The sequence below is a fragment of the Roseococcus sp. GW821-FHT12F05 genome (assembly GCF_058806835.1).
In genome coordinates this window covers 161,634-212,207 of record NZ_JBXAQB010000011.1, presented here as the reverse complement: position 1 = coordinate 212,207, position 50,574 = coordinate 161,634, and the positions used below count along the sequence as shown (strand labels likewise).

48 protein-coding genes and 1 tRNA gene (1 of these 49 cut by a window edge) are annotated in these 50,574 nt (G+C 70.2%); 20 read left to right on the top strand and 29 right to left on the bottom strand.

Annotated elements, in window-relative coordinates:
• Positions 1 to 73 precede the first annotated feature (73 nt).
• The 3 genes from AC1ROY_RS23900 to AC1ROY_RS23890 are packed head-to-tail and all read right to left on the bottom strand — an operon-like array spanning position 74 to position 4,970.
• Positions 74 to 1,681 (bottom strand): ABC transporter substrate-binding protein, encoded by a 1,608-nt coding sequence (locus AC1ROY_RS23900; RefSeq protein WP_493151407.1) that lies wholly within the window; start codon positions 1,679 to 1,681, stop codon positions 74 to 76.
• Between the two features lie 5 nt (positions 1,682 to 1,686).
• Positions 1,687 to 3,342: an amidase gene (locus AC1ROY_RS23895; protein WP_493151406.1), complete on the bottom strand. Its 1,656-nt coding sequence runs from the start codon at positions 3,340 to 3,342 to the stop codon at positions 1,687 to 1,689.
• A 5-nt stretch (positions 3,343 to 3,347) separates the two neighbouring features.
• Positions 3,348 to 4,970, bottom strand: coding sequence for an amidase (locus tag AC1ROY_RS23890; protein WP_493151405.1), 1,623 nt, complete (start codon positions 4,968 to 4,970; stop codon positions 3,348 to 3,350).
• 276 nt (positions 4,971 to 5,246) lie between these two features.
• Here AC1ROY_RS23890 and AC1ROY_RS23885 point away from each other — a divergent pair, with 276 nt between their 5' ends.
• Genes AC1ROY_RS23885 through AC1ROY_RS23865 form a run of 5 tightly spaced genes read left to right on the top strand, consistent with a single transcriptional unit; the run spans position 5,247 to position 12,454 of the window.
• A complete protein-coding gene (locus AC1ROY_RS23885; protein ID WP_493151404.1) occupies positions 5,247 to 6,605 on the top strand; it encodes an LLM class flavin-dependent oxidoreductase in 1,359 nt (452 codons plus the stop codon).
• Positions 6,602 to 8,173, top strand: coding sequence for an ABC transporter substrate-binding protein (locus tag AC1ROY_RS23880; RefSeq protein WP_493151403.1), 1,572 nt, complete (start codon positions 6,602 to 6,604; stop codon positions 8,171 to 8,173). Before AC1ROY_RS23885 ends, AC1ROY_RS23880 begins: the two co-directional genes overlap by 4 nt.
• Positions 8,170 to 9,516: an LLM class flavin-dependent oxidoreductase gene (locus AC1ROY_RS23875; protein ID WP_493151402.1), complete on the top strand. Its 1,347-nt coding sequence runs from the start codon at positions 8,170 to 8,172 to the stop codon at positions 9,514 to 9,516. The genes AC1ROY_RS23880 and AC1ROY_RS23875 overlap by 4 nt, the downstream gene beginning before the upstream one ends.
• Positions 9,516 to 11,102, top strand: coding sequence for an ABC transporter substrate-binding protein (locus AC1ROY_RS23870; protein ID WP_493151401.1), 1,587 nt, complete (start codon positions 9,516 to 9,518; stop codon positions 11,100 to 11,102). The genes AC1ROY_RS23875 and AC1ROY_RS23870 overlap by 1 nt, the downstream gene beginning before the upstream one ends.
• A complete protein-coding gene (locus tag AC1ROY_RS23865; protein WP_493151400.1) occupies positions 11,099 to 12,454 on the top strand; it encodes an LLM class flavin-dependent oxidoreductase in 1,356 nt (451 codons plus the stop codon). Before AC1ROY_RS23870 ends, AC1ROY_RS23865 begins: the two co-directional genes overlap by 4 nt.
• Before the next feature lie 15 nt (positions 12,455 to 12,469).
• Here the strand turns inward: AC1ROY_RS23865 and AC1ROY_RS23860 are convergent, their stop codons facing one another.
• The 3 genes from AC1ROY_RS23860 to AC1ROY_RS23850 are packed head-to-tail and all read right to left on the bottom strand — an operon-like array spanning position 12,470 to position 15,353.
• On the bottom strand, positions 12,470 to 13,243 hold the full coding sequence (locus AC1ROY_RS23860; protein WP_493151399.1) for an ABC transporter ATP-binding protein: 774 nt from the start codon (positions 13,241 to 13,243) through the stop codon (positions 12,470 to 12,472).
• Positions 13,240 to 14,283: a FecCD family ABC transporter permease gene (locus AC1ROY_RS23855; RefSeq protein ID WP_493151398.1), complete on the bottom strand. Its 1,044-nt coding sequence runs from the start codon at positions 14,281 to 14,283 to the stop codon at positions 13,240 to 13,242. Before AC1ROY_RS23855 ends, AC1ROY_RS23860 begins: the two co-directional genes overlap by 4 nt.
• Positions 14,280 to 15,353 carry an ABC transporter substrate-binding protein gene (locus tag AC1ROY_RS23850; protein ID WP_493151397.1) on the bottom strand — a complete coding sequence of 358 codons (1,074 nt, stop codon included), beginning with the start codon at positions 15,351 to 15,353 and terminating at the stop codon, positions 14,280 to 14,282. Before AC1ROY_RS23850 ends, AC1ROY_RS23855 begins: the two co-directional genes overlap by 4 nt.
• 156 nt (positions 15,354 to 15,509) lie before the next feature.
• Between AC1ROY_RS23850 and AC1ROY_RS23845 the strand changes: the two genes are divergently transcribed.
• On the top strand, positions 15,510 to 17,693 hold the full coding sequence (locus AC1ROY_RS23845) for a TonB-dependent receptor (RefSeq protein WP_493151396.1): 2,184 nt from the start codon (positions 15,510 to 15,512) through the stop codon (positions 17,691 to 17,693).
• A 27-nt stretch (positions 17,694 to 17,720) separates the two neighbouring features.
• Here AC1ROY_RS23845 and AC1ROY_RS23840 read toward each other — a convergent pair whose 3' ends face one another.
• From AC1ROY_RS23840 to AC1ROY_RS23825, 4 genes are all read right to left on the bottom strand, one after another.
• A complete protein-coding gene (locus tag AC1ROY_RS23840; RefSeq protein WP_493151395.1) occupies positions 17,721 to 18,281 on the bottom strand; it encodes a GNAT family N-acetyltransferase in 561 nt (186 codons plus the stop codon).
• 101 nt (positions 18,282 to 18,382) lie between these two features.
• Positions 18,383 to 19,009 carry a hypothetical protein gene (locus AC1ROY_RS23835; protein ID WP_493151394.1) on the bottom strand — a complete coding sequence of 209 codons (627 nt, stop codon included), beginning with the start codon at positions 19,007 to 19,009 and terminating at the stop codon, positions 18,383 to 18,385.
• A complete protein-coding gene (locus tag AC1ROY_RS23830; RefSeq protein WP_493151393.1) occupies positions 19,009 to 19,653 on the bottom strand; it encodes a hypothetical protein in 645 nt (214 codons plus the stop codon). The genes AC1ROY_RS23835 and AC1ROY_RS23830 overlap by 1 nt, the downstream gene beginning before the upstream one ends.
• Positions 19,640 to 20,155, bottom strand: coding sequence for a hypothetical protein (locus AC1ROY_RS23825; protein WP_493151392.1), 516 nt, complete (start codon positions 20,153 to 20,155; stop codon positions 19,640 to 19,642). Before AC1ROY_RS23825 ends, AC1ROY_RS23830 begins: the two co-directional genes overlap by 14 nt.
• 351 nt (positions 20,156 to 20,506) lie before the next feature.
• Between AC1ROY_RS23825 and AC1ROY_RS23820 the strand changes: the two genes are divergently transcribed.
• Complete coding sequence (locus AC1ROY_RS23820; RefSeq protein WP_493151391.1) at positions 20,507 to 20,956, top strand: cupin domain-containing protein; 450 nt, start codon at positions 20,507 to 20,509, stop codon at positions 20,954 to 20,956.
• 160 nt (positions 20,957 to 21,116) lie between these two features.
• On the opposite strand, the gene AC1ROY_RS23815 is transcribed toward AC1ROY_RS23820, so the two are convergent.
• Positions 21,117 to 21,193 (bottom strand) — tRNA-Arg (locus tag AC1ROY_RS23815).
• A gap of 126 nt (positions 21,194 to 21,319) precedes the next feature.
• Here AC1ROY_RS23815 and AC1ROY_RS23810 point away from each other — a divergent pair.
• From AC1ROY_RS23810 to AC1ROY_RS23790, 5 genes are all read left to right on the top strand, one after another.
• Entirely contained in the window at positions 21,320 to 22,264 is a 945-nt protein-coding gene (locus tag AC1ROY_RS23810; RefSeq protein ID WP_493151390.1) for a Bug family tripartite tricarboxylate transporter substrate binding protein, read from the top strand.
• A gap of 62 nt (positions 22,265 to 22,326) precedes the next feature.
• Positions 22,327 to 23,292, top strand: a complete 966-nt coding sequence (gene speB, locus AC1ROY_RS23805; RefSeq protein WP_493151389.1) for an agmatinase — start codon at positions 22,327 to 22,329, stop codon at positions 23,290 to 23,292.
• 8 nt (positions 23,293 to 23,300) lie between these two features.
• Complete coding sequence (locus tag AC1ROY_RS23800) at positions 23,301 to 24,203, top strand: CatB-related O-acetyltransferase (protein ID WP_493151388.1); 903 nt, start codon at positions 23,301 to 23,303, stop codon at positions 24,201 to 24,203.
• 386 nt (positions 24,204 to 24,589) lie between these two features.
• Positions 24,590 to 24,745 carry a hypothetical protein gene (locus tag AC1ROY_RS23795; RefSeq protein WP_493151387.1) on the top strand — a complete coding sequence of 52 codons (156 nt, stop codon included), beginning with the start codon at positions 24,590 to 24,592 and terminating at the stop codon, positions 24,743 to 24,745.
• 54 nt (positions 24,746 to 24,799) lie between these two features.
• Positions 24,800 to 25,204 carry a DUF6481 family protein gene (locus AC1ROY_RS23790; RefSeq protein WP_493151386.1) on the top strand — a complete coding sequence of 135 codons (405 nt, stop codon included), beginning with the start codon at positions 24,800 to 24,802 and terminating at the stop codon, positions 25,202 to 25,204.
• A 26-nt stretch (positions 25,205 to 25,230) separates the two neighbouring features.
• Here AC1ROY_RS23790 and AC1ROY_RS23785 read toward each other — a convergent pair whose 3' ends face one another.
• The gene (locus AC1ROY_RS23785; RefSeq protein WP_493151385.1) at positions 25,231 to 25,434 is read right to left on the bottom strand and encodes a hypothetical protein; all 204 of its coding nucleotides are present in this window, start codon (positions 25,432 to 25,434) and stop codon (positions 25,231 to 25,233) included.
• A 183-nt stretch (positions 25,435 to 25,617) separates the two neighbouring features.
• Between AC1ROY_RS23785 and AC1ROY_RS23780 the strand changes: the two genes are divergently transcribed.
• The 6 genes from AC1ROY_RS23780 to AC1ROY_RS23755 all read left to right on the top strand — a co-directional run bounded on the left by AC1ROY_RS23780 (position 25,618) and on the right by AC1ROY_RS23755 (position 32,835).
• The gene (locus AC1ROY_RS23780; RefSeq protein ID WP_493151409.1) at positions 25,618 to 26,382 is read left to right on the top strand and encodes an arginyltransferase; all 765 of its coding nucleotides are present in this window, start codon (positions 25,618 to 25,620) and stop codon (positions 26,380 to 26,382) included.
• A gap of 103 nt (positions 26,383 to 26,485) precedes the next feature.
• On the top strand, positions 26,486 to 28,099 hold the full coding sequence (locus AC1ROY_RS23775; RefSeq protein WP_493151384.1) for an ABC transporter substrate-binding protein: 1,614 nt from the start codon (positions 26,486 to 26,488) through the stop codon (positions 28,097 to 28,099).
• Positions 28,100 to 28,181: 82 nt separating this feature from the next.
• Positions 28,182 to 29,192 carry an ABC transporter permease gene (locus AC1ROY_RS23770; RefSeq protein ID WP_493151383.1) on the top strand — a complete coding sequence of 337 codons (1,011 nt, stop codon included), beginning with the start codon at positions 28,182 to 28,184 and terminating at the stop codon, positions 29,190 to 29,192.
• Positions 29,189 to 30,052, top strand: a complete 864-nt coding sequence (locus tag AC1ROY_RS23765; RefSeq protein WP_493151382.1) for an ABC transporter permease — start codon at positions 29,189 to 29,191, stop codon at positions 30,050 to 30,052. The genes AC1ROY_RS23770 and AC1ROY_RS23765 overlap by 4 nt, the downstream gene beginning before the upstream one ends.
• Positions 30,049 to 32,061, top strand: a complete 2,013-nt coding sequence (locus tag AC1ROY_RS23760) for an ABC transporter ATP-binding protein (RefSeq protein ID WP_493151381.1) — start codon at positions 30,049 to 30,051, stop codon at positions 32,059 to 32,061. Before AC1ROY_RS23765 ends, AC1ROY_RS23760 begins: the two co-directional genes overlap by 4 nt.
• Positions 32,062 to 32,118: 57 nt before the next feature.
• The gene (locus tag AC1ROY_RS23755; protein ID WP_493151380.1) at positions 32,119 to 32,835 is read left to right on the top strand and encodes a L,D-transpeptidase; all 717 of its coding nucleotides are present in this window, start codon (positions 32,119 to 32,121) and stop codon (positions 32,833 to 32,835) included.
• Between the two features lie 66 nt (positions 32,836 to 32,901).
• On the opposite strand, the gene AC1ROY_RS23750 is transcribed toward AC1ROY_RS23755, so the two are convergent.
• Together AC1ROY_RS23750 and AC1ROY_RS23745 are read right to left on the bottom strand one after the other, a co-directional pair.
• Positions 32,902 to 33,858, bottom strand: coding sequence for a Bug family tripartite tricarboxylate transporter substrate binding protein (locus tag AC1ROY_RS23750; protein ID WP_493151379.1), 957 nt, complete (start codon positions 33,856 to 33,858; stop codon positions 32,902 to 32,904).
• Positions 33,858 to 35,276, bottom strand: coding sequence for an MmgE/PrpD family protein (locus AC1ROY_RS23745; RefSeq protein ID WP_493151378.1), 1,419 nt, complete (start codon positions 35,274 to 35,276; stop codon positions 33,858 to 33,860). The genes AC1ROY_RS23750 and AC1ROY_RS23745 overlap by 1 nt, the downstream gene beginning before the upstream one ends.
• 101 nt (positions 35,277 to 35,377) lie before the next feature.
• On the opposite strand from AC1ROY_RS23745, the gene AC1ROY_RS23740 reads away from it, so the two are divergent.
• A complete protein-coding gene (locus AC1ROY_RS23740) occupies positions 35,378 to 36,289 on the top strand; it encodes a LysR family transcriptional regulator (protein WP_493151377.1) in 912 nt (303 codons plus the stop codon).
• A 143-nt stretch (positions 36,290 to 36,432) separates the two neighbouring features.
• On the opposite strand, the gene AC1ROY_RS23735 is transcribed toward AC1ROY_RS23740, so the two are convergent.
• From AC1ROY_RS23735 to AC1ROY_RS23680, 12 genes are all read right to left on the bottom strand, one after another.
• Entirely contained in the window at positions 36,433 to 36,816 is a 384-nt protein-coding gene (locus tag AC1ROY_RS23735; protein WP_493151376.1) for a hypothetical protein, read from the bottom strand.
• A 3-nt stretch (positions 36,817 to 36,819) separates the two neighbouring features.
• Positions 36,820 to 39,051: a DNA topoisomerase IV subunit A gene (gene parC / locus AC1ROY_RS23730; protein ID WP_493151375.1), complete on the bottom strand. Its 2,232-nt coding sequence runs from the start codon at positions 39,049 to 39,051 to the stop codon at positions 36,820 to 36,822.
• On the bottom strand, positions 39,044 to 39,796 hold the full coding sequence (recO, locus tag AC1ROY_RS23725; protein WP_493151408.1) for a DNA repair protein RecO: 753 nt from the start codon (positions 39,794 to 39,796) through the stop codon (positions 39,044 to 39,046). The genes parC and recO overlap by 8 nt, the downstream gene beginning before the upstream one ends.
• Positions 39,793 to 40,749, bottom strand: a complete 957-nt coding sequence (gene era, locus AC1ROY_RS23720) for a GTPase Era (RefSeq protein WP_493151374.1) — start codon at positions 40,747 to 40,749, stop codon at positions 39,793 to 39,795. Before era ends, recO begins: the two co-directional genes overlap by 4 nt.
• Positions 40,750 to 40,858: 109 nt before the next feature.
• On the bottom strand, positions 40,859 to 41,530 hold the full coding sequence (gene rnc / locus AC1ROY_RS23715; protein ID WP_493151373.1) for a ribonuclease III: 672 nt from the start codon (positions 41,528 to 41,530) through the stop codon (positions 40,859 to 40,861).
• Complete coding sequence (gene lepB / locus AC1ROY_RS23710; protein WP_493151372.1) at positions 41,527 to 42,285, bottom strand: signal peptidase I; 759 nt, start codon at positions 42,283 to 42,285, stop codon at positions 41,527 to 41,529. The genes rnc and lepB overlap by 4 nt, the downstream gene beginning before the upstream one ends.
• 72 nt (positions 42,286 to 42,357) lie before the next feature.
• Complete coding sequence (gene acpS / locus AC1ROY_RS23705; protein ID WP_493151371.1) at positions 42,358 to 42,771, bottom strand: holo-ACP synthase; 414 nt, start codon at positions 42,769 to 42,771, stop codon at positions 42,358 to 42,360.
• Positions 42,772 to 42,944: 173 nt separating this feature from the next.
• A complete protein-coding gene (locus AC1ROY_RS23700) occupies positions 42,945 to 45,221 on the bottom strand; it encodes a RelA/SpoT family protein (RefSeq protein WP_493151370.1) in 2,277 nt (758 codons plus the stop codon).
• 10 nt (positions 45,222 to 45,231) lie between these two features.
• Positions 45,232 to 45,627: a DNA-directed RNA polymerase subunit omega gene (gene rpoZ / locus AC1ROY_RS23695; RefSeq protein WP_493151369.1), complete on the bottom strand. Its 396-nt coding sequence runs from the start codon at positions 45,625 to 45,627 to the stop codon at positions 45,232 to 45,234.
• Between the two features lie 67 nt (positions 45,628 to 45,694).
• Positions 45,695 to 46,216 (bottom strand): 2-amino-4-hydroxy-6-hydroxymethyldihydropteridine diphosphokinase, encoded by a 522-nt coding sequence (folK, locus tag AC1ROY_RS23690; protein ID WP_493151368.1) that lies wholly within the window; start codon positions 46,214 to 46,216, stop codon positions 45,695 to 45,697.
• Positions 46,213 to 46,752, bottom strand: a complete 540-nt coding sequence (locus AC1ROY_RS23685) for a glutathione peroxidase (protein ID WP_493151367.1) — start codon at positions 46,750 to 46,752, stop codon at positions 46,213 to 46,215. Before AC1ROY_RS23685 ends, folK begins: the two co-directional genes overlap by 4 nt.
• The gene (locus tag AC1ROY_RS23680) at positions 46,745 to 47,419 is read right to left on the bottom strand and encodes a sulfite oxidase-like oxidoreductase (protein ID WP_493151366.1); all 675 of its coding nucleotides are present in this window, start codon (positions 47,417 to 47,419) and stop codon (positions 46,745 to 46,747) included. Before AC1ROY_RS23680 ends, AC1ROY_RS23685 begins: the two co-directional genes overlap by 8 nt.
• Before the next feature lie 139 nt (positions 47,420 to 47,558).
• On the opposite strand from AC1ROY_RS23680, the gene AC1ROY_RS23675 reads away from it, so the two are divergent.
• Positions 47,559 to 48,527 (top strand): Bug family tripartite tricarboxylate transporter substrate binding protein, encoded by a 969-nt coding sequence (locus tag AC1ROY_RS23675; RefSeq protein WP_493151365.1) that lies wholly within the window; start codon positions 47,559 to 47,561, stop codon positions 48,525 to 48,527.
• On the opposite strand, the gene AC1ROY_RS23670 is transcribed toward AC1ROY_RS23675, so the two are convergent.
• The 3 genes from AC1ROY_RS23670 to dapA all read right to left on the bottom strand — a co-directional run.
• Positions 48,511 to 49,362: a dienelactone hydrolase family protein gene (locus tag AC1ROY_RS23670; protein WP_493151364.1), complete on the bottom strand. Its 852-nt coding sequence runs from the start codon at positions 49,360 to 49,362 to the stop codon at positions 48,511 to 48,513. The genes AC1ROY_RS23675 and AC1ROY_RS23670 overlap by 17 nt on opposite strands.
• On the bottom strand, positions 49,359 to 49,856 hold the full coding sequence (smpB, locus tag AC1ROY_RS23665) for an SsrA-binding protein SmpB (RefSeq protein ID WP_493151363.1): 498 nt from the start codon (positions 49,854 to 49,856) through the stop codon (positions 49,359 to 49,361). The genes AC1ROY_RS23670 and smpB overlap by 4 nt, the downstream gene beginning before the upstream one ends.
• Positions 49,857 to 50,014: 158 nt before the next feature.
• A protein-coding gene (dapA, locus tag AC1ROY_RS23660) for a 4-hydroxy-tetrahydrodipicolinate synthase (RefSeq protein WP_493151362.1) crosses the window boundary here: on the bottom strand, positions 50,015 to 50,574 show its 3' portion. Its footprint extends 331 nt past the window's final position; the window shows 560 of its 891 coding nt (coding positions 332-891); its start codon lies beyond the right edge, outside the window; it ends in the stop codon at positions 50,015 to 50,017.

Sequence of the window (50,574 nt, the reverse complement as noted above, 5' to 3'; positions counted from 1 at the left end):
ACAATGCACCCATCACAGCCTCCTCGTCAGAGACTGTGAATCACAACACCATCCGAATTAATAGGTCCTGAGCCTAGCGCCGGATGCGGATCTGCGTCAGGTCCTGATACCAGCTTTTGGCCTGCGCGAAGCCCTGCACCTCCGGCCGCAGGGCGCGCGGATTCACGTCGTAGACGACGAAGATCCAGTAGGCGTTGTCCACCACGTATTCGTGGATGCGCGAGACGAGGCGGTCGCGCTCCGCCGCGTCGAAGGTGCCGGCCGCCTCCCGCATCATGGCCTCGAGCCGCGGGTCGCAGACGCCGGACCAGTTGACGCCCTGCGGCACCCCGTTCTCGCAGCTGAAGTGGCGGAAGAAGGCGTCGAAGGGCGTCGCGGTGCCGAAGCTGTTGTTCAGCGCGTGGACGTCGCGCGCGCTGGGGTCGAGGGGCCCACGGCTGCGCCGGCCGCGCATGGCGTTCCACTCGACGACCTCGAAGGTGAGCTCGACGCCGATCTCGCGCATGTTCTGCTGCACGTATTCGTTCATCGGCAGCGGCTGCATCTGGCCCGAGCCCGAGGGCGAGATGAGGAACTTGATCTTCAGCGGGTTGCGCGGCCCGTAGCCGGCCTCGGTCAGCAGCCGGCGCGCTTCGGCGGGGTCGTAGCGGATCTGGAACTGCGGATGGCCGAACCAGGGACTGTCGGGCAGGACCATGCCGCGCGCGGGCGCCGCCGTGCCGCCGAGGAGCTGCACCATCTCCTCGCGGTTGATCGCGAGGTTCAGCGCGCGGCGGACGCGGACATCCGTCATCGGCGTGTTCTCGCCGGCAATGCGCAGGATATAGGGCCAGACATGCGGATAGGGGTTGGTCTTGATGACCATGCCCGCCGCGCGCAGCCGGTCGAGCGCGTCGGGCGGCGGGGCCTCGATGAAGTTGACCTGGTTGGTCAGCAGCGCGGCCACGCGGGTGTTGGCGTCGGGGATCGGCAGCAGCAGCAGGCGGTCCACCTTGGGCCGGCGCGCCACGTCCCAGTAGTCGGCGTTGGGCAGCAGCACGGCGCGCTGTCGCGGCACGATCTCCTGCACCTTGAAGGGCCCCGTGCCGGAGGGCTGGCGGCCGAAGGCCTCCCAGTTGCCGAGCCTGCGCCATTGCGCAGGGCTCGAGATGTGCAGGAACACGACCTGGTCGAGCATCGAGGCATCGGGCGTGTCGCTGCCGATCGCCACCTTGAAGTCGTCGATCTTCCGCCAAGTCTTGATGCCGGGGATGCGAAAGGAGAGCGTCATGTTCTGCTGCGGATCGTAGTGCGGCGCCTCCTTCACCAGGAGCTTCTCCAGGTTCCAGATCACCGCATCCGCGTCGAAATCCGAGCCGTCGTGGAACTTCACGCCGCGGCGCAGCTCGAAGATCCACTCCTTGTTGTCCGCAGGATTCGGATAGTAGCGCTCGGCCAAAGCGGGGACGATGTCGGGGATCGTCTCCTCCTGGATGAGGTTCCAGTAGACGAGGCTGTCGTAGATGGTGAAGCCCATCCAGCGGATGCCCTCGCCGCCCTGGTCCGGCGCGCCGCGCGCGGTGGGGATGTCCGACGCCGTCATGCCGATGCGGAGCTCGCCGCCCGGGGCTTGCGCCAGGACCGGCGTGGCGAAAGCGCTCGCGGCGAGGCCGAGGGTGGAGCGGCGGGTCACATCGGTCATGGCGCTCAGGCTCCCGTGTAGCCGGTGAAGCGGAAGACGTTGGAGGGCAGCGCCTCGAAGGGACGCGGCGTGCGCAGCCTTCCCGTCATGGCCTCCACATAGGGAGCGGCGGCGGCGAGCAGCTCGAACTGGCGCTCATTCAGGGTCAGGCCGGCGCGTCGCGCGATCAGGGCGATCGCGTCGCGCTCGGCTGGCGAGATCTCGGCGGGCGTCGGGTCCGGCACAGGCGGCAAGACCTTGGAGAAGGAGGCGTTTTCGTCCAGCGCGGGCCGCCGCTGGCGCCAGGGTGTCGCGCGCTCATAGGCGTCGGCGATGCGCAGCACGGTCGCGTCCGCGAAGGGCCGGCCGACGAGCTGCATCGAGAGCGGCAGCCCCTCGGGCGTATAGCCCATGCATTGCGCCAGCGCCGGGCCGCCGAGCACATTGAAGGCCGTGGTCAGCGAGGACTTCTGCCAGAAGTGGATGGTCCGCCAGCTCTCCAGCACCGGCGCGGGGCCGGGGCCGGCGGTGACGAGCGCGTCGTAGCGGTCCCAGAGCGGCTTCGCCTCCGCCACCATGGCGCGACGCCCGCGCTGGGCATTCACGTAGTCCTCGCCGCGGATCAGGATCGCGGCGAGCGAGCGCCCCAGAAAATCCTCGCCGAAGAGGCCGGGGTTGGCGCGCAGGCCGGGCTCGTGCACCGCGTAGAGCTCGCTCTCCGCGCCGGTGATCTTCACGTCGGCATAGTCCTGCACCGGGCGGATGCGGACCTCCTCGAGCTCCGCGCCGAGCCCGCGCAGCACGCCGAAGGCCTCCTCCAGCGCCGCGCGCACGACATCCGGCACGGGCGCCTCGACCTCGAACTGGTGGCGCAGCACGCCGATGCGCATTCCCTTGATGTCGCCGGCGAGCGCGGCGCGGTAGTCGGGCACCGCACGCATCGCGCTAGCGGGATCGAGCGGGTCGTGGCCGGCGAGGGTCTGCAGCATCAGCGCGCAATCCTCGACGGTCCAGGTCATCGGCCCGGCATGGTCGTAGGAGAAGCTGTTGGTCCAGATGCCGCGCCGGCTGATGAGGCCGTAGGTCGGCTTCAGCCCAACCAGACCGCAGAGCGCGGCGGGATTGCGGATCGACCCGCCGGTGTCGGAGCCCATCGCGCCCATGGCGAGGCCGGCCGCGACCGCCGCGCCGGAGCCGGAGGAGGAGCCGCCGGTGATGCGGCTGCGGTCCCAGGGGTTGCGCGCCGGCGGCCAGGGCAGGTCGAAGCTTGGGCCGCCATGCGCGAACTCATGCGTGGCGAGCTTGCCCAGCAGCACGGCGCCGGCCGCGCTCAGCCGCGCGACGGTCTCGGCGTCCTCGGCGGGGACGAAATCCTGCTGGCTGCGCGAATGGCCCGTCGTGCGGATGCCGGCGGTGCAGTAGATGTCCTTCAGCGCATAGGGAATGCCGTGCAGCGGGCCTTTGTAATGGCCCGCCATGATCTCCGCCTCGGCCCGCCGCGCCTGCTCCAGCGCGCGCTCGGCGGTGACCAGGAGGTAGGAATCGAGCTGTGGGTCGATCGCCTCGATCCGCGCCAGGAAGGCGCGGGTCAGCTCCACCGGGGAAAGCTTGCGCGCGGCGATGAGGCGCGAGGCCTCCGACATCGGGAGGTAATGCAGCGCGGCCGGGTTGGTGTCGGGCATGGCGTTCACTCCCCGTCGAAGGCGAAGTTGGTGGCGAGCTCGGCGCCGAAGGTGAGGTCGCGCGGCAGATGGGCGGCCATGGCCTCCACATGGGGCGAGGCCTCGGCGATCTGCGCGAATTGTCTGGAATCCAGCGGCAGCGCAGCACGCGCGGCGAGGATCTCGTAGATCACCCGAGCCGCATCGCCCGGCGGTGGCGCGGCCTGGTCTGCTGGCGTGTCGTTCACGGCAGCGGCGGGCAGCGCCGGCCGGCGCGCGCGCCAGGCGGTCGCGGCCTCGTAGGCCTGGCCGATACGAAAGACCGTCGCCTCGTCGAAGGCGCGGCCGGCGATCTGTAGCGAGAGCGGCAGGCCCCTGACGGAGAAGCCGTTGCACAGCGAGAGCGTCGGCAGCTGCGAGACGTTGGTGGGGTTGGTCAGCGGCGGCGAGGCAAAGTTGGCCTCCGCCCGCATCGGCGCCATGACCGGCGCCTCGCCCCAGCTGCTCGGCGTGATGAGCGCGTCGACCTCGCGCAACGCGTCGTACATGCCCTGCGCCAGGATGCGCTGCTGCCGCAGCGCCTGCACGTAGTCCGTCCCCGTCACGAAGGCGCCGGGCATGATGCGGTAGCGGAAGACCTCGCCGTAGTCGGACGGCCTTCCGCGCAGCCGGTCGCCGTGGATGCTGAAGGATTCCGACAGCGTGATGATCCGCATGCAGGACTGGTACTCGGCGAGCGGCCGCAGCGTGACCTCGCGCACCTCTGCGCCCAGCGCGCGCAGCACTTCGGCGGTCGCCTCCATCGCGGCGATCACCTCGTCCGAGGCGCGGCCGTCCGTCTCGTACCAATGGCGTACGAGGCCGATGCGCAGGCCCTTCACGCCCTCGTGCAGCGAAGCGCGGAAATCGGGCACCGTCAGTTCGGCGCTGGCCGGGTCGAGCGGGTCGTGGCCGGCGACGGCCTGCAGCAGGATCGCGCAATCCTCCACCGTCCAGGCGAGCGGCCCGGCATTGTCCAGCGTGAAGGAGAGCGGCAGCACGCCGCGCTTGCTGACGCGGCCATAGGTCGGCTTGATCCCGGCCGTGCCACAGAAGGCCGCCGGCAGCCGGATGGAGCCGCCGGTGTCCGAGCCCATCGCGCCCGGCACCAGCCCCGCCGCGACCGCCGCGCCCGAGCCGGAGGAGGAGCCACCGGGGAAGCGCGTGAGGTCCCAGGGATTGCGCGCGGGCGGCCAAGGGAGGTCCCAGGAGGGGCCGCCGGTTGCGAACTCATGCGTTGCCGTCTTTCCGAGCAGAATGCCGCCCGCTTCGCGCAGCTTCGCGACGGTCGGCGCGTCCTCGGCCGGGATGCGGTCCCGGCAGCGCGCGGAATGGCCGGTCGTGGCGATGCCGGCAGTGTCGTAGATGTCCTTCAGCGCATAGGGCACGCCGTGCAGGGGGCCGCGATGGCGCCCGGCCATCACCTCCGCCTCCGCCTGCCGCGCTTCCGACAAGGCAAGCTCGGCCGTCACGGCGATGAAGCTGTTCAGCGCGGGGTCCACCGCGCCGATGCGGTCCAGCAGGGCCTGCGTGAGCTCCAGGGGCGAAAGCTGGCGCGCGGCGATCCGCCGCCCGGCCTCGGCGATGGTGAGCCAGTGGAGCTCGCTCATGCGCGGCTCTCGTGGCGGGACAGGTTATCGATCGACAGGCCGCGCATTCTTCCTCCTCGGGTCCCTGACCCTTCGGCGTGCGCTGGCTCTCTCCCGTCCAGAAATTCCTTATGCGGAGCGTGCGGCGACGGGGCCGCCGCGTCAACCGCGAAGCCTCCGTATCGCGGAGCAATCCAACCGGTTTCTGCAATCACAGGTGGCATGAGACTTGCTTCGTTTCGCAGAGAAATCGGTCCGCGAAGTCGGGCCGAAGGACACCCGCGAGGCTTGTAGAACATGGCCAGCAAGAGACAGATCCGGCTCGGCGTCTCCATGATCGGGCTCGGCTACCACCTGGCCGCCTGGCGCCATCCGGACGCACCCGCCGGCGGCAATATGGAGCTGCCGCATTTCATCCGCGTGACACAGGCCGCCGAGCGCGGGCTTTTCGACATGGCCTTCCTCGCCGACGGCGTGGGCATCCGCTTCCATGACGAGCCGGCAGGCGCGCTCGCCCGCACCTCGAAAAACGTGCAGTTCGAGCCGCTGACGCTGCTCTCGGCGCTGGCGATGGTCACGAAAAACGTCGGCCTCGTGGCGACGGCCTCGACCACCTACAACGAGCCCTATCACGTCGCCCGGAAATTCGCCTCGCTCGACCACATCAGCGGCGGTCGCGCGGGCTGGAACGTGGTCACCAGCGTCACCGACATGGAGGCGCAGAACTTCAACCGCGACAAGGCGCCCGGCTACGACGTCCGCTACGACCGCGCCGCCGAGTTCGTCGATGTCGTGCGCGGGCTGTGGGAAAGCTGGGAGGACGACGCCTTCGTCCGGGACAAGGAGAGCGGCCTCAACTACGACCCGGGCAAGCTCCACGTCCTGAACCACCAGGGCAAGCACTTCCAGGTGCGCGGTCCCCTCAACGTCGCGCGCACGCCGCAGGGGACGCCCGTGATCGTGCAGGCCGGCGCCAGCGACCAGGGCCGCGAGCTCGCCGCCGCCACGGCCGATGTGGTCTATGCCGCCGCGCAAACGCTCGCGGACGCGCAGGCCTATTACGCCGACGTGAAGGGCCGCATGGCGAAGTACGGGCGCGAGCGGGACCATCTGAAGATCATGCCCGGGCTGATGGCCATCCCCGGCCGCACGCGGCAGGAAGCGCACGACCGCTACGAGGTGCTGCAGGAGCTGGTGCAGCCGCTGGTAGGGCTCGGCGCCCTCGCCAACTATCTCGGCGACCTCTCCGCCTATCCGCTCGACGGACCGGTGCCGGCGCCGGTCAACCGTCGCATGCACAGCCGCGCGCAGATTTTTCTCGATATTGCCGCGCGCGGGAACCTGACCATCCGTCAGCTCTACCTCTCCGTCGCCGGCGGCAACGGCCACCGCACCGTCATCGGTACGCCGGCCGACATCGTGGATGCGATGGAGGAATGGTTTACCCAGGAGGCCGCCGACGGCTTCAACATCCTCCCACCCTGGCTGCCGGGCGGGCTCGAGGACGTCGTCGACCTGGTGGTGCCCGAGATGCAGCGCCGCAGCCTGTTCCGCACAGCTTATGAAGGACCGACTTTGAGAGAGATTCTGGGCGTCCCCTACCCCACCCATCGGCGCGCGGCGATAGCGGCGGCGTTGGGCAGCGCTGCGCAATGAGGGGCTTTCTGTTCGCCGCGGCGCTGTCGCTGGCCGCGCTGCCGACCTCCGCGCAGACGCTGCGCATCGCCTTCAAGGCCGCTGTCGATGCGGCCGATCCGCACCTCACCTTCACGCCCAACCGCAATGTCGGCATCCATGTCTGGGAGACGCTGCTGACGCAGGACGAGCACCTGCGCCCGCATCCCGGCCTCGCCGAAAGCTGGCGCTCGATCGACCCGCTGACCTGGGAGTTCAAGCTGCGCGAGGGCGTCACCTTCAGCGACGGCTCGCCGCTGACCTCGGAGGATGCGGCCTTCTCCATCCGCCGTGCCCAGGCCGCCGTGGGCCCACGCACCTATGCCAGCGCCGTGCGCAACATCGTGGCCGTCGAGACACCGGACCCGCGCACGCTCATCGTGCGCACCAACACGCCCACGCCGCTGCAGCCCGACTTCCTCGTGGCCATCGCCATCGTCAGTGCCAGGGCCGCCGTCGATGCCAGCGACGCCGACTTCAACGGCGGCCGCGCCTCCATCGGCTCCGGCCCCTACCGCTGGATTCGCTGGACGCCCTCGCAGGACGTGGTGCTGGACCGCAATCCCGCCTGGCGCGGCCCGGCCGAGCCCTGGGAGCGCGTGATCTTCCGCTTCATCCCGAACGACAGCACGCGCGTCGCGGCGCTACTGGCCGGCGACGTGGACGTGATCGACACCATCCCCGCCGGCCTCTACGCGCGGGTGCGCGACAACCCGCAGACGCGGCTGGTCACCGGTGATTCCATCTTCACCCACTACTTCTTCCTCGACAGCATGAGCTCGCGCATCGCCAATGCGACGGGCGCCGATGGCCAGCCGCTGCCCCAAAACCCGCTGCGCGACCACCGCGTGCGCGAGGCCATGACGCATGCGATCAACCGCGTTGCGCTGGCCGAGCGCACGATGGAAGGCGGCGCCACCGCCACCGGGCAGATCGCGCCCGATGGGCTCATCGGCCATGTGCCGGACCTTCCGATCCCGCGCTACGACCCGGCGCTCGCGCGGCGGCTCATGGCGGAGGCGGGCTATGCCCAGGGCTTCAACCTGAACCTCCACTGCACGCTCGATCGCTTCGCCGGCGACGCCCGCACCTGCCAGGCGATCGGCCAGATGCTGACCGCCATCGGCATCCGCGCCTCGATCGAGGCGATGCCCATGCCGGTCTACCTGCGCCGCAGCGCCAATCTCGGGCCGGACGGCGTACCGGAGCTGAGCGCGATGCTCTCCATCTTCGGCTCCTCCTCCGGCCTCGCGAGCGAGGGGCTGACCTCGCTCGTCCGCACCGTGAACGGCCAGCGCGCGCATGGCGGCTGGAACCGCACGCGCTACTCCAGCCCGGAGCTCGACGGGCTGCTGGAGCGCACGGACAGCCTCTTCGATCCCGCCGCGCGCGAGGCGGCGATGCAGCAGGCCGTGCGCTACGCCGTCGACCAGGAGGCACTGCTGCCGATCTTCCACATGAAGGCGTCCTGGGGCCTGCGCCGGCCGCTGACGCTCACACCGCGCGCCGACCAGTACACCATGGCCACCGAGGTTCGTCCCGCCCCATGACCAACTCCATGCTGAAGCTGGGCGCCTTCTTCTTCACCCCCGGCAGCCACTCCGCGGGATGGCGCCACCCGGACGCCCTGCCCGAGACCGACATGTCCTTCGCGCACTATGTCGCCGCCGCGCAGACGGCCGAGCGTGCGAAGCTGGACTGCGTCTTCTTCCAGGACACCGCGGCCGTGAACGGCAGCGCCAACCTCGACGGCGCCGGCCCCTGGCGGCCTGCCGCGGGACGGCAGGTCTTCCCCGAGCCCGCGACGCTCATTGCCGCGCTCGCTCCGGTGACAACGCATCTCGGGCTGATCGCGACGGCGACGACCACCTATGGCGATCCCTACACCATCGCGCGCCGCTTCGGCTCGGTGGACCATATCAGCGGCGGGCGCGCCGGCTGGAACCTCGTCACCTCCCAGATCGAGGACGAGGCGGTGAACTTCGGCCACGATCGCCATCCCGACCACACGGACCGCTACGAGCGCGCCGAGGAATTTTTCGATGTTGTCGCCGGCCTTTGGGACAGCTTCGAGGACGGCGCCTTCCCGCGCGACAAGGCGAGCGGAAAGTTCCTCGATCCCGAGAAAGCGCACATCCTCGGCCACGAGGGAAAGCATTTCCGCGTGCGCGGCCCGCTGAACCTGCCGCGCTGCCCGCAGGGCCGGCCGATCATCGCGCAGGCCGGCTCGTCGGAGGTCGGCAAGCGGCTCGCCTCACGCGTGGCCGACATGATCTTCACCGCGCAGAGCGTGCTGGAAGAGGGCCAGGCCTTCTACGCCGACGTGAAACGCCGCGCCGCCGCGCATGGCCGTAACCCTGATGACGTGAAGATCATGCCCGGCTTCATGGCCATCACCGGCGCCACGGATGAGGAGGCGCAGCGGACCTATGACCAGCTCGCCGCGCTGATCGACGACGCGACGGCGATGAAACTGCTGGCCCGGCTCTGCGGCGACCTCGACATCTACAGCTATCCGCCGGACGGCCCGCTGCCGGACCTGCCCCCGAGCAACGCCGCCAAGGCGCGGCAGGAGCATCTGATGGCCAAGGCGCGACGGGAGAACCTCAGCATCCGGCAGGTGGCCCGCTACATGGGCACCTCGCTGGGTCATCAGATGATCGTGGGCGGGCCGCAGCGCATCGCCGACGTCATGCAGGAGTGGTTCGAGGGCAAGGCCTGCGACGGCTTCACCCTCATGTTCCCCTTCTACACGAAGCCGCTCGAGGACTTTTGTCGGTACGTGGTGCCGGAGCTGCAGCGTCGCGGAATCTTCCGCACCGAGTACGAAGGCAGGACCTTGCGCGAGAACCTGGGCATCTCGATGCCGCGCAACCGCTACGAGGCCGCGTGATGCGCCGGCTCCTCGCGCTTCTGCTGCTGCTCTCATGCACCGCCGAAGCGCAGGAGCTTCGCATCGGCATGAAAGCGGCGGTGGACGGCTCCGACCCGCATCAGAGCTACAGCCCGAACCGCAACGTCCAGCTCCATGTCTACGAGCCGCTCTACTTCCAGGACGCTAACCTTCATCCGATCCCCGGCCTCGCAGAGACAGGCCAGCCTATCGCGCCAACCGTCTGGGAGTTCCGGCTGCGACCCGGCGTCACCTTTCATGACGGATCGCCGCTCACCCCGGCGGATGTGATCTTCTCCATCCAGCGAGCGAAGGACGCCCAGGGTCTGCGCACCTACGCCTCCCTGCTGCGCAGCATCACCGCCATGGAGGCGGTGGACGACCGCACGCTGCGCATCACCACCGCCGCGCCCACCCCCATGCTGCCCGCCTATCTCACCTCCGTCGGCATCGTCTCGGCCGCCGCCACGGGCAGCAACGCCGCCGAGACGGAGTTCAACGGCGGCCGCGCTGCCATCGGCACCGGTCCCTACCGCTGGGTCCGCTTCAGCCAGAACGAGTCGGTCGTGATCGAGCGCGCCCCGCATTACTGGGGGGCAGCCGAGCCCTGGCAGCGCGTGACCTATCGCTTCATCCCGAACGACAGCGCGCGCGTCGCGGCGCTGCTGGCGGGCGACGTGGACGTGATCGACGCCGTGCCGCCCTCCCTCTACGCCCGCGTGCGGAGCGACCCGCGCAGCCAGCTCGTCACCGCGACCTCCGGCTTCAACTTCTACATGTCGCTCGACAGCAGCCGCACGGTGACGCCCTTCGTCACCGGCGAGGACGGCAGGCCGCTCGACCGCAACCCGCTGCGCGACGTGCGCGTGCGCCAGGCCCTCTCCCACGCGATCAACCGCGAGGGGCTCGCCGCGCGCGCCATGGAGGGCGGCGCCCTGCCCGCGGGGCAGATCGCGCCCCCCGGCTTCATCGGCAACGACCCCGACCTGCCGCTCCCCACCTACGATCCCGCGCTGGCGCGCCGCCTGCTGGCCGAGGCCGGCTATCCCCGCGGCTTCGGCCTCACCATCCAGTGCACGGCCGACCGCTTCGCCGGCGACATCCGCTCCTGCCAGGCAATCGGCCAGATGTTCACCGCCATCGGCATCCGCACCACGGTCGAGGGCCTGCCCACCGCCATCTTCTTCCGCCGCGCCCGGGGCTCGCCGGGCGCGGGCTCCGAGTTCTCGGCCGCGATCGCCATGTTCTTCTCCACCACCGGCGTCGCGACGGAGGGCATGAACACGCTCCTGCGCACCGAGAATGCGGCGCTGGGCCACGGCCCGCAGAATCGCGGCGGCTATTCGGACCCCGTGCTGGACGGCCTGCTCGCCGAGGCCGAGCGCGAGATGGACGACACGGCGCGCGAGGCGCTGACGCGCCGGGCCGTGCGCCGCGTCATGGAGCAGGCGGCCCTGGTGCCGGTCTTCTTCGTCCAGTCCGGCTGGGGCACGCGGCGCGGCCTGACCCTGATCCCGCGCGGCGACCAGTACACCATGGCGACCGGCATCCGGCCGGTGCAGCAGAACACGGCAGACCGCAGATGAGTGGCCAGAAGAAACAACTGAAGCTCGGCGCCTTCCTCAGCGTGCCCGGCAACCACCTCGCGGGATGGCGGCATCCGGACGCGGTGCCGGAAACCGACATGGACTTCGCCTGGTACATGCGCCTCACCCAGATGGCCGAGCGCGCGCTCTACGACACCATCTTCTTCCAGGATACGGTGGCGGTGGCGGGCAGCGACGCCATGCTGGCGGGCGACACGACGCGCACGCGGCTCAGCCGCATCGTGAAGCTGGAGCCGCTGGCCTGCCTCGCGGCGCTGGCGGTCGGCACCTCGCATATCGGGCTGATCGCCACCGCGACCACGACCTATAACGAGCCCTACAACATCGCCCGGCGCTTCGCGACAATCGACCATATCAGCGGCGGGCGCTGCGGCTGGAACCTCGTGACGTCGCAGACCGAGGACGAGGCCGGCAATTTCGGCCTCGACCAGCATGTGGACCACGCGCTGCGCTACGAGCGCGCCATCGAGTTCTACGAGGTCTGCGCGGGGCTGTGGGATTCCTGGGAGGAGGACGCCTTCCTGCGCGACAAGGCGAGCGGCGTCTGGTTCGACCAGGAGAAGATGCATTTCCTCCACCACCAGGGAAAGCATTTCCGGGTGCGCGGGCCGCTCAACGTCTCGCGCACGCCGCAGGGCCGGCCGGTGGTGGCGCAGGCGGGCTCCTCGGAGCCGGGACGGGAGCTGGCGGCGCGCACGGCCGATCTCGTCTTCACCGCGCAGACCGAGCTCGAGCCCGCGCGCGAGTTCTTCGCCGACGTGAAGGGGCGCATGGCGAAATACGGCCGCACGCCCGACGAGCTGAAGATCATGCCGGGCATCACGCCCGTCGTCGGCCGCACCATGGCGGAAGCCCAGGCGAAGTACGACGATCTGCAATCCCTGCTGCCCGACGACGTGGCGCTGGCCGCGCTGGCGCGCTTCACGCGCGGAATCGACATCTTCTCCTACCCGCTCGACGGGCCGATGCCCGATCTGCCCGAGGCCAATTCCGCCAAGGCCCGCCAGAAGCTCATCATGGACATGGCGCGGAAGCACGACATGACGCTGCGGCAGGTGGCGCGCTCCGTCTCCGCCGCGCAGGGGCACCGCGTGCTCGTCGGCACGCCCGAATACATCGCCGACGAGCTGCAGGAATGGCTGGAGAAGGACGCAGCCGACGGGTTCAACGTGATCTGCAACCACTATCCGAGGCCCTTCGAGGACTTCACCGACCTCGTCATCCCCGAGTTGCAACGCCGCGGCATCTTCCGCACCGCCTATGAGGGGAGGACGCTGCGCGAGAATCTGGGCCTGCGCGTGCCGGAGAACCGCTACACCGCGGCCCGGTGAGGCCGGGCGTTTTCTCTAGGAGACGTCCGCCCTTCCGCCAGAGCTCAACCCGTGCAGCGGAACAACCGTTTCGCCGTGCTGGCCGTCATGCCACCAGGCGACCCGCCGCACGGGCACGGCATAGAGCCGCTCCAGATTCGCTTCGTTCAGGACGTCCGAACTCCTTCCGCAGACATGCGCCCCGGCCTCCAGCATGAGCAGCGCCTGATCGGCGACGGCGAGGGCATGGTCGGGCTGGTGCGTGGTGAAGAGGATCGCGAGACCGCGCTCCCGGGACAGCCGCAGCAGCAGCCGCAGGATGATGCCCTGGTTGGCGAGATCGAGCGCCGAGGCGGGCTCGTCGAGCACCATCGCCGTGCAGTCCGAGGCCAGCGCGCGCGCCAGCAGCACGAGCTGCCGCTGCCCGCCGCTCAGCCGGTCGTAGCGCTGGTCCGCGACCGCCGAGAGGCCGACCTCCTCCAGGCAGGCCTCGGCCCGCGCGAGATCCGCCGGGCGGGGCGTGTCGAAGCGGCCGATGAAGCGGCTGCGGCCCATCAGCACCATATCGAGGGCCGTGTAGCCGACGTCGCTGGCCAGCGCCTGCGGCACGTAGCCCACCGGCCCACCCGTGGAGAGCCGGCCCTCGCGCAGCGTCAGCGTTCCGCAGAGGCCGCGCAGCAGCGTCGTCTTGCCGCGCCCGTTGGGCCCGAGCACCGCGAGCACCCCGCCCGCCGGCACGGAGAAGCCGAGATGCCGGAACAGCCATCGGCCGGGACGGTACCAGTGGCCGGCCTCCTCGACCTCGATCATGCGCGTGCCCTCGACCGGGCGGCGTGGCGCAGCAGGTAGGCGAAGACGGGCGTGCCGACGATGGCCGTCACGATCCCCACCGGTATCTCGGCCGCCGTCAGGCTCCGGGCGACCGTGTCGGCCAGCATCAGGAAGCTCGCGCCCAGCAGCGCGGAGGCCGGCAGCAGGCGGCGATGGTCCGCCCCCATGGCCAGCCGGCACAGGTTCGGGATCACCAGCCCGACCCAGCCGACGGTGCCGCTGACCGCCACCTGCGCCGCCACGATCAGGCAGACCGCGGCGAAGAGGATCAGCCGGTCGCGCCCGGGACGCACGCCCAGTGTGCGCGCCTCCTCGTCGCCGAGGGAGAGCAGGTTGACGCGCCAGCGCATGGCGAGAAGGACGGCCCCCGCCGGCAGGGTGCACAGCGCCAGCAGCCCCAGCTTCGGCCAGGTGGCGGCGGAAAAGCTGCCCATCAGCCAGAAAACCAACCCGGGCAGCCGGGTCTCCGGATCGGCGATATAGGTCGCGAAGCCGACCAGCGCGCCGCAGAAGGCGCTGACCACGACGCCCGCCAGCACCAGGGTCAGGATGGCGGAGAGGCCCTTGCCGTCGTGGATCGCCAGCACCGCGAGCAGGGCCGCGATGGCGCCCAGGAAGGCGCCGATTGCCACCGGCCAGCCGAAGCCCAGCAGCAGGATCGCGGTGACGCCGCCCAGCGCGGCGCCGGAAGAGACGCCGATGGTCTGCGGCCCCACCAGCGGGTTGCGGAAGATGCCCTGCAGCACCGCGCCGCAGAGCGCGAGACCCGCGCCTGCGAGCCCCGCCATCAGCAGGCGCGGCAGGCGGACGGTGCGCACCACCAGCTCCTCGGTCGGCGTCCAACTGGGCGCGAGGTCGAGCAGCGGCGCCACCAGGATCGCCGCCACATGGCGGATCGGGACCTCGTAGCGCCCGGCGGCCAGCGACGCGAGCAGGGTGAGGGTGAGCAGCGCCGCAAGGCCCACCCACAGCAGCGCGGGCCGCAGCAGCGTCGTCCGCGGCATGGCGGCGGCACTCATCGGCGGAGCAATCGTCCGTAGCCCGCGGAATCCTTGTTCTGCGCGGCGAAGAGGATGCCGTCGATCTCGTCGTCGGTCAGCTCATAGCGGTAGAGGAAACGGTACCAGTCGCGCATGTCCGCGCGCAGGTCGAACGCACCGCGGCCGGGATGCAGGAGCTGCGCGATCCAGGTCCAGGTCAGCGCGGATTCCTGGCTCGGCGGATCCCAGCGGTAGCCGCCCAGCGGCATGCGGTAGACGCGCCGGCTGCGCACGGCCTCGAGGCTGGCCCAGCGCGGATCGCCATAAATGTCGGCCGGCATGGCGGTGTCGAAGTTGCCGAGCAGGATGACCTCGGGATTCCAGGTCAGCACCTGCTCCAGCGTGACGGTGCCGCCACTGCCGGTGCCCGTGGCCACGCCGCGCCCGCCGGCGAGCCGGATGTAGCCATTATTGTAGGAGCCGGCGCCGCTGACCCGCATCGCGTCGGTGTAGCGGCCGAAATAGGCAATGCGCGGGCGCGCGGCCTCGGGCAGGCCCTCCATGGCCTGCGCGATCTCGGCCCGGCGGATGGCCTGGCGCCGCATCATCTCCGCCGCGCGCTCCTCCTGCCCGGCGAGGCGGCCCATGATGCCCGAATAGGTCTCCAGATCCTCCTGGCTGCAGCAGCGCACGCCGATGGCGCGCAGGCCCACGCGGTCCAGCACCTCCAGCAGCTCGGGCCCCTGCGAGGCCCATTGGAAGACCGCATCCGGGCGCAGGGCGAGGATCGATTCGACATTGGGCGTGAAGCCCGCGCCGCGCGTGATGTCCGTCGCGATCGAGCGCGCGCCCGGGAAGATGCGGGACAGGACGCCGTCGCGCAGCGCCGTGGCGGAGGCAGGGTTCATGCCGACAACATGCCGCTCCGTCCCGTCGATCGCCATGTAGGTCGAGGGGTGCGGCATGGGCAGGAAGACGACGCGCCCCGCCGGCCCCTCGAGGCGATGGGTCCGGCCGCGCTGGTCCGTCACCTCCAGGGCCGAAGCCGCCCCTGAAAGCCCCGCCAGGCAGGCGAGCCCGAGGGCGAGGCGCCGGGCTCCCCGACGCATCGTGGCCTGTTCCATCCGTCGTCTCCAGAAGCGATGGGCTCTCTTAATTGCGAATGACTCGCATTGTCAATTTAACTTACGAGGCGTAAGTTTCGCACCGCAGCATGGTCGGGATCCGGTCATGCCAACTCATTTTCCGAGAAAGATCTCAGATAGATGCGAAGCCGACCTTCCATCCTCGGTCTCCTGGCCGCGCTGTCCTCCGGGCATGCCCTGGCGCAAACAGCCCCGCCCGCGGAGGCCCCGGCACCGACTCCGGCGATCCAGCTCGACGAGATCAACGTCCGCGGGACGGGCGGTCCCCGCGGCGAGCTCCAGCCCCTCGGGGCCGTGCCGCCGGCGGCGCAGCTTCCCCATGCGCGCACCCAGTCCGTCTCCGTGGTGGACCGCGCGGAGATCGAGCGCAGCAACCCCGCCGGCACGCTGGAGCTGCTTCGGGATGTCCCGGGGGTCAGCATCAACCGCGCCGGCGGCATCAACGGCACGGTCTTCCTGCGCGGCCTCAACACCAACGACTTCCGCGTGCCGATGTACATCGACGGCGACCGGGCGCGCGGCCGCAACACGCTGCAGCTGATGCTGCTCTCGCCCTTCGAGATCGAGCGGATCGAGGTGATCCGAGGGCCGGCCTCCTCCATGTACGGCAGCGACGCGCTGGGCGGGCTGCTGAACTTCGTGACACGCCGCCCCTCGGGCGATCCCTTCGCGCCGAGCTTCCGCTTCACCGGCGGCGACAGCTTCCTGATGTACGGCACCAACGGCAACCAGGTGCAGGGCGGACTCGGCATCGAGGGCGCCGGCGCGGGCTTCGACGCGCGCATCAGCGTCAACGGCCGCCAGGCGGACGACTACCGCTCCGGCCAGGGCCGGGTCGGCAACAGCGACTACAAGACCGGCGGCGCGTCGATCGTGCTGGGCTACTCGCCCACGACGAACCAGCGCGCCGAATTCTCGCTGCGCGCCACGAGCGTGACCGACGGCCGGGCGGGAACGCAGCCGGCCTATCCGCTCTCCATCCAGCGCGAGGCCACGCTGCAGCTCTATTCCGGGCGGCTCGCCTATTCGGGCATCTTCGACACCGGCTGGTTCCGCACCGTCGATGCGAGCCTCTACCGCAACGAGTTCTTCACCAAGCTGACCAACCGCAACACGGCGACGGCCCGGCAGATCACCGATTCGAACAGCTACGTCATCGGCCCCACCGTCTGGGGCGGCCGCGTCGCGGGCATGATCCCGTGGCAGTCCACGCGCACCACCGTGGGCATGGACTTCATCACTGAGAACCGGCCGGGCTCGGAGGCCTCCTCGCTGGTGACGCGCATGAACGCCGCGGGCCAGGTGGTCAGCATGACGCCCTCCGCGCGGCGCAAGAGCGGGCCGGACGCGCAGCAGTTCAATCTCGGCGCCTTCGTGAACACGGAATGGGACGCGACGCGGCAGCTGACGGTCCTCGCCGCGGGCCGCTTCGACTTCGTCGTCTCCGACCCCGCGCAGTCGCCGCTCGCCTCGCCCAACCTGCTGCCGGCCTTCCGCGCGGCGCAGAGCACGACCGCCTCGGCCACGACCGGCAGCGTCGGCCTCTCCTACCGACCGACGCAGGTCATCGAGCTCGTCGGCAATGTCGGCACCTCCTTCCGCTATCCCGTGACGGCGGAGCTCTTCTCGCAGGGGCTGTCCGGCTCGACCTACACGATCCCCAACCCGGACCTGAAGCCGGAGCGCGGCGTGAACGTCGAGGGCGGCGTTCGCCTGCACTTCCCGCGCGCCACCATCCGCACCACGGTCTTCCGCAGCCAGTTCGAGAACTTCCTGCTGAACGTGCCGACCACCTACATGGGCTTCGCCGCCACCCAGCGGCAGAATGTCGGCGACGTGGAGATGACGGGCGTCGAGGCCGACTGGCGCTGGCAGCTCAACGACGCGCTGAACTTCTTCGGCAACGTCACGGCGCTCCGGGCCACCAACACCACCACCCACACCGCCGTCCCCTACATCGCGCCCTTCGGCGGCCGGGCGGGGCTGCAATACGTGCTCGCGGACCGCGGCGTGGCGCTTACGGGCTCGGTGGACTGGGCGGCCGGCAAGTCGCGGGTCGATGCGACGCAGGAGTTCAAGACCGCCGCCTATGGCGTGCTGAACCTCTCGGCCGAGATGCGGCTCGACCGGCTGGTCTCGCCGGTGGTAGGCAACACGACGCTGACGGTGACGGCGAGCAACCTGCTCGACGCCTCCTACCGCAGCGCCGCGACGGCGGCGAACGTCGCCTTCCGCGAGAGCACGACCAACCCGCTGCTGGAGCCGGGACGCAGCTTCACCTTCGCGCTGCGTAACCGCTTCTGAGGCGGGGCCGGAGACCCGCCGGGACGGTCACGCCGGCCCGGCGGCCAATAAGGCGAGGTCGCGCCAGCCATAGGCGACCTCGACCAGGGTGGCCTCCGGTCGCCGGTCGACCTTCTCGGCCGGCAACAGCTCGCCGCCGAGATGCGCGTAGAATCCGCGGGCGGCCGCGTTCCCGCGCAGCACCCACAAGCTCGCCGCCGCATGCCCGCCGTGTCGCAGCGCAGACGCCATGTCCCGCATCAGGGCACCACCGAGGCCCAGGCCCTGGTGCGACCGGAGAAGGTAGATCGCGCTGATCTCCGCATCGAAGCCCGCCTCCCGCAGGCCCTGATCCCGCTGCCGGCAGGTCGCGCCGAAGCCCACGATGCACCCGCCCTCTTCGGCGATGCGGACGGCCGTCCCGTCGAAGGCGGAAGGATCGCGCAGCATCCGGGACCAGGTGGCGGCCCGGCCCTCAGCCGACAGGCCCGCCAGCATCCCGTCCGGCACGAGGCCCGCATAGGTCTCGCGCCAGGCGGCGACGTGCATGGCGCCAAGGCCCTCGGCGTCGTCCGGGGATGCGTCGCGGAGCGAAATGGAGGGCGTCATTCGTTCCCCGAGGCGCGGAAATACGCCTCGACCGCGAAGGTCGATTTTCCCGCCCCGGCGCAGCCGACCACGAGCACCCTCTGCATCTGTTTTCTCCAGGCTCAGCCCCGCGAGAGCTCCCGCATCCAAGGCAGGAAGCCGTCCAGGAACTTCGTGGTCGCCGGCATGAAGTGGCTGCCGTGGTGGTAGAAGGGGTCCAGCGTCGCGACCATCAGCCGGCCCGGCGCCGAGACGCGGTCGTCGTAGAACAGCGCACCGCCCGTGTCGCGCCCCTCCGGATCCGCGGGCACGGCGATGAGCGTCTCGGCGCCGGCGGGCGGCGCGAGCACGCCATGGAAGTGCCAGACCGCGTCGGCCGGCGCGATGTGGCGGAAGAGCTCGTGATCCGGCCGCGGATAAAGGTGCGGCGGCACGGCCCCCGGCTCCAGCCACCACCAGAAGTTGGTCGGGCGCGGCAACCAGGCGACGCCCGGCAGCCAGCTCTCCGACTCGTTCTCGCCCAGCACGACCAGGGTGCCGCCGCGGCGCCAATGGTCCAGCAGCAGCCCGGCATGCCGCCGCAGCAGCACCGGGTTGTTCCGATCGGCCACGAGCAGCACCGAGACGCCGTCGAGCGAGTCCGGCGCCAGCTCGGGCGTGTAGATCACGCGGTCGAACAGCGCGCGGTAGCGCGGGCCGTGGATCGCGTCGTGGTGATAGTAGGTCCCGCCGTCCAGCACCGCGAGCATCAGGCGATCTCCGTCCGGTCGAGGATCCAGGCGAGCAGTTGCGGCGCGATCCGCCCGGCGGAATCGCCGCTGCCGCCGCCGAACTGCCAGAGGTCGTTGCCGCCGTGCAGCAGCGCGCGCCCCGCGCCCACGCGCCAGAGGATGTCCAGAGGCATGCGCTGCGGGCCAAGGCTGTGGACCACCAGCGCGCCTTCCGGCGGCTCGTGCCAGCCGCGGCCGTAGAAGCCGGCGACGCCGCGGCGGAAGGTGAGGTCGCGCGCGGTCACGCCCTCCCAGATCGCGTGCTCCGCCTCGCGGTGGATCTCGAGGTCCCGCAGATGGCCGGCGGCCGCGGGGTGGAAGAGCGAGACGCCCGGCAGGAAGGGGTAGGCATGGTGGCCGCTCGCCACCACCGTCCCGCCCGCGCGCAGGTAGCGCTCCAGCCGGTCCGCGCGGGCTGCGAGGAAGCGCTGGTCGCTGTGCATGCCGATGAGCAGGCCGGCGAAGTCCTCCAGCGGCGTGTCGTCGAGCGCATACTGGTCCAGGGCGACGACCTGGCGCTCCGGCGTGGAGAAGCGCCGCAATGCCGCCCCGGCCTCGCCCGCGTGGCCGCAGGTGAGCAGCAGCGCCGTGCGTGGGGCAGCCGCGATCTCAGCGGTATTCATAGAGCGCCTCGGGGGCCTCCTGCAGCACGCGCGCGGCGATGCTGCGCTTGAGGGCGGCGGCCTCGGCCCGGGTCTCGGGGGTGTGGCGCTCCGCTGGCGTGCCGACCAGCTCGAAGAAGCGGTCCGGCAGGACGCCCGGACGCAGCGCAGCCTGGACCGTCCGGTCGCCGAGCGTGATCCGGAAGCTGTAGGAGATCTCCAGGTGAGGGTTGAGGCGCGCCTCCGGCAAGCTGCGGTCCACCTGGTAGGCGCCGCGCGTGGTGGCGCGGGTGACGAACTCGATCGCGTCCCGCACGCCGGGGCCGGGATGGCCGCTCAGCACCGAGAGCTGCACCCTCGGCGCCGGACCCTCAGGCGAGAGGCGGGCCAGGGCGCCCCGCAGCCCCTGGTAGGTGAGCGCGAGCATCGCGAGGGCCGCATGCCCGTGATAGGCGGCGGCGCCCTCGTAGGTGAGGGTCAGGGGCTCGCCCTCGCTGAGGACGATCAGGCTGGTGTCTGGCAAGGAGGTGCGCCTCGGATCCGGTTTGGACCGCCGAGTGGCGATCTATTGCAAATGATACGCAATTGCATATCTGGAGGACAGGGGGTCGCGGCCTCAATCGATGCGCGGCCCGGGCAACCGGCGGCGGAAGCGCGCGGCCCATGTGTCCGGAGCCGACGCGCCCTTCCCCACCCGCTGCAGCATCCCCTCGAAATCGATTGCCACCGCGTCCGCCTGTCGGGCTACCTTCATGGCGAGGAAGCCGAACGGTTCGGGCGACGGGTGCGACCGATTCCGACGGCGCGGAAACCGGGGCGGACGGGCGCCTCCCCGGCCGCAGTCCCGGCCTGAGCAACGCCCGGAGGAACGCTCATGTTCAAACGCGCGCTGCTGCTGGCGATGCTCTCCCTGTCCGCGATGGGCCAGGGGCAAGGGCAGAGCCTGGATCCCGCGGCCATCGCCTTCCGGTTGCCGGACCAGATCCCCTGGGGGCCGGTGACGGCCAACGGCAATCAGCAGGCTGTGCTGGTCGGCGATCCCTCGCGGCCCGGATTCTATGTGGTGATGACGCGCTGGCTGCCGGGGCATATGTCCCGCCCGCACTCCCATCCGCATGACCGCTTCATCGCCGTGCTCTCGGGCACCTGGTGGATGGGGACCGGCACGGAGTTCAACCCCGCCGCCACGGTTCCGGTCGGCGCGGGGAGCTTCGTCACGCATTTCGCGCGCGGCATCCATTACGACGGCGCCAAGGACGAGCCGACGGTCCTGCTGATCATGGGCGAAGGTCCGGGGACCTCGACGCCGGCCGCACCTCGGTAGCTGCCGGCGATTTCGGGCGGCATGCGCTGCCCGGGTGCAGTCGGGCCGCTGGCGGAGCAGCGGGTGAACTGGGCGGCCTCCTCAACCTAGGACGGCCCCCGGGCGCACGACGTGACGAGCGCTCGGCCCCGTGTCGCTGATCGGATGCTTCATGGAAAATTGGCGGACCCGAATGGATTCGAACCATCGACCTCTGCCTTCGGAGGGCAGCGCTCTATCCAGCTGAGCTACGGGTCCCGACCGCCGCCTCAGTAGCGCATGCGCCCGCGTCGGGGAAGTACCGCTTCACGGCGACGCTCCGCAGGACCTAGGCTCGCCGCTCGAGCGGCCGACAGACGCCGCCGAACAGGGAAGGACACCTCCATGCGACTCCTGCTCGCCGGCGCCATGACGCTCGGCCTCGCGCTGCCGGCCCAGGTCCGGGCGCAAGCCCAGGCGCCCATCACCCTCGTCGTGAACTTCGTGGCCGGCGGGCCCACCGACCTCATGGGCCGGATCCTCGCGCCGGAGCTTTCGGCCGCGCTCGGCGCCCAGGTCGTCATCAAGAACACCGCCGGGGCCGCGGGTGGCATCGGCGCCGCCGAGGTGGCGCGTGCCCGCCCGGACGGGCAGACCCTGCTCATCTCGCCGATCGCCGCCATGGCGATCCAGCCGCATTTCCGCGCCGACCTCCCCTATCGCCCCGCCGATTTCGCGCCGATCTGCCAGGTGGCTGACACGCCCGTCGTGGTGATGTCCGCGCCCGACAGCCCGATCCGCGACATTCCGATCCTGCTCAGCCGCGCCCGCGAGGCCCGCGGCGCCTTCAACTTCGGTTCCACCGGCCCGGGCTCGCTGCCGCATATCGCGACAGTGGCGCTGGCCCGCGCGGCGGGCGTCGAGATGACGCACGTGCCCTATCGCGGCAATGCGGAGGCGGTGACGGCGCTGCTACGCGGCGATGTCTCCATCTTCGCTGACCAGCCCGGCACGCTGCGCGGCAACAACCTGCATGCGGTGGCGATCATGTCCGAGCGCCGTGTGCCGGAATTTCCCGACACGCCCACTCTGCGCGAGCACGGCCTGAACATCGTCTACTCCATCTGGTCCGGCGTCTTCGCCCCCGCCGGCACGCCGCCCGAATTCCTGGTTCGCGCGGAGGCCGCCTGCCGCCGCGCCCTGGCCGCGCCGGCCGTCATCGCCGGCTTCGATCGTCTCGCCACACCCATCGTCTTCCGCGGCCAGCGTGACTTCGCCACCTTCTGGGCCGCCGAGCTCGAAAAATTCCGGGGCGTGGTGCAGACGGCAGGCCTGCGTCCCGGCGACTGAGTCGGCTTGCCCGGGCGCGACGCGACGTTCAGGCTCTCCAGGCGCAGCCCTGAGGAGCGAGCATGCCGAACGACGTCCTGCGGCCCGTGGACGGGCTGGTTACCCCCCGCTTCGCCGCGCCGGCCAGCTTCATGCGCCTACCCATCCGCGAATCGGCGGAGGGGATCGACATCGCAATCCTCGGCATCCCTTTCGACGGTGCGGTGACCAATCGCCCCGGCACGCGCCACGGCCCGCGCGCGCTGCGCGACGCCTCGACGCTCATGCGGCGCGTGCATCCCGTCAGCCTGGTCGAGCCCTACAAGCTCTGCCGCGTGGCTGACCTGGGCGATGCCGAGACCAACCCGGTGGACGTGATGAAGACGCTGGAGCTGGTCGAGGCGCGCGTCGCCGCCATCCGCGCCACGGGCGCCTGGGTGCTGGGCGCGGGCGGCGACCACCTCATGTCCCTGCCCCTGCTGCGCGGCCTGAAGCGTGCCGCGCCGGAGCTGCCGCCGCTCGGCATGGTGCATTTCGACGCGCATTCCGACACGGCCGACACCTATTTCGGCGGCAGCCGCTACACGCACGGCACACCCTTCCGCCGCGCCATCGAGGAGGGGATCCTCGATCCGAAGCGCGTCGTGCAGATCGGCATCCGCGGCACACTCTACGAGACCGACGACATGGAATGGGCCATGGGCGCCGGCATCCGCATCCTCCGCATCGAGGAATGCGAAGAGCTGGGGCCGGAAGGCGTGATCGCCGAGGCCCACCGCGTGATCGGCGACGGCCCGGCCTACCTCACCTTCGACATCGACAGCCTCGACCCGGCCTTCGCCCCCGGCACCGGCACGCCCGAGGTCGGCGGCTTCACGCCGCGCGAGGCCATGCGCCTGCTGCGCGGATTGCGCGGCCTGAATTTTCTCGGCGCGGACCTCGTGGAGGTCTCGCCGCCCTTCGATCCGCTCGGCAACACGGCCATGGTCGGCGCCACGATGATGTTCGAGATCCTGTGCCTGCTGGCGGAAACCCGGACCAAGGGCTGAGGCGCCCCATGGCGAAGCGCCCGAAGCCCGGCATCCCCTCGCCCACGGACTGCTGGCAGGTGGTCATGCCGGGCGAGGAGCAGCCCTGGCTGATGCGCTTCCTCCCCGAGGGGCGGATCGTGCCGGAGCCGAACCCGCTCGGCGCCAGGGCCTGGCTGGCCGATAGGAGCGACCTCCTCCTGCTCCGGGGCCCACGGCGGCGGCCCCGCCAGCTCACGCCCCAAGGCGACGGCTTCGTCGGGCTCGACGGGCGCGGCCGGGAGTTCTGCCGCGTCACCCGGATCGACTGGCGGGACCGCCCTCACCACACCAGGACCCGCGACAGGTTCCAGGCCTTCATCGAGACCTCCGGCTGGGAGATCGGCGACCACACCTACGGGGCTCCGAAGGTCTACGAGGCGAACCTGGCCCGGCTGCGCATCGGCAAATTCACCTCGATCGCAGGAGGTGTCGTCATCGCGCTCGGCAACCACCGGACGGATTCCGTTTCCTCCTACCCCTTCTGCGCGCTGCGTCAGTACTGGCCGAGCGCGCCGCCGGGCAACGAGGACCATGTGACGCGGGGCGACGTGACGATCGGCAACGACGTCTGGATCGCCGACGGGGCCTTCATCGGTTCCGGCGTCGCGATCGGCGACGGGGCGGTCGTCGCCGCGCGGGCGGTGGTGACACGGGACGTGCCGGACTACGCGATCGTCGCCGGGAACCCGGCGCGCCCGATCGGACGGCGCTTCGACGAGGCGACTGCGGCCCGCCTCAAGGCGACCGCCTGGTGGGACTGGCCCGACGAGAAGGTGGACCGCCATCTGCCCTGGATCCTCTCCGGCGACATCGAGGGCTTCCTGGCCGAGGCCCGGAAAGGACACGGCAAGGCCGGCGCCGGGCGGAAGCGAGTCAAATCCACGCCATAGGCGGCGAAGCCGCACCGGACGCCCCTTCCTCGCCGCTCCCGCCGACGAGACAAATATTCCGGAAAAAATCGATAAATTCCGGCCAAACAGGCCGGCCATCCGGAGTTCCCCACCTTTCTCGCCGACATCAGGAATGGAGGTTTGCAGCAACCGTTTGCGGCTTCTGCCAATCGTCACACGAAAATTCTTGCCATTCCGGCTCCCGCCCCCTACAAGGGCGCATCAGCCTTTTTGGCTCGGGCCCGCATGTCTGACGCAGATCTTGCGTCCATCGCCGGCCCTCTCACGGAAAGATTGATCCGGTGTCCAGTCCTGGACAGCGGACGAACCATATCGATCAAGGATACGGCAGGGTGCCAATGAGAGCGCCCGCCGGAAACACACACATGAATCACTTTCAGACCAACCATCACGTCCAGAACAGCGCGGGCATCCACTCCAAGCAGCAGCTGCCCCAGGTGAAGTCGCCCTCCGAGGCGGCTTCCTCCATCGGCCTGTCCCAGGCCGAGCTACGCGACATCGTCCTCGCCATTCTCGGCTGAGGCGGCGCCGCGGCCTCCCCACGACCTTCACATACAGGAAACCACCCCATCTCCATGCAAAGCCCACAGCGCGACCGCCATCAGGATCGCGCGAAGGCGTCGGAAGCGGCGCGCAAATCTGCCCAGGCACGGTTCGCTGCGCTCTTGCCACGACAGGACGACCCCGCCGTCATCGCACGGACCGAAGAGCGCGTGGCTCTCGCCGAAGCGCGGCGGGAACGCATCGCGAAGCGCGAGGCTGAGGTTCGCGCCGCGGCGGAAGCCCAGGCGCTCGCTGCCGCCGAGCTTGCAGCCGCCGCGGCGGCCGAGGCCGCCGCCAGCCGTGCCCTTGCGGAGGAGGCCGAGCGCGAGCTCGCCGCCAATGCGCTCGCCGCAAAGACCAAGGCCATCGCGCTGGTGAAGGAACAGAAGCTGGCGCGCGACGCCCGATACGCCGCGCGGCAGGCACGACGGAAGTAGCTCCATGCGGCCAGGCCGCCCCGGCGTCAGCCGGGCGCGGCCTCGCCCAGGATCTCGCTCTGCCGCACCATCCGCTCATGCCCGTCGCCCACGTGCTTGACGTGGTACTCCCAGTCGACGCCGTCATTGGCCAGGATGCGCAGCACCTTGTACGGGCCGCTCTTCGCCTTGAAGAAGCCGTTCGCGATCAGGGCGACGCTCTGACCGACGCAGAATTTGTGGCGAGCCATTCCTGTTCCTTCCATTTGCGCGGAAGGTCGCCTGGATGGCTCCGCCTTGGGGTGAGATGGGGCCGCGCGCCCCGGATTGCGACGGCACCGCGGGCGAATCGTCAGCGGCGCTCGATCGGCCGCTCGGCGGTGCCCGCGGCCGTGTCGCGCGATCCTATTGAAATCCCCCGCACAAGCGGCGAGATTGGAGCCTTGCAAAGCCGCACCCGACGCCCGCAGTTCTTCTACACTACGACGCCACTCCCCTGCCCCTATCTGGCCGGCAGGACGGAGCGGAAGATCGTGACCGAGCTCACGGGCCCGGATTCCGAGGCCTTGCACGACAAGCTCTCGCGCGCCGGCTTCCGCCGCAGCCACAACATCGCCTATTCGCCGGTGTGCCCCGGCTGCCGCGCCTGCATCCCCATCCGCGTCCGCGCGGCCGATTTCGTGCCCAACCGGACGCAACGGAAGGTGCTGGCCCGCAACGCCGACGTCGAGGTCCGTGCCACGCCCGCCCGCGCCACGGCCGAGCAATTCTCCCTGTTCCAACACTACCAGCAGACCCGCCACGCCGGCGGCGACATGGCCGCGATGGGCTTCTACGACTACCGCGCCATGGTCGAGGACACGCCCATCACCACGGGGATCGTGGAGTTCCGTGAGCCGGGCGGGCGGCTGCTCGGCGGCTGCCTGACCGACTGGCTCTCCGACGGGCTCTCCGCCGTCTACAGCTTCTTCGCGCCCGAGGAGGACCGCCGCAGCCTCGGCGCCTTCGCCGTGATGTGGCTGCTCAACGAGGCGAACCGCAGCGGCCTGCCCTACGTCTATCTGGGCTACTGGGTCCCGGAGAGCCGGAAGATGTCCTACAAGGCCGGCTACAAGCCGGCCGAGGTTCTGGTGCAGGGCAGCTGGCGCCCGCTCGGCGAGGAGATCCCGGCGACCGGAGAGGCCGTCATCGCCGGCTGAGCCAGGCTAAGCCACGTGTTTTCCCCCTTCCCCGCCGCCCCCGCAACGACCTAGCATCTGCGCCGCACGGCCCGGATACAGGGCCGCCCAGGGGGAATCCGCCATGTCCGTCACGTCACTCTCGCGCCGCGACCTCGGGCGGCTTCTGGGCGCCACCGCCGCGACGCTGCCGCTTCTGCCGGGGGGCCACGCCCTAGCGCAGGCGCGGGGAAACACCCTCGTCATCGGCCTCGACATCTCGGACACCATCACCTTCGACCCGGTCCGCCAGGCGCAGTACACGCCGCCGATGACGCTGGCCGCCTGCTACGACAGCCTGATGACGCTGGAGGCGAACGACCTCATCAACCCCAAGCCCATGCTCGCGACCTCCTGGGCGCGCACGCCCGACGGCAAGGGCTGGCGCTTCACCCTGCGGCCCAACGTGCGCTTCGCCAGCGGCGCGACCATGACGGCGGAGGACGTGAAATTCTCCTTCGACCGCATCCTCGGCATGCAGGAACAGACGCAGCAGTACATCAAGGCCGTCGATCGCGTGGAGGTGGTGGACGCGCAGACCGTCGACTTCATCCTGAACTCCCCCAACGCGCCTGTGCTGCCGATCTTCTGCAACCCCGGCTGCGGCATCACGGAAAAGGCCGTGCTGACGCGCCAGGGCGCCACCTCCGGTCCCGGCGCCAAGGACACCGACCGCGCGACGGAATGGCTGAACAACAACTCCGCCGGCACAGGTCCCTACCGCCTCGCGCGCTGGGAGCGGAACGGCCAGATCCAGCTCCAGCGCAACCCGAATTACTGGGGCACGGCGCCAGCCTTCGAGCGCGTCATCATCCGGCATTTGTCCGATAGCGCCGCGCAGCTCCTCGCGGTACGTCGCGGCGACGTGCATGCGGCCTTCAACCTCATCCCCGAGCAGATGGCGACGCTGCGCGGTGACCCGAACGTGCGGATGGAGCGGCTGCCGAGCCTCGACTTCGTCTACATGGCCGTCACGCAGAACCCGGCTGCCAACCCGGTGCTGGCGAAGAAGGAGGCGCGGCACGCGATCGGCCACGCCATCGACTATGACGGCATCCTCAACAACCTGCTCGGCGGTGTCGCCCTGCGTCCCGCGCATTTCCTGCCGATCGGCGTGAACGGCAGCACCGAGCAGATCGCGCGCGAGATCGGCTTCAAACAGGATCTCGACCGTTCCAGGCAATTGCTCCAGCAGGCCGGCGTGCCGGACGGCTTCGAGATGGAGATCGCCTACGGCAACGCGGCCGTCGCCGGCATCTCCTACCAGGTGCTGGGGCAGAAGCTGCAGGCGGATCTCGGGCGCGTCGGCATCCGCGTGCGGCTCAATCCGATGGACCAGGTGAACATCCGCACCGTCTACACCCAGGGCCGCGAGGCTGGCGGCGTGCTGACCTTCTGGAACCCGCCCGCCGTCTGCAATGACCTCTGGGCGAGCGCAGTGGTGGAGCGCGTCGCGAGGCGCGTCCATTGGACGGTGCCGCCGGAAATGACCGACCTCGTGAAGCGCGCCTCGGAGGAGCAGAACCTCGACACCGCGGCGAACCTCTGGATCGAGTGGCAGCGCAAGGTGGTGGACGAGGCGCACCACTTCATCCTGTTCCAGCCGATCTACCAGATCGCGGTGCGCAACAACATCAAGGCCTTCCCCCTGACCGCCGCCGGATGGCAGCTCGAGATGGCGCACGTGACTCCTGCGTAAGGGGCCGTTCCCTTAACGCACCGAAGTTGATTGCGGTCCTTCGCCGAGGGCAGGATGGCCGCAACAGGGGAGTTCACGTTCATTGCCGCGATATATCGCGACCCGATTGCTGTCCGCCGTCGCGATGGCGCTGCTCGCCAGCCTGGTGGTGTTCCTCATCTCCGCGCTGGTGCCGGGCGATCCCGTGCTGGCGCAGCTCGGCGACATCCAGGCCTCCAACCCGCAGACGGTGCTGGAATGGCGGGCGAAATGGGGCCTCGATCTGCCGCTGTGGGAGCGCTACGGCATTTTCCTCCAGGGCCTGGTCCATGGTGACCTCGGCATCTCGATTGCCACGCGCCGCCCGGTCCTCGACGACATCGTGCAATACGCGCCGGCGACGGTGGAGCTCGCCACCATCGCCTTCCTGCTGGCGATCGGCGTGGGCATCCCGCTCGGCATCGCCGCCGCCGTGTGGCGCGACACCTGGGTGGATTCCCTGGCTCGGGCGATCTCGCTGCTGGGCGTCTCGGCGCCGACCTTCTGGCTCGCCTTCATCATGCTGGCGATCTTCTACGGCTGGCTCGGCTGGGCGCCGGGCCCGGGGCGCATGGACCCCATCGCCTTCCCGCCCGAAGGACCGACGGGACTCTTCCTGCTCGACGCCGCACTCGCCGGCGACTGGGAAGCCTGGTGGGACGCGGCGGCGCATCTCATCCTGCCGGCGGTGGTCCTGGCGGCGGCGACGATCGGCCTGATCACGCGCACGACGCGCGCCGCGATGCTCGACGCGCTGGGCCAGGACTTCGTGCGCGTGGCGCGCGCCAAAGGATTGAAGGCGCGCGTGATCGTGCTGCGCCACGCGCTGCCCAATGCGCTAGTGCCTGTCGTGACGCTGGGCGGCCTCGCCTATGCGAACCTGCTCGCGGGCGCGGTCATGACGGAGACGGTGTTCTCCTGGCCCGGCCTCGGACGCTACACGTTTCGGTCCGCCGCCGCGCTGGATTTCCCGGCGATCATGGGGATCACGCTGGTGGTCTCGGCGACCTACCTGCTGGTGAACCTGCTGGTGGACCTCTCCTACGCGGCGCTGGACCCCCGGGTGCGGCGTTGAGCGCCACACTGGTCGCCATGCCGGCGACACGGCCGCGCTGGCGCCGCCGGCTGCGCCGCTACGGGCCGGCCTGGGTGGGCAGCGCGATCGTGCTCGCCTGGATCCTCATTGCGCTCTTCGCGCCGCTCATCGCGCCCTACCCGCCGCATGCGCAGGACATCGTGAACCGCCTCGCGCCGCCCTCAGCCGCGCATTGGCTCGGCACCGACGTGCTGGGTCGGGACGTGCTCTCGCGGCTCATCTTCGGCGCGCGGCTCTCGCTGCTCGCGGGCTTCTCGGTGGTGCTGCTGGGTGCGGCGATCGGCGTCACGATCGGCATCGTCGCGGCCTGGGCGCGCGGCTTCGTGGACGAGGCGCTGATGCGCTTCACCGACCTCGTGCTGTGCTTCCCGCCGATCATCCTCGCACTCGCCATCGCCGCTGCGCTCGGCATCGGCAGCACCAACACGATCCTCGCCATGCTCGTCGTCTGGTGGCCGAAATTCGCGCGCCTCGCTCGCGCGCTGGCGCTGGTGCAGCGCAGCCAGGAATACGTCGAGGCCGCGACGGTGCTGGGGCTGAAGCCCATCCGCATTCTCGGCCGGCACATCCTGCCCAACACGCTGGGGCCGCTCGCCGTGCTGGTCACGCTCGACCTCGGCAATGCCATCCTGACCTTCGCGGGCCTCTCCTTCCTCGGCCTCGGCGTGGTGCCGCCGACGCCGGAATGGGGCTCGATGGTCGCCGAGGGGCGCGAGCTGGTGGAGCAATGGTGGGTCGCGGCCTTCCCGGGCTTCGCCATACTGACCGTCGTCGTCGGCTTCAACTTCCTCGGCGACGGTCTGCGCGACTGGCTCGACCCACGGACACGCGGACGTTGAGGAATCCCGGCACCGTCCCCGTGCTGGAGGTCACGGACCTCCAGACCGTCTTCCTCACCGATGCCGGCGCCGTGCGCGCGGTGGACGGGGTCTCCTTCACCGTCGGCCCCGGCGAGACGCTCGGCATCGTCGGCGAGAGCGGCTCGGGCAAGAGCGTGACCGCGCTCTCGCTGATGCGCCTGCTGGAGGAGCCCGCGCGCATCATCGGCGGCTCCGTCCGCTTCCAGGGCCGCGACGTGCTGGAGATGTCCGGCGAGGAGCTGCGCAGCTGGCGCGGCGATCGCGCCGCCATGGTCTTCCAGGACCCGATGACCGGGCTCAACCCCGTCATCCGCATCCTGCGCCAGGTGACGGAGCACATGGTCTCGCACGGCCGCCAGACGCCGGCGAAAGCGAAGCTGCGCGCGGTGGACCTGCTGCGCCGGATGGGCGTGGCCGCGCCGGAGCGCGCGGCGGCCTCCTTCCCGCACCAATTCTCCGGCGGCATGCGGCAGCGCGTGATGCTGGCGATCGGCGTCGCGAACGATCCCGCGCTGCTCATCGCCGACGAGCCGACCACGGCGCTCGACGTCACCATCCAGGCACAGATCCTCGACCTGATGCGCGGGCTGAACCAGGAGTTCGGCACAGCCATCGTGCTCATCTCGCACGACCTCGGCGTCATCGGCACGGTCTGCCGGCGCGTGGCCGTGATGTATGCGGGCGAGATTGTCGAGGAGGCGGAGACGGCGGCCGTCCTTACCGATCCGCGCCATCCCTATGCCTGGGCGCTGGTGAATGCGGTACCGCGGCTGGACAGCCCGGCGGGGGCACGGCTGGTCTCCATCGAGGGCGGGCCGCCGAGCGCGCTCGACCCGCCGCCCGGCTGCCGCTTCGCCGCGCGCTGCCCCTTCAAGCTCGCGCGCTGCGAGACCGACCATCCCCCGCTCATGGAGGTCGCCCCCGGCCGCCGCGCGCGCTGCTGGGTGACGATGGACGGCAGCCCCCTCCCCCCGCCGCCCATCGCGGCCGAGGCCGCCTATCGCACGCCCGCGCCCGAGGAGCGCCCGTTGCTGGAGGGGCGCGACCTGGTGAAGCATTTTCCCCTCAGCCGCATCGGCTTCTTCGGACCGGTGCCCGTCGTGCATGCCGTGAACGGCGTAGACCTGACGCTGCGTCGCGGAGAGGCGCTGGGCATCGTGGGCGAGAGCGGCTGCGGCAAGTCCACCCTCGCGCGCCTCGTCACGCGGCTGCACGCACCGACCTCCGGCACGCTGGAGTTCGACGGGCAGGACATCACGAACTTCACCGCCGCCGAAATGCGCCCCCTGCGCCCGCGCATGGGCATGGTCTTCCAGGACCCCTACGCCTCGCTCAACCCGCGCATGACCGTCGGCGACGTGCTAGCCGAGCCGCTGCTGGCCCATGGCCGCGCGAAGACGAAAGCCGAGGCGCGCGGGCGCGTGCTGGACCTGATGGCGACCGTCGGCCTCAAGCCGGAATGGGCGCAGCGCTTCCCACATGAATTCTCCGGCGGGCAGCGGCAGCGCGTCTCCATCGCGCGCTCGCTGGCGCTGGAGCCGGACCTCGTGGTCGCGGACGAGCCGGTCTCGGCGCTCGACGTGAACGTGCAGGCGCAGGTGCTGAACCTGATGCTGGACCTGCGCGAGCGGCTCGGCCTGTCCTACCTCTTCATCGCGCACGACCTCGCCGTGGTGCGCGCCTTCTGCGACCGCGTGGCGGTGATGTATCTCGGCCGCATCGTCGAGGAAGGCCCGGCGCATGAGCTTTTCGCGCGGCCGCTGCATCCCTACACGGTGGCGCTGACCTCGGCCGTGCCCGAGCCGGGACGCGAGCGCGTGATCCTGGCGGGTGAGCCGCCCTCGACGCTGTCGCTGCCGACAGGCTGCGCCTTCCGCGCGCGCTGCCCCGTGGCGCAGCCGGTCTGCGCGGAGGTGAGGCCGCCGCTGGCGGAACTGGGGGCGGGGCGGAAAGCGGCGTGCCACTTTCCGGGAAGCTTTCACGCTTGATGCAGGTGCGGCGATGCGTTGAACTTGCGGAGGTCTTCATAAGGATTCTGACCCCGCATGAGCCTTGACCGGCGGAGCCTCCTGGCCGGCTTCCCCGCGTTGCTGACCGCCTGCGCAGCGCCGCAACCTCCGCAACGTCAGCCCTTGGCCGAAGCCGCGCCCCCACCCGTCGCGCCGCCAAGGCCGGTCTTCGTCCCGCCCGAGGAACTCCCCTACCGGACGATCTATGCGGCCAGCGGCCGCGAGCGCTTCGCGATCCCCGCGGTCGACCTGCAACGGATCGATCCCCGTTTCCTGCGGCGCGAGGTCGCCTATCCCCGCGACGAGGAGCCGGGGACCCTCGTGGTCGATACCGGCGCCCGCTACATCTACCTGGTCCAGGAGGGCGGCAGCGCGATGCGCTACGGCATCGCGGTGGGCCGCGAGCAGGCCTTCAGCCTGACCGGCGAGGCCACTGTCGAGCGCAAGGCGGAATGGCCGAATTGGCGTCCCACGCCCGAGATGCTTCGGCGCGACCCGCAGCGCTACGGCCACCTGCGCGGCGGGATGCCCGGCGGCGGGCGCAATCCGCTCGGCGCGCGGGCGCTCTACCTCTACCAGGACGGCTACGACACCTATTACCGGCTCCACGGGACCGTCGAGCCCTGGACCATCGGCACCATGGCCTCGGCAGGCTGCGTCCGCCTCATCAACCAGGATGTCATCGACCTTTATCGGCGCGTGCCCCTGGGGACGCGGGTGATGATCCTCCCCCCGGACGAGTCCGTGGCCTGACGGCCTTGAAGTGAGCCCTGGCGAACGAAAAGGCGCCGGCGGCATCGGGGCCTGTGGCCCCGGCCCCTACTCCATCCGGATCTGCATCTGCGCCAGCTTGCGCCCCCAGAACGCAGTCTCCTCGCGGATCGCCGCCGCGAATTCCGGCATCGAGCGCTCCGGCGGCGGCTCCATCCCCTCGACGGCGATGCGCCCACGAAACTCCTCGGTGGCGATGACGCGGCGCCCGGCCGCCTCGTAGGTCGCGATGACCGCCGCTGGCGTCCCATGCGGCACGAAGACGCCGTGCCAGCCGTTGATGACGGCGCCCTGCAGCCCCGCCTCGGTCAGCGTCGGCACATCCGGCAGCGCGGGCAGCCGGTGGTCGCCAGTCACCGCCAGCGCCTTCAGCTTGCCCTCGCGCACCAGCGGGATGGCCGGCGCCGGCGAGCTGAAGATCAGCTGCACCGTGTGCGACACCACGTCGAGCAGCGCCGGCAGGCTGCCGCGATAGGGCACGTGCTCCATCTGCACCCCCGCCGCATCCGAGAAGACCGCGGCGGCCAGGTGGTTGTTGCTGCCGACGCCCGCGCTGGAATAGGCGAGGTTCCGGCGCTTCGCGAGGTCGATCAGCTCGGCGAGCGTGTTCACGCCGAGGTCGGGGTCCACCGCCAGCACGTACTGGTAGGAGGCGGCCTGCGTCACCGGGATCATCGCCGCGACCAGCTCGTTCGCGGAATTGGGCTGGAGGTGCGGGTTCACCACGATATGCGTGCTGACGCAGTAGAGCAGCGTGTTGCCGTCCGGCCGCGCCCGCGCCGCATAGACCGTGCCGATATGGCCCGCGGCACCGCTGCGGTTCTCGACCACGACGGTGCGGCCCAGCTCGCGCGCGAAGAGCTGCGCGAAGCTGCGGCCGACGATGTCCGTGCCGCCGCCAGGCGCATAGGGCACGACCATGGAGACGGCCTGCGGCTGCGCATAAGCCGCGCCGCCGATCAGCGGCAGCGAAGCGACGCCCTGAAGCAGATGGCGACGCTGCATCACTCGGCCGCCTTCGCCAGGGCCTGGCGACGGTCGGCGCCGAGGATCGCGAGCAGCGGCCCGGCATCGGTCAGCGTCTCGAAGCCGTCCACCAGAGCGATGATGCGCTCGGCCTCGGCCCCGGGGATCAACCCAGCGACGTTGCCGCGGAACTTTTCCCGGACTTCCTCGACGCTCACGGGATTCTCCGGGCTGCCGCGGCGCGCCAGCTCCTCGTGGAACAGCTTCGCGCCGCTGCGCGTCGTCACCGTCATGCGGCAGGCGTGGCGGAAGGGCGCGCCCATCGCCTCGATCTCCGCATCGTCATACGCGGTGATGAGGGTGATGAACTTCAGGATGTCGGGATCGGCGAGCCGGTCCTCGGTGAGGTCGGCCGTGGTGATCTTGCCCTTCAGCGCCGTCACCGCGAGGCCGTAGAACAGGTTCATCTGCGCCGCCGTGATGCCCGCCGGCTTGTAGGCCCAGGCCGTGTGCACATGGGTCATGTGGCTGCAGGACACGTCGATCGACGCGATGTCGGCGGCGGTAAGCTTGTGCTGCGCCATCAGGATGCGCAGCGAGTCCAGCGCGCTGTGGATGCTGGTCACCGTCGGATACATCTTGAAGCCGACATTGAGCGTTTCCCAGGTCGAGCCCAGGCCCTGCGTCAGCTTCTCCGGCGCCGGCTTGCTGGAGAAGGAGCTGAGATAGCCGCCATAGCCCGCCTCCAGGATGTTGCTGATGCCGGTGAAGCCGCGCGAGGCCAGCTCCGCCGCCAGCACGCCCGACTGCGCCGCGCGGCCGGCATGCAGGCGCTTCACCATGGCGCCCTCCTGCGCCGCCATCAGCCCTGCCGCGCAGGAGCCGGCGATGCCGAGGCAGTTCTGCATCTGGCCGGCGTCCAGCTTGCGCATCTTCCCCGCGGCCGCCCCGGCCACGAAGGTGCCGCTGGTGCCCTGCGGATGGAAGCCGTCGAGGAAAAGCGCCATGGTCGCCGCATTGCCGACTCGCGTGCCGACCTCGTAGCCGGCGACGATGGCCGTCAGCATGTCGCGCCCGGTTGCGCCCTCGGCCTCCGCATAGCCCAGCGCGATCGGCGAGGTCAGCGAGTTCGGGTGCAGGATGGACTCCTTGTGCATGTCGTCCATCTCGAAGGCGTGGCCGGCCGTGCCGTTCACCAGCGCCGCCTGCGACACCGAGCCCTTCAGCCCCGTCCCCCAGAGCGAGGCGGCGGGCCTGCCGCCCTCCACCTCCACCGTGGCCTGCAGGATGCGCGTCCAGGGCAGCGCCGAGCCCTGCAGGCAGACGCCGATGCCGTCGAGCAGGCAGAGCTTCGCATGCGCGACGACCTCGGCCGGGAGGTCCTCGTAGCGAAGGTTCGCGGCGAAGCGCGCAAGGTCGCGCGTGGCGTTTTCGAGAAGGGGCGGCTTTTCGCTCATGCTGGCGTTCCTCAGGAGGTCGTTCCCCGGGAGTCCTAGGCGCGTCGTTGCCGCCGGTCCAATATATTGCCGAGGCGATATCCATAGGCGCAGCATATGGAATGGAGCTGCGTCATCTTCGCTACTTCCTCGCCGTCGCCGAGGAGCTGAACGTCACCCGCGCCGCCGCGCGCATCGGCATCGCGCAGCCGCCGCTGACCCAGCAGATCAAGGCGCTGGAGGCGGAGCTGGGCATCGAGCTGTTCCACCGCATCGGCCGGCGCATCGAGCTCTCCTCCGCCGGCGCCGTCTTCCTGGAGGAGACGCGCGCCATCCTGGACCGCGTGTCCCACGCCGCCGCACGGGCCCAGCGGGCCGGCCGCGGCGAGGTCGGCAAGCTGCGCGTGGGCTTCACCTCCTCGGCCTCCTTCAGCCCCTTCGTGACCGAAGTGCTGAAGACCTTCCGCGCCGCATGGCCGGAGGTGGAGGTCGCGCTGGAGGAGCACCGCACCGCGCTACTGACCGATGCGGTGAAGGCCGATCGCCTCGATGCTGCCTTCGTGCGCCCGCCGCTCGCTGACGACGCGCTGGCGGTACGCTGGCTCGCCACCGAGCCGCTGGTGGCCGCCATGCCGGTCGCCCATGCGGTGGCCGGCCGCCGCTCCGTGCGGCTGGTGGAGCTGCGCGGCGATCCGCTGATCCTCTATCCGCGCCGCGGCGGCTCGGGCCTGTCGGACCAGATCACTTCGGAATGCCTGCGGCTTGGCTTCTCGCCGCGCGTCGGACAGGAGGCGCCGGAGCTGGCGGCGGCGATCAACTTCGTGGCGGCGGGGATGGGGGTGGCCGTCGTGCCGGCCTGCATGCGGCACCTGCGGCCCGACGCGGTGCGCTTCCTGACGCTCACCGGTAGCGACCTGCGGGCAGAGCTCGGCCTCGCCCAGCGCAGCGCCGACCGCTCGGAGACGGTGCGGAACCTCTTCCGGGTGGCCGAGGAGCTGAGCGCCTCGCACCCTTCGGTGACGCGGAAGGGCTAAGGTACTCGGCACGGAAATCCTTGACTTATCAGGTATTTACTCGTAGAAGGACCGGGCCAGGGGGCGCATTGCGCGCGCGGATCGGGCTTTTGTCCGAAACCGCGCGGTCCGCACCGAGTAAGATGGTAAGGCGCCGGCGGCGCCTATCGCCGCCCGACAGGCCGCCGGATCAGGTCGTAGGTGAGCTGGCAGTCGTTGCGGCCGGGATGCGAGCCGGTGAAGCGCCGCGCATTGTTCGGCCCCTCGAAGATCTGCCCCATCCCCTCGCCAAAGGTGCCGAGACGCGGCAGCCGCACAGCGCCGCTGGCATCAATGGGCGCATCCATCGGCGCGTCGCCCGGAAAGCCGGGGATGGTCATCGTCGAGCCATGCACCTCGGCCGTCAGCAGCTGTGAGCCCGATTTGCCGCTTCGGCGGCACTCCTGCACGCGATGGCCGACATAGGAGCCGTCATGCGGACCACCCCGCTGCGCCTCGGCCGGCAGGGCGGCAAGCAGGATCAGGGCAACAGGCAGGAGCAGACGCATGGATCAGTTTCCGAACCGGTTGCTGCGTGGGAAGCCATTGGGCGGAAGTTTTCCTGCCCCGGCGCGGTTGCCGCGCCAGGCCGTCAGGTCGAATTCCGTGCGCGTGCGCTCTCCGAGCTGCCAGGAGAGGCCCTCGGCGGCGGCAAAGACCTTCGCGTCGGCGAGCCCACCATCCTTGTAGGATTGCAACTGCACGCCGCGGCCGCGCGTCATGATCGGCAGCTGCTCCAGCGGGAAGATCAGCAGCTTGCGGTTGTCGCCCAGCACGGCGACGGAATCGCCCTCGGCCAGGACGCAGAGGGCGGCGCGGGTCGCGCCTTCCAGCGCCATGATCTGCTTGCCGGTGCGTTTCTCCGCCAGGAACTCACCGCCCTCGACCAGGAAGCCCTTGCCGTCGCTGGCCGCCACCAGGAACTTCTGGGCCGCTTCCGGCAGGAACATCGCGAGCACGCTGTCCTCGTTCGGCAGGTCCACGATGAGGCGCAGCGGCTGCCCGTCGCCGCGGCCGCGCGGCAGCGTATCGCAGCGGAGCGTGTAGGCCTTGCCGTTGCTGGCGAAGATGACGAGGCGGTCCGTGCTCTGGACGGCGATGCGGAAGGCGAGCGCGTCGCCCTCCTTGAAGCGCAGCTCCGCATCCTCGGCGAGGTGCCCCTTCAGCGCGCGGATCCAGCCCTTCTCCGACAGCACAACGGTGAGCGGCTCGCGCTCGATGAAGGCGCTCTCGTCCACCACGACAGCGGGCACGCCGGAGCCCATGGCCGTGCGGCGGTCGCCGAGCGCACCCGAGCCGAACTTCTTCCGCGCGTCCTCCACTTCCTTGCCGATCGCCGCCCACTGCTTCGCCGTGCTGGCGAGCAGGCCCTGGAGCTGCTTCTGCTCCTTGCTGAGCTTGTCGTGCTCCTTGCGGATTTCCATTTCCTCGAGCTTGCGCAGGGCGCGCAGGCGCATGTTGAGGATGGCCTCGGCCTGCACCTCGGACAGCTCGAAGCGGGCCATCAGCTTCGGCTTCGGCTCATCCTCGGTGCGGATGATGCGGATCACCTCGTCGAGGTTGAGATAGGCGATGAGGTAGCCGCCCAGCACCTCCAGCCGGCGCGCGATGGCGGCGAGGCGATGGTTGGTGCGGCGCAGCAGCACCTCGTGGCGATGGTCGAGCCAAGCCTTCAGCGCGTCGCGCAGGCCCATGACGCGCGGGGTACGCGTCGCGTCCAGCACGTTCATGTTGAGGCTGAAGCGGCTCTCCAGCTGGGTGGCACGGAACAGTGTCTCCATCAGCACGGCGGGCTCGACGGAACGGTTGCGCGGCTCCAGCACGAGGCGCACAGCCTCCGTGCTCTCGTCGCGCACATCGGCCAGCAGCGGGATCTTCTTTTCCTCGAGCAGCAGCGCGATCTGCTCGATAAGGCGCGACTTCTGGACCTGGTACGGAATCTCGGTGACGACGATGGTCCAGACGCCCGCCTTGCCCTTCTCCACCTCCCACTTCGCGCGGTGCCGGAAGCCGCCGCGGCCCGTCTCGTAGGCCTCGGCGATGGCGGCGGCGCTCTCGACCAGCACGCCGCCGGTCGGGAAATCGGGACCGGGGACGTGCTTCAGCAGGTCGGCCGTGGTGGCGTTGGGGTTGGCGATCAGCTCCAGCGCGGCGCCGCAGAGCTCGCCCGCATTATGCGGCGGGATGCTCGTCGCCATGCCGACCGCGATGCCGTTCGCGCCATTGGCCAGCAGGTTCGGGAAGGCGGCCGGGAGCACGACCGGCTCCTTGTCCTCGCCGTCATAGGTGGCGCGGAAATCGACCGAATCCTCGTCGATGCCGGTGAGCAGCGCCTGCGCGACCTCGGTGAGCCGCGCCTCGGTGTAGCGCATGGCCGCCGCGTTATCGCCGTCGATATTGCCGAAGTTGCCCTGCCCCTCGACCAGCGTGTAGCGCGCGGCGAATTCCTGCGCCTGGCGCACCAGCGCCTCGTAGATCGAGCTGTCGCCGTGCGGGTGGTACTTGCCCATCACGTCGCCGACGATGCGCGCGCATTTCTTGAAGCCGGAGGCCGGGTCGAGCTTGAGCTGATGCATCGCCCAGAGCAGGCGCCGGTGCACGGGCTTGAGGCCGTCGCGCACGTCGGGCAGGGAACGCGCCATGATGGTCGACATGGCGTAGGCGAGGTAGCGCTCGCTCAGCGCCTCGCCGAGGTTGGTCTCGCGGATCTTGCCCGGGTCTTTCGGTGCGAGGTCGTCAGGCATTCTCACTCGATCCAGTCATGATGGTCACGCGATCCTCCAGCATCACCCGCGCGTTGGGGAGCGGGCGGTGCTGGAGTCCGAAGGCGTCGCGGGCGAGGAAGAAGCCGGTCAGGCGGAGTCCTGCAAGCCATTCCTGGACATCTGACGGCTTTGTATCGTCGCGGAGAAATGCGGGAAGGGGCAGAAGCCTGCCGGCATAGGGCGCCCCGGCGGCTTCGCTGACGGCACGGCCGGACTTCGGGGAGACCCAGATCAGGCCTTCCGTCGTGCCGGTGGCGGCGCAGTTGGTCAGGTCGAGGCCATAGCCCAGCTCGGCCAGCAGCGCGGCCTCCCACTGGACCAGCAGCGGCAGGGCGTGCTCCGGCCCGCGCGCCAAAGCCGAGATGACGCGGACCAGGCCATGGAAGCAGGCGGGATGCGCCTCGCGCTCGGGCAGCGCGCCCTCGGCCACGGCGCAGGCGGCGGTGAGGACGGAAAGCGCCAGCGGATCATCCAGGGCGCGGGCGGCGGCGGCATGGACCATCTCGCCCGAGACGGCGCCGAGCTGGTCGGCCAGGCGACCGACCCAGCGGGCCTCGATCAGGTTGCCGGGCTGCCAGAGGGCGGCCTGGGCGCGCGAGGCGCCGCCTTTGGCCAGGCCGGCATGGCGGCCGTGGGCCTCGGTCAGCAGGGTGACGACCGCGCCGCCCTCTCCGTAGGGGCGGGAGGCGAGCACGATCGCCGGCGCTTCCCACTCAGCGCTCAGCCCTCATCCTCCAGGCCGAGCGCCCGGATCCGCCCGCGCTCCTCGTCCCAGCCCGGCCTCTCCTTCACGTTCAGGAAGAGGTGGATGGGCCGCTCCAGCAGCGCGGTCAGCTCCAGCCGGGCCTTGCGGCCGATCTCCTTGATGCGCGAGCCGCCGTCGCCGATCAGGATGGCCTTCTGCGAGGCCCGGGCGATGTAGATGGTGCAGTCCACCCGCGCGCTGCCGTCCGGCCGCTCGGTCCAGGTCTCGGTCTCGACGGAGGCGTAGTGCGGGACCTCCTCATGCGTCTGCCGCAGGATCTGCTCGCGCACGACCTCGGCGGCCAGCATGCGGTTGGGCAGGTCGGAGAGCTCGTCCTCGGGGAACATCCAGGGGCCGGGCTGCATGGCCTCGGCCAGCTTCTCGCGGAGCCGGTCGAGGCCCTTGTTCTTCTCGGCCGAGATCATGAAGGTCTCGGCGAATGGCAGCATCTCGTGCAGCGTCGCGGCCAGCGGCAGCAGAGTCTCGCGCGGGATCAGGTCGACCTTGTTCAGCGCGAGCCAGACGGTGCGCTTCTGCTCGGCCAGCTTCTCGATGATGGCGCGCACGGCCTCGGTCACGCCGGTCTTGGCGTCGATGACCAGCAGCGCGAAATCCGCGTCCTTGGCCCCGCCCCAGGCGGCCGAGACCATCGCGCGGTCCAGCCGGCGGCGGGGGGCGAAGATGCCGGGCGTGTCGACCAGGACGATCTGCGCCTCACCCTCGATGATCACGGCGCGCACGCGGAAGCGCGTGGTCTGCGGCTTGGGCGAGACGATGGTGACCTTTGTGCCCGCCATGGCGTTCACCAGCGTGGACTTTCCGGCATTCGGCGCGCCGAGGATGGCGACGAAGCCGCAGCGCTGCTTCTCCGTCGGAACGGAGGGTGCGGCCTGCGGGGGAGCGGCGGGTGCCGCCTCGGGTTCGTCGGTCATTCCTTGATCTCCGCGAGCCATGCTTCCGCAGCCGAACCATTATGGCCGTGGGGCGCAGCCGCCACACCAACCCTACGCCCCGCGGCCGGCAGGCGACGGCCGAATTCGCTCATTCCTTGATTCCCGCAAGCCATGCCTCGGCCGCCGCCTGTTCCGCCGCGCGCTTGCTCTCGCCCATACCCTGCGCCGAGCGCCCGGCCGCCAGCACCGTCACGACGAAGACCGGCGCATGCGAGGGCCCCGTGACCGACTGATGCTGATAGTCCGGCAGGCCAAGGCCGCGCCCCAAGGTCCACTCCTGCAACCGGTTCTTGGCGCTGACCGGCGGCTTGGCGTCCACCTCGATCGCCGCCGCCCATTCGCGCCGCACCACCTTCTGCGCCACATCGAGCCCGCCATCCAGGTAAATGGCGCCCAGCACCGCCTCCAGCGCATCCGCCAGCACAGTCGCGCGGGCACGCAGGCCGGTGCGGCCCTCGGAGGGCGGCACGCGCAGCGCCTCGGCCAGGCCCATCTTCTCGGCGATCGGCGCGATGATGTCCTGGGAGCAGAGGGTCGCCAGCCGCTTGCCGAGGTCGCCCTCACGTTCCTGCGGGAAGCGTTCCGCCAGCCATTCCGCGATGCACAGCCCGAGCACCCGGTCGCCCAGGAACTCCAGACGTTCGTTGGAATCCAGCATGCGGCGGCGCGGATCGGCCGCCGAGCGGTGGGTCAGCGCCTGCTCGAGCAGCGCCGGGTTGCTGAAGCGATGGCCGAGGCGTTCCTGAAGGGTATCCGTCATCGCACCGCGGAGAAGAGGCGCGAGTAGCGGATGGCGAAGGGCCAGGCCCAGACCTCCCACCAGCGCGCGCTGCCGTCGACCGAGAAGAAGATGAACTCGGCCCGGCCCACCAGGTTCTCGACCGGCACGAAGCCCACCGCCGATGGCACGCGGCTGTCGAGGCTGTTGTCGCGGTTGTCGCCCATGGCGAAGACATGCCCGTCGGGCACGCGGAACTCGGGCGTGTTGTCGAGCGGGCCGTCGTTGGACTGCTCGATGATGAGGTGCGAGCGGCCGCTCGGCAGGAACTCGCGCAGCAGCTGCACCGTCATGCGGGGACCGTCGCCCTCGGCGACATAGGGCCCGAGCGGCTCCAGCCGCACGGGCTGGCCGTTGATATGAAGGATGCCGCGGCGGACCTGGATGATGTCGCCGGGCAGGCCGACGATGCGCTTGATGTAGTCCTGGCTGGTGTCGCGCGGCAGCTTGAAGACCGCGACGTCGCCGCGCTGCGGCATGGCGCCGAAGATCCGGCCCTCGAAGAGGTTGGGGCTGAAGGGCATCGAATGGCGCGAATAGCCGTAGGAGTATTTCGAGACGAAGAGGTAGTCGCCCACCAGCAGCGTCGGGATCATGGAGCCCGAGGGGATGTTGAAGGGCTCGAAGGCGATGGTGCGGATGCCGATGGCGATGAGGGCGGCATAGACGACCGTCTTCACGCTCTCGAGCCAGCCGCCCGACTTCTTCTTGACCATCAGTGTGGTGGATTTCGCCATGGGAAGGGGGACCGCGCGTTTGAGGGCCGGGATTGAACCCAGGGGCCGTCGGGTGTCAAGGAAGAGCGGATGTCAGGGGGCGGCCAATGGCACGGCCGAGATGATCACGATGGCGCTGGCGTAAGGATACTCATCCGTCATGGTCAGCGAGATCTCGGCCCGGTGGCCGGGTGGCGTCATCGCGGCGAGGCGGGCCGCGGCGCCCCCGGTCAGCCGCAGGGTGGGCTGGCCGGAGGGCAGGTTCACCACGCCGAGGTCCTGCATGAAGACGCCGGCCCGGAAGCCGGTGCCCAGCGCCTTGCTCGCGGCCTCCTTCGCGGCGAACCGCTTGGCGTAGGTGCCGGAGCGGATCTTTTCCACCCGGCGCTCGGCCTTGGCGCGCTCAACGGGGGTGAAGACCCGCTCCAGGAAGCGTTGGCCATGGCGTTCCATCACCGCCTCGATACGGCGGATGTCGCAGACGTCGTTGCCGATCCCGAGAATCATGGAGGTGTTTTCACATCCTCAGGCGACGGGCGGTCGGGGCGAGCAGCCCCGACCCGGCGGCCTGGCCTCGCCGGGCCACCGGAACGTCCGGCCGGAGGGTGGAGTGGGTGGCGCCAGCCGCAGTCGCGGCCGGCTTCTTGGAACCGCACGCCATTCTGCTCGTCATTGTCGTCTCAGCTCCGGGCCCGGTCCACACGGATCACGCCCTCGCAGGCACGTAGCGTCCCCATCAGCTCGGCGAGGTGCTTCGTGTCGCGCACCTCGACGTCGATGTTCAGGTCGCACTCGTCGTCCTCGCGCCGGCCGAGGCGCAGGTTGGTCAGCACGGCCTTCTGCTTGCTGATCGCATTCGCCACGCCGGAGAGCAGCCCCTGCCCGTTCACCGCAGCCACGGCGAGGCGCACGACATGCGTGGCGGGGCCGACCGCCCCCTGCTCCCAGTCCACGTCGAGGAAGCGCTCCGGCGTCGCCGAAAAGTTCTCGAGCATGTGGCAGTCCTGGGTGTGGATGGTCACGCCCTTGCCCGTGGTGACGATGCCGACGATCGGGTCGCCCGGGATGGGGTGGCAGCATTGCGCGAAGTGGAGCTGCATCCCCGCGACCACGCCGGTGATCGGCGCGGCCGGCACCGAGGTCTGCTTCTGCGAGCCCGAGCGGCCGAGCCGGGCGCGGCCGGCCATGAGCGCCATCGGCTCCGCCGCACGCTGCGGCGCCCGCAGCTCCGGGAAGGCCGCATGCACGACGTCGCGCGCCGAGATGCTGCCGGAGGCGACCGCGTGGTACAGCTCCTCCACGCCCGATTGGCGCAGCGCCTTCACGGCGGGCTCCAGCAGCTTCTCCGTGAACTCCAGCCCGTTCTGCCGGAACATCTTCACGATGAGGGTGCGGCCCTCGTCGCGCTGCTTCTGCTTCTCCTCAGCCTGGGCGAAGCGGCGGATGCGGGCCTGCGCCTTGCCCGACTTCACGAACTTCATCCAGGCCGGGTTGGGCTGCCCGCCCTTGGCCGTGATGATCTCGACCTGGTCGCCGTTCTCCAGCTTGTCGTGCAGCCGCACGATGCGCCCGTTCACCTTGGCGCCCACGCAGGCGTCGCCCACCTGGCTGTGGACGTGATAGGCGAAGTCCACCGGCGTTGCGTCGCGCGGCAGCTCGATCAGGTCGCCCTTGGGGGTGAAGCAGAAGACCAGCTCGCGATGGAGCTCGAGCTTCGTGCTCTCCATGGCCTGGTTGGCCTCGGGCTCGTTCTCCAGGATGTCGATGAGCGCGCGCACCCAGGGGAAGCTGCGCGCGGGCGCGGCCTGCCCGCCCTGCTTGTAGATCCAGTGCGCCGCGAGGCCGAACTCGGCGATGTGGTGCATCTCGCGCGTGCGGATCTGCACCTCGATCTTCGCCTCGTCGCGCCGGCCCGGCAGCAGCACGCCCGTGTGCAGCGACTGGTAGCCGTTGGTCTTGGGCGTGGAGATGTAGTCCTTGAAGCGGCCGGCGATCACCTTGAAGGCGTCGTGGATGGCGCCGAGCGCGAGGTAGCAATGGGCGCGCTCGGGCACGATGATGCGGAAGGCCATCACGTCCGAGAGGCCCTCGAAGGCGACGTTCTTCGCCTGCATCTTGCGCCAGATGGAGTAGGGCGACTTTTCCCGCCCCTGGACCTCCTCCACCGGGACGCCGTTCATCTCCAGCGCCTCGCGCAACTCCTGCTCGATGTCGGGGATGATGTCGGCCGAGCGTCCCCGCAGGTAGGTCAGCCGTTGCGCGATGGTGGCCCAGGCATCCGGGTGCAGCTCACGGAAGCCGAGCGTCTCCAGCTCGATCTTCATCCCCTCGATGCCGATGCGCTCGGCGAGCGGGGCGTAGATGTCGAGCGTCTCGCGCGCCGTGCGATGCCGGCTCTCCGGCTTCGTCACGAAGTTCAGCGTGCGCATGTTGTGCAGCCGGTCCGCGAGCTTCACGAGCAGGACGCGCAGATCCTCGCTCAGCGCCAACAGCAGCTTTCGGAGGTTTTCCGCCTGCTTGGTGCGCTCGCTCTGCACCTCGATGCGGGAAAGCTTGGTGACGCCGTCCACGAGGCGCGCGATCTCGGCGCCGAACAGGCGCTCGATCTCCGGCAGTTTGTGGTCGGTGTCCTCGACGACGTCGTGCAGCAGGGCCGTCGCGATGGTGGCGGTGTCGAGCCGGTAGCCGGCCAGGATCTCGGCCACGGCGACGGGATGGATGATGTAGGGCTCGCCGTTCTGGCGCTTCTGGTCCGCATGGGCCTCGGCGGCGAAGCGGCCGGCGCGCAGGATCAGGTCGGCGTCGAGGCGGGGGTCGGCCTCGGTGATGCGCGAGCAAAATTCGAGCACGGCGTCGAGGCCGGGCGTCGCGGCGGCGCCGGTGGTCAGACTTCCGGCGGGCAGGCCTTCGGGCGCGCGCGCAACCGCCGGGTCGTCCGGGGTGGCGCGCGGCGTCAAGCGATCCCCCTCAGTCCGACTGGCCGCCCAGTTCGGCGGCGAGCTGCGCCTCTAGGTCGTCCGGCGAGAAGTCCTCGCCGCCCATCTCGGCCGGCAACTCCTCGTTGACGTCCATGACGCCAAAGATGTTCTCGTTGGTGTCGATGAGGTCCATCACCTCGTCCTCGACGGGCTCCGGCTCCGGCGCGCGGCTGAGCGACTTGATGAGGTCCTGCTCCAGGGCCGGCAGCTCCACCGTCTGGTCGGCGATCTCGCGCAGGGCCACGACGGGGTTCTTGTCATTGTCGCGGTCGATCGTCAGCGTCTCGCCCCGGCTGATGTTGCGGGCGCGCTGGGCCGCGAGCAGAACCAGCTCGAAGCGGTTGGGGACCTGAAGGATGCAGTCTTCGACGGTGACGCGCGCCATGAGATACCTCGGGCATAGGGGGGCGGGCGCAGACTGGCTGCACCGCGGCGAACCCTCCAGATAAGCGTTACGACGCGACTCCGCAAGCCGTTCCGGGGTCAAGCGGCCGGAGATCCTGGGGCGGGAGCGCGGCGATGAGGGCCGCGATCCCCTCGCCCGTGACCGGGTGACGCCAGTCCGGAGCCACCTCGGCCAGAGGGCGAAGGACGAAGGCACGATCGGCCATCCGGGGGTGGGGCAGGATTGGCGATGGCCCCTCGCGGACCAGCCTGTCCAGGTCGAGCAGGTCCAGGTCCAGGGTGCGGGGCGCGTTGGGATAGGGCCGGGCGCGATGGTGCTCCGCCTCGATGGCGTGCAGCGCGGTCAGGAGCTCCGCCGGATCGGCCTCGCCCGCCAGGCGGGCCACGCCGTTCACGAACCAGGGCGCGCCGGGCATGGGCGGGATGGGCGCGCTCTCCCACCAGCGCGAGAGCGCCTGGAGCCGGAGCCCGGGGAGCGCGTCCAGCGCAGCCGCGGCGGCCCGGCAGGTCTCGCGAGGGGCAGAGCCGTCCAGGCCCGGCAGGTTCGCGCCGATGCCGACCAGGATCACGCTGCCGGGACGGCCAGCGCGGTTTCCACCGCCCGGATCACCGCCGGCGATTCCGGTTCGGTCTGGGTGGAGAAGCCCTGCACCTGCCGGCCATCCCGGCTGACGAGATACTTGTGGAAATTCCAGCGCACCGGCCCCGCCTCGCGCGCCGCCCAGGCGAAGAAGGGGTGCGCCTCGGCGCCCTTCACATGGTTCAGCGCCGTGATCGGGAAGGTGATGCCGAACATCCCGTCGCAGAACTCGCGGATCTTCTGGGCGTCCGTGCTCTCCTGGTTGAAGTCGTTGGAGGGCACGCCGACCACGGTGAGGCCCTGCGCCTCGTAGCGGTCGTGCAGGCGCTGCAGCGCGGCGTATTGCGGCGTGTAGCCGCAGAAACTCGCGGTGTTCGCCACCAGCAGCACGCGGCCGCGGAACTGCGCGAGCGGCAGCGGGCCGCCCTCGATGGCCTGGAAGGTAAAGCCGAAGGCGTCCACCCCCTCGGCCATCGCGGGAGAGCTCATCGCCAGCCCCGCCAGCAGCGTGCGTCGGTCAACCATAGCGCTCCTCCAGCCAGGGATCGGCCCTGTTGTGGTAGCCACGGACCTCCCAGAAGCCGGGCTGGTCGTCGGCGCGGAGCTCGATCCGCGTCACCCACTTGGCGCTCTTCCAGAAGTAGTAGCGCGGGATGACGATGCGGGCCGGGCCGCCATGCACGCGCTCCAGCGGCGCGTTGTTCCAGGAATGCGCGACCAGCACGTCCTCGCCCGCGAAGACCTCCAGCGGCACGTTGGTCGTGTAGCCGTCATAGGAATGGAAGACGACGAAGCGCGCCTCGGGCGTCGGCCGGGCCAGCATCAGCAGGTCGCGCGCGGAGACGCCGTGCCAGACGTTGTCGTAGCGCGACCAGGCGGTGACGCAGTGGATGTCGTTCTTCCATTCGTGCTGCGGCAGGGCGTTGAAGGCGTCCCAGTTGAGCGCCTGGCGCTCCTCCACCAGCCCCTCGATGCGCAGGCGCCAGCGGTCGAGCTTGACCTCCGGCTGCACGCCGAGGTCGAGCACGGGGAAATCCTTCACCAGACGCTGGCCGGGCGGCAGGCGGTCGGCCTGGGGCGTGGAGGTCTCGCCGGTGAGGAGCCGGCCCTCGCGGGCCCATTTCTCCTTGCTGGCGATCAGCTTTTCCTTGATGGAGCCGGAGAGGGTCACGCCGTCGGTCTGCTCGCTCATCATCCTGCCCCTTCGCTGGTGCGATACGTGCCCCTTCGGCGCGCGGATGCAAGATGATACTGGCCCCCGCGAGGCGCATTGCATTATCTCCATCTCCTGGGACGGAACTGTCGTCACGAAGAACGACGTGGAGACCACGATGCTTCGACGCAGCCTCATTGCCGCCCTGGCGACACCCCTTGCGGCACCCGCCCTGGCCCAGCCGCGCTGGGCGCCGTCCCGCCCGGTCCGGATGATCGTCCCCTTCCCCGCCGGCGGCAGCCCGGACCTGCTGGCGCGGCTCATGGCGCCGCACGCCCAGGCCGCGCTGGGGCAGAGCGTGGTGGTAGAGAATCGCGCGGGAGCGGGCGCAACCGTCGGCTCCGGCGTGGTGGCGCGAGAGGCGCCGGACGGGCACACCATCCTGGTCGCCGTCATCGCCTCGCTGACCGGGCCGCTGATGATGAGCCCGCCGCCCTACGATCCCGTGCGCGATTTCCGGCCGCTCTCCATGCTGGCCATCACGCCGACGGTGCTGGTCACGCGGCCGGATTTTCCGGCGCGCGACATCAGGGAATGGCACGCGCAGCTCCAGGCCAACCCGGGACGCTTCACCTTCGCCTCGGGCGGCGTCGGCAATCCCGCGCATCTGGCCGGCGAGCTCTACCGCAGCCTGACGGGCGCCGAGATCACCCATGTCCCCTTCCGTGGCAGCGCGCCCAGCCTGACCGAGTTGCGCGCCGGGCGGGTGGACTTCTCTATCATCGACATGCCCTCGGCGCAGACGCTCATCACCGACCGCGCCCTGCCCGCGCTCGCCGTCGGCACGGCCGAGCGCGTGCCCGCCTTCCCCGACCTGCCGACCATCGGCGAGAGCGTGGTGCCGGGCTTCGAGGCCTATAGCTGGGTGATGTGGTGGGTGCCGGCCGGCACGCCCGATGCCGTGGCGGAGCGGCTGACGGAGGTGGCGAACGCGGCCATCGCCCAGCCCGAGGTGATCGCCCGCGCCGGAGCCGCCGGCTTTCTCCTGCGCGGCACCGACGAGGCCGGCGCCCGCGCGCATGTCGCCGCCGAGAATGCGAAGTGGAGCCGTGTGATCCGGGACCGGCGCCTCAGCTTCGAAGGGTGAGGAAGGCCGCGACCCGCGGCCCCCAGGTGGCGCTGCCGCCCTGGCCGTAGAAGAGGCCATGCCCGTCGCGCCCATAGGCCGGCGCGGCGAAGAACTCCGCCTTGCCGCCGCCCGCGTGATAGGCCTCCACCATGCGCGACGCCAGGGCATGGTTGAAGAAGCTGTCGTTGGCCGCGTAGATCCACAGCGTCGGCACGCGCGCCGTTCGGCCGTAATCGCCCGCCGCCGCGACCAGCCGGTCCTCGCGGCAGACGCTGTTCGCCACGCCGCCCTGCCAGCCGCCCCGGCCGCCCGCGAAGTTCACGATCGCGCCGACCTCCGGCGGATTGAGGCTGGAGAGCGCCAGCGCGCCCCAGCCGCCCGCCGACTGTCCCACGACCAGCGCCGGCCCGCGCGCCACATCGGGCCGCGCCTGCATCGCGCGGGTGACCGCCAGGATGTCGCGTGCGGATTCCAGCCCGGCCGGGCCGTAATTGCCGCGCGAGCAACCGCCGAAATCCTCGGCCCAGGTGCCGCCCGTCGGTCCGTAGCCGCGCCGCAGGGGAATGGCGGCGACATAGCCGCGCGAGGTGAACCAGCGCACCGCCTCGTTGTCGCAGGCGGCGGGGCGCATGGCGCTCCGCGCCAGGGCATCCACGGGCGAGCCATGATTGATCACGACAAGCCGGGCCGGGCCGGAAGTGGTGGGGCGGCAAATCCGGGTGACGAAGGCGCGGTCGGTGTGCGGCGCCGGGATCTCGACGAGTTCGCCCGTGCCGTCCGCGGAAAGCGTCTGTTCCGGGGCGCAGGCGCCGAGCAGCAGCACCGCCGCCGCGAGGAGCGCCCGGCGGATCAATCGCCGGTCTTGTTGCGCAGGACCCGCGCCTTGTCGCGCTGCCAGTCGCGCTTGGCGATGTCGGCGCGCTTGTCGTGCATCTTCTTGCCTTGCGCGAGCCCGATCACGACCTTGGCGCGCCCCTTCTCGTTGAAGAGGATCTCCATCGGTACGAGCGTCGCGCCCTCGCGCGTCACCGCGCCGGCCAGGGTGCGGATCTCCTTCTGGTGCAGCAGCAGCTTCTTCGGCCTGACAGGGTCGAACTTCGCCATGAAGCTGCCGGCCTGGTATTCCGGGATGTGGCAGCCGTAGAGCCACATCTCGCCATCGCGCTCGCCCGCCCAGGCCTCGGCGATGGAGGCACGGCCGAGGCGCAGGCTCTTCACCTCGGGCCCGTGCAGCACCATGCCGGCCTCGAAGGTCTGGCCGATCTTGTAGTCATAGCGGGCCCGGCGGTTCTGGGCCGCCGTGCCAGTGCTGATGATCGACTTCTTCTTGCGGGGTTCCGCAGCCATGATGATCCTCTGAAAAGCGAGGGGCTCTGCCCCTCGGCTGTCTCCGCTTCGCGGCCAGCCCCCGCCAGGGCTTTTGGCCCTGGACCCTTTCACTGATCGAAGATCCAAGAAACTGAGTTTCTTGGCGGGGTCCAGGGGCAGAGCCCCTGGTCTTCCTTCTAGTTCAGCAGCCCCGCGCCCCGCATCGCGCTCTCGACCCGCTTGCGCGAGCTTTCCGCAATCGGCGCCATCGGCAGGCGGCAGAAATCCGTACCGCGGCCGAGCAGGCTCGCCGCATATTTCACCGGGCCCGGCGAGGTCTCGCAGAACAGCGCGTCATGCACCGGAACCAGGCGGTCCTGGATGACCATCGCGTCCTTGATGCGGCCCTCGCGCCAGGCCTTGTGCATGTCGGCGCAGAGGCGCGGCGCGATGTTGCTCGTCACTGAGATGCAGCCATGCCCGCCGGCCGCCATCAGCGCGAGCGCCGTGTGGTCCTCGCCCGAGAGCTGGATGAAGTCCGGCCCGCAGGTCATGCGCTGGTGCAGCGGGCGCGCGAGGTTCGCCGTCGCGTCCTTCACACCGATGATGTTCTTGTGCTTCGCGAGGCGCCCCATGGTCTCGGGCGTCATGTCGATCACGCTGCGCGGCGGGATGTTGTAGATGATGAGCGGCAGGTCCACCTCGTCGGCGATCGCCTTGAAGTGGAGGTACATCCCCTCCTGCGTGGGCTTGTTGT

What these genes read in the sequence shown, in the direction of transcription:
- AC1ROY_RS23885 (WP_493151404.1), top strand. Translation starts at nt 5,247, where the DNA reads ATGGCCAGCAAGAGACAGATCCGGCTCGGCGTCTCCATGATCGGGCTC.
- lepB (WP_493151372.1), bottom strand. Translation starts at nt 42,285, where the DNA reads ATGGCGAAATCCACCACACTGATGGTCAAGAAGAAGTCGGGCGGCTGG.
- AC1ROY_RS23745 (WP_493151378.1), bottom strand. Translation starts at nt 35,276, where the DNA reads ATGAGCGAAAAGCCGCCCCTTCTCGAAAACGCCACGCGCGACCTTGCG.
- AC1ROY_RS23840 (WP_493151395.1), bottom strand. Translation starts at nt 18,281, where the DNA reads ATGACGCCCTCCATTTCGCTCCGCGACGCATCCCCGGACGACGCCGAG.
- AC1ROY_RS23835 (WP_493151394.1), bottom strand. Translation starts at nt 19,009, where the DNA reads ATGCTCGCGGTGCTGGACGGCGGGACCTACTATCACCACGACGCGATC.
- AC1ROY_RS23810 (WP_493151390.1), top strand. Translation starts at nt 21,320, where the DNA reads ATGCGACTCCTGCTCGCCGGCGCCATGACGCTCGGCCTCGCGCTGCCG.
- parC (WP_493151375.1), bottom strand. Translation starts at nt 39,051, where the DNA reads ATGCCTGACGACCTCGCACCGAAAGACCCGGGCAAGATCCGCGAGACC.
- AC1ROY_RS23830 (WP_493151393.1), bottom strand. Translation starts at nt 19,653, where the DNA reads ATGAATACCGCTGAGATCGCGGCTGCCCCACGCACGGCGCTGCTGCTC.
- AC1ROY_RS23755 (WP_493151380.1), top strand. Translation starts at nt 32,119, where the DNA reads ATGAGCCTTGACCGGCGGAGCCTCCTGGCCGGCTTCCCCGCGTTGCTG.
- AC1ROY_RS23795 (WP_493151387.1), top strand. Translation starts at nt 24,590, where the DNA reads ATGAATCACTTTCAGACCAACCATCACGTCCAGAACAGCGCGGGCATC.
- AC1ROY_RS23850 (WP_493151397.1), bottom strand. Translation starts at nt 15,353, where the DNA reads ATGCGTCGGGGAGCCCGGCGCCTCGCCCTCGGGCTCGCCTGCCTGGCG.
- AC1ROY_RS23870 (WP_493151401.1), top strand. Translation starts at nt 9,516, where the DNA reads ATGCGCCGGCTCCTCGCGCTTCTGCTGCTGCTCTCATGCACCGCCGAA.
- AC1ROY_RS23775 (WP_493151384.1), top strand. Translation starts at nt 26,486, where the DNA reads ATGTCCGTCACGTCACTCTCGCGCCGCGACCTCGGGCGGCTTCTGGGC.
- acpS (WP_493151371.1), bottom strand. Translation starts at nt 42,771, where the DNA reads ATGATTCTCGGGATCGGCAACGACGTCTGCGACATCCGCCGTATCGAG.
- AC1ROY_RS23785 (WP_493151385.1), bottom strand. Translation starts at nt 25,434, where the DNA reads ATGGCTCGCCACAAATTCTGCGTCGGTCAGAGCGTCGCCCTGATCGCG.
- AC1ROY_RS23685 (WP_493151367.1), bottom strand. Translation starts at nt 46,752, where the DNA reads ATGGTTGACCGACGCACGCTGCTGGCGGGGCTGGCGATGAGCTCTCCC.
- AC1ROY_RS23865 (WP_493151400.1), top strand. Translation starts at nt 11,099, where the DNA reads ATGAGTGGCCAGAAGAAACAACTGAAGCTCGGCGCCTTCCTCAGCGTG.
- speB (WP_493151389.1), top strand. Translation starts at nt 22,327, where the DNA reads ATGCCGAACGACGTCCTGCGGCCCGTGGACGGGCTGGTTACCCCCCGC.
- AC1ROY_RS23895 (WP_493151406.1), bottom strand. Translation starts at nt 3,342, where the DNA reads ATGCCCGACACCAACCCGGCCGCGCTGCATTACCTCCCGATGTCGGAG.
- AC1ROY_RS23845 (WP_493151396.1), top strand. Translation starts at nt 15,510, where the DNA reads ATGCGAAGCCGACCTTCCATCCTCGGTCTCCTGGCCGCGCTGTCCTCC.
- AC1ROY_RS23875 (WP_493151402.1), top strand. Translation starts at nt 8,170, where the DNA reads ATGACCAACTCCATGCTGAAGCTGGGCGCCTTCTTCTTCACCCCCGGC.
- rnc (WP_493151373.1), bottom strand. Translation starts at nt 41,530, where the DNA reads ATGACGGATACCCTTCAGGAACGCCTCGGCCATCGCTTCAGCAACCCG.
- rpoZ (WP_493151369.1), bottom strand. Translation starts at nt 45,627, where the DNA reads ATGGCGCGCGTCACCGTCGAAGACTGCATCCTTCAGGTCCCCAACCGC.
- era (WP_493151374.1), bottom strand. Translation starts at nt 40,749, where the DNA reads ATGACCGACGAACCCGAGGCGGCACCCGCCGCTCCCCCGCAGGCCGCA.
- AC1ROY_RS23750 (WP_493151379.1), bottom strand. Translation starts at nt 33,858, where the DNA reads ATGCAGCGTCGCCATCTGCTTCAGGGCGTCGCTTCGCTGCCGCTGATC.
- AC1ROY_RS23740 (WP_493151377.1), top strand. Translation starts at nt 35,378, where the DNA reads ATGGAGCTGCGTCATCTTCGCTACTTCCTCGCCGTCGCCGAGGAGCTG.
- AC1ROY_RS23855 (WP_493151398.1), bottom strand. Translation starts at nt 14,283, where the DNA reads ATGAGTGCCGCCGCCATGCCGCGGACGACGCTGCTGCGGCCCGCGCTG.
- AC1ROY_RS23890 (WP_493151405.1), bottom strand. Translation starts at nt 4,970, where the DNA reads ATGAGCGAGCTCCACTGGCTCACCATCGCCGAGGCCGGGCGGCGGATC.
- AC1ROY_RS23675 (WP_493151365.1), top strand. Translation starts at nt 47,559, where the DNA reads ATGCTTCGACGCAGCCTCATTGCCGCCCTGGCGACACCCCTTGCGGCA.
- AC1ROY_RS23680 (WP_493151366.1), bottom strand. Translation starts at nt 47,419, where the DNA reads ATGAGCGAGCAGACCGACGGCGTGACCCTCTCCGGCTCCATCAAGGAA.
- AC1ROY_RS23790 (WP_493151386.1), top strand. Translation starts at nt 24,800, where the DNA reads ATGCAAAGCCCACAGCGCGACCGCCATCAGGATCGCGCGAAGGCGTCG.
- AC1ROY_RS23800 (WP_493151388.1), top strand. Translation starts at nt 23,301, where the DNA reads ATGGCGAAGCGCCCGAAGCCCGGCATCCCCTCGCCCACGGACTGCTGG.
- AC1ROY_RS23900 (WP_493151407.1), bottom strand. Translation starts at nt 1,681, where the DNA reads ATGACCGATGTGACCCGCCGCTCCACCCTCGGCCTCGCCGCGAGCGCT.
- AC1ROY_RS23735 (WP_493151376.1), bottom strand. Translation starts at nt 36,816, where the DNA reads ATGCGTCTGCTCCTGCCTGTTGCCCTGATCCTGCTTGCCGCCCTGCCG.
- AC1ROY_RS23820 (WP_493151391.1), top strand. Translation starts at nt 20,507, where the DNA reads ATGTTCAAACGCGCGCTGCTGCTGGCGATGCTCTCCCTGTCCGCGATG.
- smpB (WP_493151363.1), bottom strand. Translation starts at nt 49,856, where the DNA reads ATGGCTGCGGAACCCCGCAAGAAGAAGTCGATCATCAGCACTGGCACG.
- AC1ROY_RS23860 (WP_493151399.1), bottom strand. Translation starts at nt 13,243, where the DNA reads ATGATCGAGGTCGAGGAGGCCGGCCACTGGTACCGTCCCGGCCGATGG.
- AC1ROY_RS23880 (WP_493151403.1), top strand. Translation starts at nt 6,602, where the DNA reads ATGAGGGGCTTTCTGTTCGCCGCGGCGCTGTCGCTGGCCGCGCTGCCG.